We start from the raw sequence: 52,399 nt of genomic DNA, 5'->3' as shown, positions 1-52,399 counted from the left end.
GTTATTGGACCAAAACGAGTTGTCTCAGAGCATGTCCCGAGTTGGTCGTTGCATCGATAACGGACCAATGGAATCTTTCTGGGGAACTCTAAAATGTGAGAAGTATTATTTACACACGTACGAAACCTTTGCGGACCTTAAGAGAGACATCGAAGCCTACATCTATTTTTACAATAACGAACGATTACAAGCAAAATTAAACGGCCTCAGTCCTATGGAATTCAGGAGCAAGGCCGCTTAACTGTTTTTATTATTTGTACTGTCTACTTGACGGGGTGCTGTTCAGCGGCAGCCTGCTCTTATTAATTAAAGGGCTGTTGCACGTGGCTAAAGGGCTATTTGTACAAATTACCATAGATGAGGCATTCGGTATTCCGAAGGTGGCAGGTCTTAATGGCTGACATGATGCTAGAGGAACAGTGGTAATCAAGAGTGGGAACTATTGCGTTAAGGGGGAATTGTGGCTCTTTCAAAGAAGGGTAAGGCGCCCTCTTATTTCTTTTACGAACAACCTGTTACAGGCAACGCGGAGAACCGTATTACAAGAAATACAGCAAAGGACACCTAATTGGTGTCCTTTGCTAATTGTTACGGTCCGGGATTCAATTGAAAAGTAAAGGAGAGGGTTACGCTTGTTTGTAATTTGGCGTCTATTGCATCATAAGAGATTACTACCCTTGGCGTTTCTCCAAGATCATTAAATATGCGTACCCGATTTGGAGATTTAAAACCAGCTGCTCTCAACAGCGCCCTCATTTGCAGCACTCTTTTGTTTGTGCCTGTTTGTGTGTCGCCAATAATACCTTCGAATTTCTTTCTGAATTGTACGTTTTTTGCTAATTTCGCAGATAATCTAGCGATTTGAAGTAATACGCAATTAACTGTGGCAGCCATAAGATCACTCCTTGAAATAATATAGGATATCTTATGAACCATTGAATGTATGTGCTTGTACTAATAACATACTGCTTTATGATTAGTTAAGCTCCGGTGAATCGTGCCATAAGCTATGATTGGTCAATGCGGTATCGGGTAACGTTAGCTCAATAGACGAGGCGGCGAAACTCGGTAAAGGGTTCCGTTGGAAAGCATCCTCGGCACCAGTGTAATTTGTTGGTCAGAAAAATCAGTTCGGTGTGAATTAAAATAAAAGAGGGGTTGATCCCCAGATCAACCCCATCAAAATGGAAGTGTATTTTCGGCTAGAGCAAAATTCACAATGAATTACTTGACAATTCTTTTTGCATAAACGAGAGATTGACTGAACCATGTGCCTTCCATGGGTTCGAACGTTACTTTACCACGTCCACCGCCGCATTGGAGGATATAATGCTTGCCGTTGATTGCGCCGGCATAAATGCCGACATGACCGCCGCCGCCGCTTGTAGAACGGTTTAATGAACCGTCACCACGGTCTTTCGAGTTCTTGAAGAATAACAGGTCTCCAACTTGCAAATTTTTGAATTTGTCTTTCGAGTCAATGATCACCTGAGTACCAATATTGTTGTAACGTTGTTGGCGCGATGAGCTGGAGAACTGTATGCCTAGTGCGTTTTTATACACCCAGGAAGAGAAATTCGAACAGTCAAAGCCATATCCCGGTCGCTGCATGCCATGACGCCAAGTAACGCCAAGCTGTGTTTTGCCCGTTTTAATTAATTTATCAAGATTTGCTTGTTGAGCGCTATAGGCAGTCGACGTAGTTGATACCTTGGATTCACTGTTGGAGGCTGCAAAAGCATAAGCTTGTCCTGCTCCAGTTAATGCAATGACGGTAGTTAAAGTAATTACTCCCTTGCGAAAGATCGTTTTTTTTAACATGTGCTCCTCCTAGAAAATGTATTGCCTCCGAGGTTAGTTGTCGGGTTCGGGTTGAGGAAACCCTATTTCTACATCATTCCGACTGGTAACGAAATGAGTATTCAAAATTCACCCCTAGCTGATTGTCTGAATAAGGCCATCAGCGAAAATGCGTCCCCCGTACAAATCATTGAAATACGGTAAAGTACCGTTTCAATTATCTGATTAGGCCCCTCCATATTACTTATATTTTCACAGGAAAGTCACCACGCAAATATTGGAACAGCTATTTTTTGTTGGGCATAACTAATATGGAAGGACGCTCTAGACAGCGGTAGATATAGATTTGTAGATCTATGAAATGAAGTGGAAAATAGGCACTCTGTTAAAGAGTGCCCTGAACATTTCGCCCTTGGAATGCTAGCTTTTCACCTAACATTACCCCCTGAAATCGACAAAATTTGACGAATATTTATAAAAGCTATGCATAAGGAGTGAGTCACGATGATGAATAATTACAAACGCTTCATTGAAAAAGCGAAATCTACCGCTTCCGAATTCATTTCCTCAAGAAGTGAAGAACAAGAAGAAGAAACTATAGAGCTCAATCCGCAATATTACGTTGAACTGAAAGCAATCGCCGATAAGCAGCATACAACCGTGCAAGCGGTCGTCAATGGTATTATTGTCCAATACCTGACAAGCGTCCCGTACGAATCAACCCCCATCTCAGTGGATCAAAAGGAAGATAACCCACTTCTGTATTTGGATGGTATTTGCAAACTAGAGGATTAAGGAGTGCTGACCTATGGAAGATTACTTGAACATTCAGGATACCATTTTTCTGGACGAAACGGCTTTAGCCGCTTTGATGAACCCTGATGACCCCCGCTATGCGAAAGCTCGTTCCCTGTTCCTGGATTTGCATGATCTTGAACGTAATTACGTGACTACCAACTCCATTATATTTGATCTTCACGAATGGCTTCGCAATGAATACAGCTATCAGCAGGCGGAATATTTTCTGAATGCCATTGATAAGGCAGTGAGTAGAGGCAAGCTGGAGATCATCTCCAGCGGCCCTGAGTTTGAGAGGGAATCGCGCAGATTGCTTATAGACAGGCCTGAGCTCCGGTTCTCGCTCAGCGAAGCATTCACGGCTGTGACCATGTCCTATTATCAGGTAAAACGCATCTTTACATTCAATCGCAATTACATGATGCTTGCCAATTTGGATAAGGATATTCGAATCATTCCATCCAATCAAAGCCATTAAACAAATGCAGCCTGCCCTCTTGAGAGGGCGGCTGTTGTAGCTTTATAATAAAGTTTGATAATTTTAAAGCTACATACCCTTGGTTTTTCGTTAAGGAGACCAAGTATTTTTAAAATAAAGTTTGATAAAAACTGAACTTAACGACGAAGGGCTGCCACCAGACAGCCCTTTTGTTATTCAACTATCGTTCTCCGTTAGTTCAATAAATCTTAACCTCAATCCGCGTGGCTCAACTTACCCGTTAGTTCAATAGAATCAACAGTTTCAGTCAGATGGTATCCTCTTGTCTATGATTCAAGCCGCCACCTTCAATCCTATGATAAAATACTTATAAATCCAACTATAGCCAAACGGCCAAGTGGATATAATCTTACTCTAAATTACTGGAGGTAGCGCTCCGTACTCGGCCCACTGCTCTTTTGTCGGGCCGTAAAGATCCGGCACACGAAGGCCTGCCTGACGCATCAGGACTGTCATCTGACCACGATGATGAATCTCATGCTTTACGAGAATATCCAGCATTAAGCCGTTTGGCCATTGATCACCATACATATCGCTCATGATAAGCAGATTCTCATCTTTCCAACTGGACTGTATAGCATCAAGGAGCGCTTGTGAGGTCCTCTTATAGACTGACGCGATGTCTGCTGCCGAAGCTGGCACCGGCATATCTTCGCCCGGTCCTTCGAAAGACAGTCCCGTCCGAGATGGCATTTCGTGCAACGTCTGTACAAGGTGCCATGCAACACATCCAAGCGTTCTATGATCGCTAGTTATCTGTTGGCCAAGAGACTCGTCGGTCAGCAGCTCCAGTGTCCGCATTGTTGCTTCCGTTTCATTCTGCCAAGTTGCGGCAAAATCTTTAATGTGTTTATACATATCCAACATCTCCTTTTTGTCATGGAATCAAGTTTCGCATTCACGGGAGTAGACCCCAGTGTGTATTTCTCTGGTAAGTTTACAGCATCAGTGAACCGAATTACCAAAAGAGGATCTAGTAGCTTGGCAAATGTTACCGGGGAACTGGAATATCAGTTCATAAACTCTGTCGAAATCTCGCATCCGTTGAATAATGCAAAATTTTGAAAGCAATTGTTCAAGGCTGTTCGCAATTGCTTTGTTGGCTTTATGTCGTTCTCGTACCAGATGTTTTTAACAACGAGCGTCCCGGCTTTTCGCTCCGCGATTACCTCGGCTCGTCCGATGAGGCTTTCTCCGTATATTAGAGGCAACACATAATAGCCGAATTTCCGTTTGATTGCAGGCGTGTAAATCTCCCAGGTGTAATCGAATCCAAACAATACGTTGATCAGTTTTCTGTCCCATATGAAATTATCTAATGGGGCAATCAGTTCGCAGCGCCATTTCGGCGCCGGATTTTTCAGAACGGCTTCAATAAGCGGCAAGTCCTCCGCGCGGCAGTACAGTATATCCTTCAATTGTTCCACGGCAACAGCAACAATGCGAGCTTCGTACAACAGTTGGCGGAAAACCTCGTTGCGCTGCTCCGCTTTCAATCCCCATATGTTCAGCCAGGCATCGGATGCGCGATTCCATAAAAGGCCAACAGCGCCGATTCGACGCAGTACCCGCCACTTGTGATGCTCATGCTCGCCCTCCAGCGGCTCCGGTGCATTCAGCAGATTTGGTTGTATGTACTTCCCGGCGATATCGTAATATTTACGCGTTCCTTTTTTGTGATGTATAATCAACTCGCCTGTCGAGTACATCTGCTCCAGCACCGACCGGGATGAATTGTTTCCGCTGCTCCAGTGGATGATCGATTGCCAAGTGAAATTTCCATCCAATTTTAGATCATCCGAACTTAGCGCACCGTGATTTTGGATGTGAGCCCGTACTTGCTCTATCAACGCTTCCATTTCGGGATAGCGCTTGGCATGTTGTCGGGCGGCCTGCCTGTACCGCTCAAAATACGGCCAGTCCTCGACAGGAATAATGGCCAAATTCTTGTCGGGATAATCGACAAGGCTTCTATCTTGATACAGCAACTCGGCGAGCATGTTCTTCGTAAATCCTTTGATTCGCGACTGCAACACCAGTTCGGCGTTTTTTCCGCAAACATCGATGGGATCGTATTGAATACAGCCGACCTGCCGCACAAAATCCAATACTCCCTGCTTTCCGGTAAATTGATATTCGCCCAACAGCCCGTGCTTCAATAGCAGAAATTGCCGTGCCTGGCGCTTCGTCAATTGGATCATGTACACATCGGCTCCTTAACGAAACAAACGGGAGTAGCTTGCACATGATGATGGATGGCGAGGTTGCTTATCTCAATAAAGTTACTATTTGCTTCATTCCATAATGATGGTATCCATTGGGGAGCTTCATTAGCAAACCCCTTTCCTAATTTTCCAATAACCGAAAATTGCTCTTTTTCAATGATTTCAACCACGCCTATTCCCCCTATCCGTTGGAATATACAAAAAACAAACACATGTTCCCGTTAAATGTTACCATTGTCTCGAGCATAAAAACAAGAGCTATTGAAAAATAACTGCCCGTTAGCTTAACGCCTATCAGTACATATGTACAAAAATCTTTATTTTGTGTGAAGATGTAAAAAGGAGCTGCCGCGGCAGCTCCTTCTTCGTTTGTATAGTGTCCGTCCTTGTTTKAACTAACGTTTCCCGTTAGTTCAACAACTTTAAGGTTTGTGGCTTTTTATAATTAATGTTGAAGGTATTATCCTTGCCTTTACGCCTGAATACCACTTATTTGGATTAGAGGTATCATTTTCATCGACGTTTGATTCCTCGATTACTTTATCAATAACAAATCCTGCGTCAATCAATTCATTAACAAAGGTGCTAACTTTTCTATTATGCATCACGATTGGTGTATCTCTCCATGATTCGTGCTTTTCGAATCCTTCCTTCACATATGAGCGTCTAAATTTCAATTCATCATCTGTGTATTCGACAACGCTGTGAATTGGATGCTCCCAACTAAAAACAAATACTCCACCAGGCTTCAGACTCCGATATATATTTGATAATGTCTTCTGCAAATTCACTGTCCATCCAAGGGCATAAATTGATAGGGCCTTATCGAAATGATCTAATGGTAATCCTGGTATTTCCTCCATAGGTGCCTCAATAAAAGTAATCGGTGTATTCAAGTTAGAAACAACTTTTCTTGCTGTTTCAATTTGTGTAGCAGATAAATCCACACCCCACAATTCGCGGGCGCCATGTTTCGCTAGATACTCTAAAGTGTGACCACTCCCACACCCTATTTCTAATATTGTGCTATCTTGAATATCCCCAAATAAATTCAATTCCTTTTCCGTAGGTGCATATGAACCGTAATGCAAAACGTCAAAGGAGCCTACAAAGAATTGATCAGATACCTTATCCCAACCGCTTTTATTAATTCGGATGATTGCTTCTTGATCTAGCATAAAACACCTCTATAGAGTTTTTAACAAAATAATTCGCCATCTTTCCAATACATTCCTGCTACATACTTTGTCACGCATAACTGCCCGTTAGCTTAATAAAGAAAGTGAGCAGTTGCCTTAGCGGTTGGACTCCAGTAACCAAACCCCTTTCTTCGTCATCTCAAGTTCTAGGTAGTCTGTTTCAGATCATCTTTTTCGGTTTATTCAATAAAGCCTTCTGTTTCGGCAATCATCATTAACTATCGTGTAACTACACACTTATCGTATGAGTTAACACATTTTGGGGCAAATTTTGAGAAGCCACTTTTATATAAAGGACTTGATTGAATGTTTGTACGGATGCTAGCTCTCTTTATTTTCATTGTGACCGCTATTTCCTTGCTGATTTATGCGCCAACGCTCATAGGGCTTGCAGATAATTCAGACTTTGACAGGACAACGAGAGCGTTTGGGCTGACCTCTGTCCATGACATAAGGTATTTAAGTACTGAAGATTGGTATCATATATCCAATCCTTCTCGAATTATTCAGTATTTTAATCATATATTTCTACCCGTCAAAGACAACCCTGCTGGATATTATTCCACGCAATTTTACTTTATTAAAATAGCCCTATTTTTTAACGCCATAGCCAACAAGCTTTTACATCGCGATACCAGCTTGTTTAACCTTTTCTTTCAAACCGTTCAATATATTATTATTTACGCATTTGCCCTCGTTTTATTTCTGAAGAATAAGTGGAAAGACAATAAATACGCCAATATTGCCGTGAAGATTGCTTTTGTATTTGTTTTTTTAGACTGTGGCTATTTGGTTTATTTCAATTCTTTTTATGGAGAAGCCACGACACTTATTTTTTTAATTCTATCTTTTGTCCAGCTTTTGTATCTTGAAAAGAATAAAAACAGCTATATTGTGTACATAGGATTAATGCTGTCACTCTTTGTCTTTTCCGGTTCAAAACCGGCCAACTTCCCGTCAACTTTGTTGTTGTCCGTCCCCCTCGCTTATTATGCGATCAAAAATGAAACGCTCAAGAAGAAAATCATCATTTGCACTTCAATAGTTATTATGCTTCTCGCATCATACAGTTACGCGAACCAAGCGCCCAAATGGATGAAAAAGGCTACCACGTTTCAAGCCGTTTTTTTTGGCGTTTTATACAATAATCCAGCGACAGAGCAGTCCACTAAAGATCTGGGTTTACCACCGGAACTGTCCAAATTGGAATCCTTAAATGCTTACGTGAGAGCCCCCTTGAATCCCTATAATATATATGATTCAAACTTTCAGTCTTTGTTTTTTGACCGAGCAAGCAAATTCAGTGTTTTAAAATATTATTTGACCCATCCTGCCTTTTTTGCCGAAAAGCTGGATGTAAGTGCCGAAGCGGCTTTGCCTCTAAGGCCTACCTATTTAACCAACATGAAATTGTCAAACGAGCAAGCAGACTTATTGTTTGAATTCAGATTTAATCTTTGGGAGAGTATTAGAAAGCATTTTTCTGGTTTTGCTTCTGTTTTCCTATGCATGGTATTTGCTCTCTCTATAGCTAATTTAGTTGTTTTATTTAGGAAAAGGGCTAGCTTGTACAGTATCTTGCTGAGGTTGGCACTCTTAGGTGCAGCTGCAGGGCAATTCATTGTCCCCATCGTAAGCAACGGAAACGCCGATTTGCAAAAGCATATGTTCTTATTTAATGTACATTTGGATATCCTGATCATCCTTTTGTTATTGGATAATCTCAATTTTAATAGCCGGGCTTTTAGACGTGTTGGCATTGTCTCCGTGGCTTTGTTGGTGGTCATTTCTTTTTATCCCGGCAAACCGGAAATGATTACGCTGGGGAGCATAGAAGGCAAACCCATCGAATGGTTTGTTTTGGAGAAAAGCAACAGTATGGTAAAGGTTATCGCTAAAGACGCGCTATACAGTAGTGTGTATGATGAACGCTCTAACGATTATATACAAGCCAGCATACAGAAAGACTTGAATGCCAAAATCGATAGTTGGTTCTCGCAAGACGAGCAGGCTCGCATTCAATATGCCGAATATCCTGCGTTTTCTAATGAAAAAAACTGGATGAGAGCCGATAGTGGAGACCGGCCTCATTATTGGTTTTCGCCTATTAAATATGCTTCACAGGACAGCAATCGGGCATTTCGGAAGATGTACTCTGCTTATTTAACATTGCCGACCGTAGATGATGTGAAGCGGCTTTTTGACCTATCTAAAACCGCTTCTGTTTTGCCAAGTGATTATTGGCTCTCACTCCCTTATTATAGCAGTACCGACAAAGCGCGCATCGTTTCTTCTGATTATCAGATCTATCATCGAAGGGTGGATACTAAACTGGGCATACGTCCGGTTATGTGGGTAAGGGAAAAATAACCTCCAAATGACAATTGTTCAAAGAAAATAAAGTGTTAGTGTGTGCACCAACACAAACTGCTTTAATTCACGACACTACATGAATAAAAAACGCGACCCAAACTGCTTAAATAACAGTTTTGTGTCGCGTTTTTTCATGGCAGTCTATTCATGGGTTATTGAGCTATAGTGTCCCGTTAGTTTAATCGTTCATTTTATTTTTTCTTCTTATTTCTCGATTTCTATTTATTATTTCTTTTGCTGAATCTGATTTAGAAAGCCTGTTTTTAATATCCATCAACAAGAAAATAATAATTAGTAACAAACCAATTATAATAAAATTCATTTTTTACGTACCTACCTTCAAAAAGTGATTTCATCTGGGGCTTATTCATTATTAAAAGTATTCGTTAAGTTTATTAAACTATCCTGCCCGTTCGTATTATGAGGTCACCAGATCTTTCTGGTAGACCTCATTTTTGTGAGGTCATAAGATAGCGGTAGCCGGGGATCGAACGTTTCTGCCCGTGGGAGTTGGATCCCGAGAGCTATACAGTTCATCCCCCCTACTTGTTAAACCATGATTAGGCTRGTTGGGACAATGATCCCGAATCACATGCGATAATGTGGACGACGAGAAGGTTAGGGGTTGCCGGCGAATATAATATCGGGAGTGATTGAATGAACCCTGTCATTGGATTAGATGTATCTAAAGGAGAAAGTCATGCACAAGCTTTTTCAGATCGAGGATCGCCCTACGGAAAGACCTTTCGATTTGAGCACAATCTTGAGGGATTAGCGTCCTTCCTCCGTTTTACTCAAAACCTGGAGTCTTTTACTGGGCAGCGTCCGGCCATTGTGTTAGAAGCAACGGGGCATTATCATAGTCCAGTTATACAGTTTCTAGATGATCATCAATATCTGTATATCGTTATCAATCCGTTAATTTCACACCAAGCGAAAAAGATGAATTTACGTAAGGTGAAAACGGATGTTGCTGACGCATACCAGTTGGGTGAAATGTTCTTCAAAGAAGAGCTGGAGCCTTACAAAAAACGGGGTCAGTATCTCATGAATCTGCGTTACCTGACACGGCAACATGAGTCACTTACTGAAATGTATGTCCAGGTAAAGTTGCAGTTTCAAGCAGTGCTTGATCAAGTCTTTCCAGAGTATCATGGCGTGTTTGGTGACCTTTATTCTAAGGTATCACTTCGTTTCCTGGCGCAGTATCCAACGTCTCAATCCGTGCTAGCGATGTCCGAGGAAAACGTTACAGCAAGCATACAACGCCTAGTTGGACATGTCAGTTCAAACAGATGGTCGCTGGAACGGGCACAGAAACTAATGGCTGCAGCAGAACGAAATCCCTTCAGGGAGACCGCTTTTCCGAGTCATTTAATCTCATTGGAGCTGTTCGTTAATTTACTTCTTCAGTACCAGGAGCATTTAGCAAAACTTGATAAATCGATAGAGATCCTTGCTGAAGAATTACTGGAATATGATTTAATCCAATCGATACCCGGCATTGGCACTAAAATTGCTGCAACAATTTTAGCTGAGATCGGTGAAATCGATCGGTTCGATCACCCAAAGAAACTAGTTGCGTTTGCCGGTATTGATCCAAGTGTCTTCTCTTCCGGCAAGTTTACAGCAACCCGAAATAAAATCACCAAACGTGGTTCTAGAAGGCTTCGGACAGCCTTATATCAAGCTGTAAGGTGTGGACTGAAAGGCTCACGTAACAAGAAAATAAGAGCTTATTACGACAAAAAGCGTTCAGAAGGCAAACTATTTAAAGTAGCTGTGATCGCTTGTGTAAATAGACTGATCCATTGGATTTATGCGATTTTGACCAAGAAAGAACCTTTCCGCTTGACTGAATAAGCAACGTTTAGATATTGAGGAAAACCTTCCCAAATTCTATGGGACGGTTATTTGACATGCATTTTTACCAGTATAGCATCCTTCGTTTACTTCATTAATTATTAAATATTGACAGGCTATTAGCTGGTATAGCGTAATGAAGCCGCCGATCATTGTGGTCGGCGGCTTCCGTGTTTGTTTCTATTGAACTATCGTTACCCGTTAGTTCAATGATCTGATTAGAACAACTTGACAAGTTTAATATCTTCAAAAGGTGCGTTTGTTTTGATATCAAATACCCGCACGAATGTAACATCGAAGCTTGAAAAAGGAGATAATTCTTCACTCGCAGCCAATTTCATTTCTATAATTTCTGCTTCATTCATGCCCCATTTTGTTTGACCCAAAGTCAAATGTGGAATGAAGTGATCCAACTCTATATGGCTTTCAATAAGTTCGGGCGGTGGAGAAACCGCATCTACCAAGTTCTTATGCAGATTATATATCTCTTTCGATTCAACGCTAAGGAATGTAACCGCTGTTCCGAATGTTGCTGGCTCAGACAAAGTTAACTGGAAGATTGGAAATGAAGAACAAGTTTCTCTTACTTTTTCAAGCCAATTCATATCCTCCGTAAGTCCACTTTTGGCTTTAACAGTAATATGGGGCTCCACAGGATCTCTAAAGCCGTTATTATCCCATCGATTTCGAAATGTCTTAGCCCATTTATTACGAAATACCGAAATTTGTTCTTTGTAATCTTCAGGTGGAACGATTCCTATGAAAAACTGCATTTTTACACTCCTTTCCCAATAATATGTATTTTTCTCGGAGCATTCCTGTTCATTTCGATCATCAGCCTTCCGAACTATTCCTCAAGTATTTTCCAAATCCTGCTTTAGTGTTAAACACTGCCCGTTAGTTTAATGAAGCACCGTCAGCCTAATACTTTATTTTTTTAGTCTACAACAAGATTTGATTTATTGCGTAAGTGCAATGGAAATATTATCAATCTTTATTCTAAATTATCAAACTTTGTTTTAAGTCTACAGCTGAATTTGTTTTGTAGCAGCCGATAGTAAAGGCGTCAATTCTGGGCCAAATGCGACTGGTTGACCACGCGCCGGAATTTGATAAACGAAAAAACTCTCCATGGAATGATATATCCAAAAGCCGCTAGTAGGAACAATGCCGTTTGGCCTTGAGGATCCATGTCGGATAGTTCTTGACGCAGAGCAAACCGTATAAGCACTATACCTATGAAAGCTGCGACAAATCCCCAGTTTTTCTTGGAATAAATCAAATTGTCTTCTCTCATCTCGTAATTCGTCGTCCAAATCAATGGGATGGAAAATAGAAGGCCAATTCCGAAGGCTGCCCCAAATTCCCAAGCTGGTTCATTCACGTTAGCGCTAAAAATCAGCGACAGGCCAGGAAGCATGAATAACAGAGGAATCAGCAGCCGAATCCCGTTACCCCGTATAGGTCTATACATACTTCTTGTTCTTCTCCACAAAACCAAAGCTGCTATAAAAGCGATCATCACATAAAAAGTGCTCCCGTTCATTTTCTCGCTCACCTCATCTATTTGATACTCTTATCTTAAATGCTTTGGCATGGCCGAGTTAGTGACAAAGGTAATTTTATTGACATGACGAGAGTCACTTGATGGGTGATAAGCAGAAAAATCATTCGAGATAGAAATGGAATGGCTGTTAATTAAGGCAAACTAACGGATAAATTTTAAAGCTAAAAAAATATAAAAATATTTACTTCCTCTGTCGATCCCACCATTGTTCATTCGTCGTACTTATAGAAGGGCAAATTCAAATGGAAAGGTTGTTGAGCTTTTATGGGAGCGCAAATTCATTCTTATTTAATGTCGGAGGATGCAAGAGGCCAGGCGAATTTTTATGTCGAGTCGCTTGGCGGCGAAATTCAGTTTTTCACCACATTCGGTGAGACGCCGGGAACGCCCGAGGCGATGAAGGATAAAGTCATGCATTTGGCTTTGACGGTGGCGGGCGAGAATACGTTGATGATCTCCGATTCATTCGAGTCGGTTTCGTATAACCGCAGCATTAGTCTTGCTTTGAACTATGACGATGAGTCAGAAGCCGCAACGGCATATGCCAAGCTAAGCGAGGGCGGCGAAAGCAAGTATCCTTTCGCTCTTCAGCCATGGGGTGCTTATTATGGAGAAGTCGTAGATAAATTCGGCGTCACGTGGATGATTACCAAACAGTAAGCCATCGGAAGGTATGTTCGAGGGTCCTAGAGAAAGCGCGGATAACTTTGTCAGTTCAAAGTTATCCGCTTTTTTGTGCTTCCAATTGGTTGTTCCCAAATGGCTGGACAACCCGCAGATCAAGTGTCGGCTGCAATCTCTTGAGGGAGACTCTGGCTAATCATTTGTATAAAGCTGGAACATTTTCCGTGTAATAACGTCTAATACGTAACCACACTCAGGAGCTATTGGTTCAATTTGATTTTTTGTAAGAAAGGTTGGTGGTGATTTAGATGAGAAGGATTACGATGGTCATTGGCATTGCTTTGCTTGCATTCCTAACCACCTGTAATTCAGCTTCAAAAGTCGTTGGCGACTATGATACAAGCCGGTTGAGTGTCGATTTCGGTGATAACAAAGCTTATGAAATAGGAGCTAATGCTAAAGGAATGCCTATTTTTAAAGATTATAAGAAGGCCTTACAACAAGCTCAAATCGATTATAAAATAGGCTTTGATGCAACTGGGGCCGAGTTTGACTTAATGCCTATCAGTGATAAGAATTATAAAGACTATATGACATATGGCTGGCAGCTTGAAACTAAAGATGAAGCGGTTGTACAACAAGGTGTAATGGTAACAAAGTTCCTTGATATTTATGAAAATAGTCTAAGTGATTAACGTTTATAATTAATAGGATAATGGCATATAAAATCTATTCTTGCCTGAAAACGCCTATTGCAAAAAAAAAGGGACGATGTATGATTAGAATACATCAACCCTTTCTTTGCAATATGCAATCTATTCGACGCTGACGGCGACGACCCCGCCGATTTGTTTCATCTCAGCTACCATTTCCTTCGGCTCCATGGATCTCGGAACGACGATGTCCAGCTGAACTTCCAAACAAAGCGGCGCTTCAAGCGACGGGCGTATCCGCTGCAGCGTTATTTTTTGCGTAACGATCGATCGGCTGGCAAGCTTATTCGTGACGATGTCCAGCAGCTCCTCTTCACTCTCCGCTTGAATCGTAAGCTTCCTGACTTTTTTGCTTTTTAGAAAACGGTGCTCCATTTTGTTGAAAACCCATAAAGTAATGAACACAAGAAACGTTCCGGCAACCGCGCCAAAATAAAATCCCGCGCCGATCTGCAGCCCGATAGCCGCGACTACCCATAAGGAGGCTGCCGTCGTAAGTCCCGTGATCGACTTGCCTGTGAACAGAATCGTGCCCGCGCCGAGAAAGCCGATGCCGGTAATGACGGCCGTCGCGAGCCGTGCCGGATCAATCCGCACGTTGGGCTCGCGGGCGAAATCGGCGAAGCCGTAAATAGACAGCAGCATGATCATCGTAGAGCCGAGGCAAACTAAAATATGCGTGCGAAGCCCTGCCGGATGATTATGCTGCTCCCGTTCGAAGCCGATGAGGCCGCCAAGAAATACGGCCAGAGCCAAACGGAGCAAGATGATGGCATGGTCAATAGCCCACGGGTTTTCTATGGCGCTCACCGACCGATCGGAACCATCAACCGTTCGCGCTTGCGGAATACGGCCCATTCCCGATAGCCGATATCGTATAAGTGGCTGCCGATGGCGGCGAAGTGCTCGCCTACGCGCTCGGGCTCATGCGCATCGGAGCCGAAGGTCACCTTAACCCCATAATGGAGCGCGCGTTCCAGAAAACTGCCATCCGGCACCCAATTGTTGTCGGAGGAATTGATCTCGATCGCTACATCGCTAGCGGCAATCGCTTTCAGCGTGACGTCGGCAGCCTCCGTGCGAAGCTCCGGATAACCGTAGAAGTAGCGGTTCAAAGAATCCACATGGCCCAAAATATCATATAAACCGCATTTCGCGGACTGCGCGATATAATCATAGAATAAATTTTTGACTTCCAATTTGCGTGCCGCGGTCAAGCCTTCCCAATACTCTGAATCATATATGCCGATGTCGGCGAATTCATGAACGGAGCCGATGACGTAATCAAAAGGATGGGCTGCAATAACCGAGCGGTACAAATCCAGATGTTCAGGCAAAAAATCGGCTTCGATGCCTAGCAGCACCTCTATTTTTCCTTGATATTCTTTTTTTAGATCTATAACTTCATTGATATAAGTCGGGAAATCGCTTTTTGCCATGCTCCCGGTCAAGGAAGGGCGATCTTCAGCCGATGCGAAAAATGGCGTATGATCCGAGATGCCGATCATATCGAGTCCCTGTCCGATTGCTGCCTCGATATATTCCCTGATTGATCCAGTTGCGTGCCCGCAGCGATCATGATGCGTATGAAAGTCGAACTTCATGTGATACCTCCGATAAATTCATGATGAATAATGGATAAAATTAACCTTTGGAGCCGGATACAACGATTCCTTGAATAAAATACTTTTGAGCGAAGAAGAAAACGAGCAGCAGCGGCAAAATCGCGATCAGCGATGCCGCCATCAACAGGTTCCATGGCGTTGCTCCAAACGCTGCCGTAAAATTGGCAAGCCCGAGCGAAATCGGGTACTTTGTCATGTCGTTCAAGTAAATGAGCGGTCCGAACAAATCATTCCATCTCGATATCAGCTCCAAAATAGCCGCGGTCGCAAAGGCCGGCATGGATAGCGGAATCAGGATGCGGAAATACATCGTGAAATGGCTCCCCCCGTCGATCTTGACGGCTTCGTCCAATTCTTTCGTAATGCCCAAATAGAACTGGCGCATCAGGAAGATCGTAAATGAGCTTGCCGTAAAAGCCGGGATGACGAGCGGCAAATACGTTCCGGTCCAGTGCAGTTTTGTAAACAGCAAATATTGCGGGATCAGCGTTACTTGGGACGGAATCATCATCGTGCTGAGGACAAGCCCGAATAATAGCATGCTCCCGCGTGCACGCAATCGCGCAAATGCGAATGCGGCCATCGAGGAGGAAAATACGACCGCAGCTACCGTCACGGTCGAGTACCACACCGAGTTCCAAAGGAAGCGGGCAAGAGGGGCATCGATGAAAATTTGCTTATAGTTGCCCCACTGCAAATGGGCTGGAATCCAAGTCATCGGGACGCGATGAATTTCGCCGATCGTCTTAAGCGAAGTGGAGAGCATCCAAAATAGCGGAAACGCGAACAATAAAACGCCGCCGTATAGAAGAACGTAGATGATTGTTTTGTCTACTAGACGCAGATCCCCGTGATTGTAAGATTTTTTTCGCTTCATAATAAGGCACCTCCTTTACTTTGGGTCATATTCATAGTGGACGAATTTTTTGGAGCCCCATAGCGAAACGAAAGTAAGCGCGAATATAAGCAAGAATAAGATCCATGCCTGGGCGGAGGCATATCCCATCCGGAATTGCTTGAACGCGGTGTCGAATAAATAATACACGTAGAAATAAGAGTTCCAGTCCGGGCCGCCCTTTGTGATAACGTAAGCTTCCGTAAAGATTTGCAGCGATCCGATCATGCTGATAATGGTATTGAATAAAATGACGGGGGAGATGAGCGGAACCGTAATTTTCCGGAACTTCGCGAAGCCGCTTGCTCCTTCCAATGATGCAGCTTCGAACAGATCTGCCGGGAGTGACTGCAGCGCGGCAAGGAAGATGACCATCGTGCTTCCCGAAGCCGTCAATTGCATAAGTACCATGGACGGCACTACCGTACCCGGGCTCGTAAACCACCCCGGCCCTTGAATGCCAAACCAATCGTAAAGGACGGAATTCACGACGCCGAACTGCGGATTAAGCAGCCATGACCAAAGGAAGGAAACGGCTACGCCGGATATGATGCTTGGCGCGTAATAAAGCGTACGGAGGAGCGATTGTCCTTTGATTTTATGGTTAAGCAGAACTGCGATAATCAAAGATGTCAGTATCGTAAACGGTACGGCCATTACGCTGTAATAAAGCGTCACGGACAGCGACTTGTAAAACAGCCGGTCTCCGAACAGCAGGCTGTAATTGCTTGTGCCCGCGAATGTTGGCGGCGAGATGACATTGTATTCAGTGAAGCTGAGCAGCAGCGAGAAGAGAATCGGTCCCCCGGTGAAGCAAATAAAACCGATAAACCAAGGGGCTATGAAAAACCAAAACGACCGTTCTTCGCGCTTCGTGGCCAGCGAAAGCTTTCTCATGGGCTACCTCCGTGGGCCAGGCGAACGCCGTCTTTTGCTGGACGTCCGCTTGGCTGTAATTTGCTTATAGCTCTGGCTGTTAATGATCCAAATTTAGTGAAAGGAGGTTGTCATTCAACACGTTTAAGCCGTCTTCTACGCTCTTCTTGCCTCCCCATACCTGATAGAGCGATTGGTTCATCGTTTCGAGAACCGTATTGAATTTGACGATCAAATGGTTTTCCGCTTCGCGTCCGTATTTGATCGAACCTTCGTGCACCTGCTTGAACGCTTCGGGATCCATGCCGATCTCCGCGCCCATTTTGTCATACCAAAGCTTGAAAAGGCTCGCGTCCGCAGGCGTTCTCCCTACATCGTTCATGTAACGGTAGGCGCCGCCGCCCTCCGCCGGATTAGCCAAATGCCGTACGAATTCCCATGACTCGTCGGGATGCTTGCTTGTCGCCGAGATGCTCCAAGGATCGACGTATAGCGTGACCTTGCGTCCCTCGTGATACGGTACAGCCGCAACGCCCCATTTGAATTCCGCTTGCTTATAGGAGCCGAGTCCCCAACCGCCGGAAATGTACATGCCGACTTTGCCGGTAAGGAAAGGATCGCCGAGCTGTGCGGAAGCGGCTACCGTTTCTGCGTCTGGCGAGGCTTTGTATTTATTGATTAAATCCGCGTTGAACTGCAGCGCTTCGATGTTAACCGGCTTCATGAGATCAGGCTCTCCCATTACGCCGGACGTATATGCCTCGGGTTTAAACAGATCCCCTCCGTATAGCCATGTCATTGCGTTTGCGCTTAATGCGCTGGAGAAGCCGAAAACCTGCTTGCGTGCATCTCCTACGTCATGGGACAGCTTCTGCGCGGTTTCGAGCATCGCATCGAAATTCCAGGACTGGTCATCCCAGTCTGTCGTCGGGTAAGGAAGGCCTGCCGCATCGAATAAGTCCTTGTTGTAGTATAGATAAGTAGCGTTGCTCACGAGCGGGACGCCGTAATTTTTACCGTTGATTTTATAAATATCGAGCAGGTTTGGATCCATCGTATCAAGCTCGGGAGCCCCTTTCTCGATATAAGGAGTAAGGTCCTTCAAGGCGCCCATCTTCATATAGGTGGCGAATCCGCTGTCCGCTTGATTCGGATTCCACACATCCGGCGCATTGCCGCTTGCGATCAAGGTAGTCAGTTTTTGATCGAATTGATCGTACGGGATGTTCTCAAGCCGGACTTTAACGTTCGGATGGCTCTCTTCGAAGGTCGAAATCGTCGCGTCCTGCCATGCCTTTTTATCCGGATCCGCCGCCATCACCCAAACGATCTCTACTTTCTCCTTGCCGTTATTTTTTCCCCCTGCGTTGTCGCTTTTGGGAGTGCCGGCTGTATCGCCGCAAGCAGACAGCACGGTAGAAAAGGAAAACAAAAGAAGTGCACTCATCAGAAAACGATTTTTCGTAATTGGATTTTTCATGACAACCCCCGCATCAATTTTTGAACCCGTCTTTACAAAATGTTAACAAAACTAACTTGATTAATCGCATATCCAGCCTATCAGCATCTTTTACTACGCATCACCCACTGTTGTTATGCCTTATTGCTTACCAATATAGCATATGATAATATGAATTATCAGCACGTATCTTATCTATTTCATTATTTTTCTACATATCTTACTTTAAATATATTTCATTACCTTACACGAAGGTGGTAGAATTATGGAATCTAACTTCTATGAAGCTTCTAATTTTGACATTAGTCGCGAGAGAAAATTTAACACAAGTATGCCATCGCGTCATTATCACAACGGCTATGAGATTTTTTATCTCGTGTCCGGTGATATTAGCTATTTCATCGAAGATAAAAGCTACCAGGTAGTCGGGGGCGCTTTATTGATCATCAACATGAACGAGATCCATAAGCTAGTCAATTCCAGCAAGGAATCTTTCGAGCGGATTACGCTGTTGTTTCAAGAGGAGTTCCTCGAGGATTTGTTTCCTTATAATGACAGCTTTCATGTGCTGTCCAGCTTTTCAAGCGGCAAAAACTTCATGCCCTTGAACGGCCAAGAACAAAGCATGATCGAGAAGCTTTTCGACAAAATGATTGCCGAATTTATCAAGCAGCCTCCCGGCTATGAATATTATTTAAAGACGCTGCTCTTCGAGCTGCTTATATTCATTTACCGCAAGACGTCGACTCTGCCCGCAGCCGAACATAATGGGAGCAATCCGATTAACAAAAAGATTTTTGAAATCGTCGATTACTTGAACCAGCATTACCATGAAACCCAGACGATTCAAGGCGTATCCGGCAAGTTTTTCATCAGCCCCTCTTACTTCTGTAAAATGTTTCGGGAGAATACCGGCTTTACCTTCACGGAATATTTGAACAATGTCCGAATCAAGGAAGCGCGCCAGCTCTTAACGGGAAGCACCTTGAAAATAGCCGATGTCGCCGAGAAGGTCGGCTTTGAGAGCATGACGCATTTTGGACGCATCTTCAAAGATATAACCGGCCTATCGCCGCTGAAATACCGCCAAACCAATAAGCCCGAAATGAATGAATAACGCGTCGCTCATGCCATGAAAGCATGGACTTTTTATTTTGCAAACGAGAGATGAAAAAAGAGACTGCCCCTAAGGCCATGGACCTGTAGGGGCAATCTCATTATCGCACCGGATTATGATGTATACGTGTTGCCATTTTCATCCATATACACTGACTTCACGAGGGTGCGGCGGTATTTGAAGCCTTCATCTGTTTCGCCTTCAATCTCTGCGGTAACCGTATAGACACCGCTGCCTTCGGAGGCAGGAATAACGACCTCATCCGTTGCGGGCAGAGACTCCTGCTGCTTTACACGCTTGGACTGATTTTGCTTGCGTTGGTATTTGCTGGAATGATCGTTTTTTCCGTTAACAAAGTCAACTTTGTATCGGACGGTTGTTTTCTCGTCTTTCAGTCCGTCAACGTCAAGCTTCAGCTTCTTGTTATCCCAGGACTTATTGAGTTTTGCAGTTCTCTTGCCATTTGTATCATAGGAAATCGTTAGCAGGTACGCGCTGGATCCATTGCTCGATGCGGTAGCTGTCCATTCGCCCGCTGTCGGTCTTGATAGCGTTGCCGTATGATGCCAAGCTCCGTTTAGCACGCCATCATCAGCGGTGGAAGATACGGCTACGTTTTGGCTGGAGCCGTCAGGGCTAGTAATGTTCAGGCTATCGAGCTTTTGATTGCCGATCCAGTCAATCGTGACGGAGGCTACATTGTTTTCAACGGTGAAAATTTCTGATCCTTTTCCGTCAAATTGCCCGCCGCGTATGAAGGTTTGGTTCTGCTGTCCTCGTCTTGCAGCCAGCGACTGCACAGCCTGCTCTCTTCCGGCAGCCGCTTCATTAAGCCTATTAGAGGAGCTTGTTAATGGCATTACCAGATAAGGCTTAATCAAAGAAAACATATTGGCGCCTGTCTTCACGCTGGTGTGATTCCACTTTCCGATCTTGACCATTGTTCCGTTCGGCAGATGAGCGCTGCTGACAGTCACGACCCCGTCATTCGCGTCATAGTTGGACAAGAACAATCCGCCAAACAGCTCCGAGGTACTGCCGGATTCATAATCATTGCCGGCGAAGGTGTAAAACTTATTTTTGCTAACGTTCGTATGATTGTTTGTAACGGATCGAAAATATTGCATGTAGGAGGTTTGCATGGAGTAGGTACCCGGGTTTTGATAACCGATTAAGGAGGAGAGCCAGCTCGCCCAGCTGCTGTAAGCCAGATCTGCGAGCTGCGAGCCGTTATGCGGAGTGCCTAGTGTAATAACATTGGAGACGTACGAAAAAGCATTGTAGTGAACGAGTGCGGCTTGAGTGTCGACGCCGCCTTTGCTATGAGCGACAATGACGAGCTTTTTGCCAAAATGATTGCTGATTTCCTTGATTTTCGCTGCCAGAAGCTCGCCATTTGTCCACATGTTTTGGGAGGTGCCAGTAATGTCATACAAGTTAATGAATGCGGTTTGATAGCCATTATTGTAAGCGTACTGGTACATATCGTTGCTCTGATACCAAGTGGATGCGCTGCCGTTCAGACCGTGAACGAACAGGATGACCGGCTTATTCGGATTGATCGCGGCAGGCTCTGTTCCTTTGCTCCATGCTCCGGGAAAGCCGCTGACGACCGGGTTCGTTATTCCGGCAGCTTGTACGGGAGCAGTCAGAACACTTAATGCGAGAATGAGCGTGAACAGCATGGACGACATTTTTTTCAAATTCATTATTCTCCTCCTTATAGTTGAACTTCTTAGCTATCATACATTGGAATAATTTTCTTGTAATTAACTTTTATTAAATAAAATGTAAATTTAATATTGTCGTAAGCTGAGGTGAAGCTGTGTGAAAAAGAGGTTGACAATTAACATGTAAATGGTAATATATACCTTCGGTTGAAGGCGAATGAACCTGGGAGGTATGCGAGTGCAAGAAGAACTGGCAAAGGCGAACAAGGCTGCGTGGGAGACGAAAGCGTATCAGGCTTGGACACAATATTTTGGCGCACCAGAGGAGCTTGCGGCAGAACTAAAGCGAGAACACAAGCATCATCTGCGATATTGGTTGAAATATATTGGCGATCCAGCAAGCAAGCGTATGGTTAACCTCCTTGGCTCGCACGGTCGAAAGGCCATTTCGTTAGCGTTGCTCGGTGCTGATGTTACCGTGGTGGACATATCTGAAGAAAACCGGCTGTACGCGATGCAGACTGCCGCCGCAGCGGGCGTGAAGCTCGATTATATCTGTTCCGACGTCTTGAATATCCCGGACGAAGAGTCGCTGGGCGAATTCGATATCGTGCTGATGGAGTTTGGGATTTTGCATTATTTTACGGATCTCAATTCTATTTTCTCTGTTGTTCGTCGCAGACTAGGGAGAAACGGCCGATTTATATTGACTGACTTTCATCCTTTCGCGCGTGCATGGATGAACACAAACAATCTAAAGCATCCAACTGGCCATTATTTTGACGATCGTATTAAGGAAGGGGAAGTTGCTTTTGCCAAGCTGCTGCCTGAGGAAGACCGCTCTGAACTAGGCAAGGTATTAGTACGAGGATGGACTGTGGGCGAGATTATAACGGCAATTGGCGCCGCGGGGTTATTTATACGGGCATTTGAAGAAATACCAAGCCCTACAGATGCTAGGTTTCCAGAGTTTTATACGCTAATTGCCGATAGAATGGATATCGCATTACCGCCGCTGCATCCCTGAATCCGGAATGCCGGTTTCGAGTCCCATCCCCGTAGGGTTGCCCGAATGGGGCTGCCCTTTTGGTTTATTTTGGGAACGGTTCATGAAATGAAGGCCATACAACAAGGGAGATTGCTGGAATGAATCGAAGCGGGGAGGGGATGGCAATGGAGGAGTGGCGAGTTCTAAAGGTGATATTAAAGCTCCAAAGCTTCATTTGTAATTTTTTTGATATCGATAGGACAATTGGAGCTTTCCTTTACGATATCGGGTAAAATATTTTCCAAAAAGTATTCCACGCAATGCAGCTTTATTTTTTTGATTTTGATAAGCGCTTCGCGATACATAACGACAAATTCCTTTTCCCTGTTGCCTCTTTGCAGCTCAGCAAGGGCTTCGTATACTTGATCTAGCTTATCCGCCACTTCTAGAATAAGGCCTTCGACGGAATCGTCCTTGCCCTCGCGCAGTTGTTTGAAAAAAATAGGCTTGAGCTCCTCCGGAATGTTTTCCTCAATAAAAAGAGTGATCATGCCTTCCTCTACCTGCTGCAGCATGCCGCGCAGCTCTAGCGAATAATGCTTGACGGGCGTTTTAATATCCCCTATAAATATTTCGCCATAATCATGGCTGCTCGTAATCTCGTAAAGCTTCTTCCAATCTATCGCAACGCCATTGCGTTCCTCGATATCGGCTAATGTTTTGGCGTATTGCACAACCTTCCATGAATGCGCGGCTACGCTGTGCTCCTCAAACTTAAACTTGCCTGGACAACGAATAATACGCTCGAGATCGTTAAGTGATTGAAAATACGTATGAATTCCCATGGCATGCAATTCCTTTCCTTATTTCATTTATAATGCGATGCATTACAGCTAGTATAAAACTCGTTTGTTAATGGACGATTAATTTAATTAGGTAATATATGAAAGTACATCATGTGCTTTAGCCGCATGCCGCATGCATAAATCGTGTTTTATTAACTATTTTCGTCTATTTGCCATTCACCTGAATCAAGCATTCGTTTGGATGGAATCGTTTTTACATGGTTGCCAATCCCATAAGGACGGGGCGCGGGAGGGTTCGGATGCGAAAAATGACAAGCCCAGCATAAATGACATATTTACACGGGCCTACTCTATAAGTTAATCATATAAGAAGTGACAAACCCAAAACATCTAATTGCGCTATTTAGACGATATTGAGGAGGTACTACCATGACCATGCCGCTTAAAGAAGATCAACCGCCAAGCCGTCCTAACATTCTATTCATCCAAACGGATCAGCAGCGAGTCGATACATTGCGCAGTTACGGCGGGCAAGTATGCCAGACACCTAATTTAAATGAACTAGCAGATGAAAGCGTTATTTTTGAAAATGCTTATACAAGCTGCCCGGTATGCACGCCAGCCAGAGCTTCAATGCAAACGGGCATGTACCCGTTCAAGCACGGCATGCAGACAAACGGCTACGGTATGGGCAGCATGGTACAGGAGCTTCCGGATACGCCGCGGCTGCTCAGCAGGCAGCTGGAAGAGCAATCATACAGCATCGGTTATACGGGCAAGTGGCATCTGGGCTTTGGGCCGGAGATGGGCAACTATTTGCGGGACAATCTCGCTTATGTGCGATTCCCCGATATTGCCGCCGGAATCAAGTCCATGCCTACCGATGTCGGCTATGAGGGTGATGATTTTGCAGGGCACGGAGGCGGGGGGATGAACTACCCGCAATTTAAGCAATATTTGCGGGATAACGGACTTACGTGGCAGGAAGAGAATAAAGTGAGCGGCCACTTCGAGTATCATTACGCCTCGGAATTGACCTCGCCGGTCGAATCCACTGTCGAATACTATTTGACGGAGCGGGCAATCCACTATATCGATCAGTTTCGCCAGCGGGAGGAGCCTTTCTTCTTCTCATTAAACTTTTGGGGCCCGCATGAGCCTTACGTTGCGCCGACGCGCTTTCTGGACTTGTACCGCGACGTGGAGCTGGAGCCGTGGCCGAACTTTAACGACGACAACAAGGATAAACCGTCCATTCATCGCATCAAAAAAGGGAATACGACGGAATGGTCCGATTTTGTACCCTATATTAAACATTATTATGGGGCTATGAGCAGCATTGATTCGCAGATCGGGCGTCTGCTGGAATACTTGAAGCAGCATAATCTGTATGAGAATACCGTTATTATATTTACCGCTGATCATGGGGAGTCGCTCGGCATTCACGGCGGCTTGTGCGATAAGTCATTCTTCATGTACGAAGAAACCTGCCGCATCCCGCTCATCGTCAAGCCAGCCTGCAATCGGATGGAGCCGCGGACGGAAACCAGCTTCGTCGGCACTTGCGATATCCATGCGACGATTCTTGATCTCGCAGGCGCTGGATCGCCGCCGCCCGGAGCGGACGGCAGGTCGTTCGCCCCGACGCTGGCCGGAGAGGAATTATCCGAATGGCCGGATTGTATCGTGACTGAAGGTGCGGGCCTCGAGGCTGCCATGTTCACTCAGCGCATGCTCCGCAAAGGTACATTCAAATACGTATTTAACTGTGGTGATATGGATGAGCTTTACGATTTGGCAGGCGACCCTCATGAGCTGACCAACCTGATCAACCGCTCGGACTACGCGCAGACGCTTGCCGAATTGCGGCAGTCGCTCGCGGACTGGATGATTCGCCATGAGGACAGCCTTCTCAAACAGTTCAAGCGGATGCGGATTGAGTAGAAAAACCATCTCTCCTATTGTGAGCACAAAGCAGCCCTGCATATACGCAGGGCTGTTTTGTTATTTTCTTTTTCCCTCCAAAAGCTGCTTCACAATCAACGCCCTGCCTAAGAGTCATGCCATACTAATCCTTACCGAAGAAATCAATCACGAACTGGCGGAAATGAATAGCGGCCTGGGATAGGTAATGTTTCTTATTCCAGGCAATCCCGAAGGTGCGTTGACATAGCGGCTCTGTAATTTTTAGCTGGACGGTTTCCGGGCTTGAGGCTCTTTTTCCTAACGCGAGTGGCAGGGTGAAGGTGATGCCCAGCCCCATTTCGACCAACGTTTGTATAGCGCTGACTTCTTCAAGCTCGAATGCAATATTGGGCTCAAAGCCGGCTTGGCGGCAAAATCCATCGGTAATTTCGCGAAAATTGGATCGAGAGGATAAGGAGATGAAGGGCTCGTTTGCCGCTTCAATTAAAGAAATGCTTTCCCTATCGGCAAAACGATGCCCTTTCGGCACCGTTAAACATAACTCCTCTTTCACGAGCGGCAGCCATTCGATGGTTTGCCCGGTAATTGGAGTCGTAGAAATGCAGAAATCGATATCGGCGTTCTCCAGCTCAGTTCTCATCTCATGGACAGATCCCAGCTGACGCTGAATAATCCGAATATGCGGGTAGAGGGTAAGAAATTCTTTGAGGAGCGTTGGCAGCACATACGGAAGCGTCACGGAAATCGATAACACGCCATGGTCAAGGCCAGCCATATCGGCAATCTCCCGCTCGCCTTCCTCCAGCTCCAAAAATGCTTGCTCGACCCGTTTGAGATAGGTTTTACCGAATGCATTCAATTGAATCTGCCTGCCTTGCCGCTCGAATAAGGGAACGCCTAGCTTCCTCTCTAAACGCTGGATCGAGTTGCTAAGTGATGGCTGGGACACGTTCAATTGCTTGGCTGCTTTCGTTATGTGCTCCAGCCGTGCTACCGCTTGAAAATATTTGAGTTGAAGAAATTCCATTCGTAAGCCTCGTTTCATTCATAGCTTTCATATGATGGTTTCATTATAAAATATGTATTATTCATTATAAGCTTTTGATTTTATAATAGTTCAACATACAGGCAAGTTTTTACGGAGAATGGAGAGAGTATGTTGATTAGAGAGAGAATTTGGACGAAAAATTTTGTGGTTTTATGCATGAGCAGCTTTTTTATGTTTCTCACCTTCTATATTCTTGCGACAGCATTTCCGTTATATGTGAAGGATAGTTTGAACGGAAGTCAGCAGCAGATGGGGTTATCCATTACGATTTATGTCATTGGCAGCGTCTTGATCCGGCCCTTCTCGGGAGGATGGGTGGACCGCTTCGGCAAAAAGAAAATGGCGGTTATAGGAATGGTCCTATTTCTAATCGCTTGCGTATGTTATTTCGGCACGAAGGGGATTTTTCTGTTCTTAGTTATTCGGCTTGTTCACGGCATGAGTTATGCGGTAGCCTCGACGGCGATGAGCACGGTTGCTTCCGCGCTCGTTCCTAATTCGCGCCAAGGGGAAGGAATGGGCTATTATAGTATGTTTATGAGCATTTCCATGGTTGTTGGGCCCGCTCTCGGGCTGTTTCTATGGAAGGACAAAAACATTAATATACTGCTGCTCGCCGTTTGCGTGATTGCAGCGCTCTCGCTGTTGTTCACGATTGGCATGCGTGTGCCGCAGCTGCAAAGGACGAGTGCTTCAGAGACGGCTGCGTTCGAACAGCCCTTGGAAAAAAGGAAGGGCATGCATTGGAGCGATTTTCTCGAACCGAAGGCGCTGCCGATTTCATTAGCGGGATTTATTCTTGCATTCGCTTATAGCTCGTTATCCGGATTTTTTTCATCGTTTGCCTCTGAGATTCATCAGTCAGCGGTTACGGGTACATTTTTTGTCGTTTTTGCCATTATGATTGTAGTGTTCCGTCCGTTTATTGGAAAAGTATTTGATAAATATAAAGAGCATTATTTATATTATCCGGGCATTTTATTATTTGCGGTCGGCATGCTCTTGTTAAGCCAAGCCCATTCCGGAGGGATGGTGCTGGCGGCTGCTGTCATTATGGGAATAGGTTACGGAGCGCTCATCCCTTGTTTTCAGGCACTTGCCATGAAGCTTGTCCCCGAGCATCGGAGGGGGAGCGCAACGGGAACCTTCTTCTTGCTGTTTGACTTGGGTTATGGGCTTGGCTCCTATTTCATGGGAATGATTGCATCCTACACGGATTACCGGATGATGTATGTGGTCGCAGCGCTCATTACGCTGCTGTCGGTTGCCGTGTATTATTGGCTTCATCATCGTCCCCGGGCTCGTCTGTCTAATCCACATCAAAATGCAAAGACAGCGTAAGATTTCAGTTCAATGCAAGCCATGTCAAAAGCTGTCTGCCGCTTATTAGGGGAGGATGCAAGAAAGCAGCCTTCCCTAGCCGGAAACGCTGCAGCGCAACTAATTGCGAGGAATAAGATAAGGGGTTAATCCCGTTGCAATTACGCGATGTCCCGAATCATTGGGATGAATAGGCAGAAACCCGCTTAATGCATCTTCCATTTTTCCTTTTCGGTAACCGTAAATAAGATCGGCTTGTTTCCCTTCAAACCACGCATGAGCAGGCGCCACCTTTGCACGATAGCTTTGGGCAACCTCGTACGTCGTTTGGTTTAACCGGTCTATCGATTCAATCGCAAGAGGACTGTTCGGAAACGGATTATACTGCGTGCAGCAAACGATCTGGGCATGGCTTCTATTTCTGATATGGGCTAGCATAGCGCTTAAATTTCGGCTGTAATTGGCTATACTTTGCTTTACCGCTATGGGCTGCTGGGTCTTAAGCGAATACAGTGCGGCATTCGCTAAATCTACTCCTCCAATCCATATGGAAACCGCATCAGATTGACTGATAATGGGGGAGCCCTGCCCGATTACCGCATTTAATAGATTATTGCTGCTCCAGCCGGGACGAGCGATTACATACCCTGTAAACTTACGGGAGCGTGATCGCGAGTTTAAAGCTGATACGGCTAGCTGAGGATAGGCTTTTGCCCAAGAAGAGGCATTTTCCCCGAACGTAATGGAATCTCCTAGAGCTGTATAAATCATAAAAGTACCACCCACCCTAATCCTAAAATGCTTCTTAGAGGTATATTATTGCGATCAGCCGCTGGGGGTGTGGACATATTAGGCTAATACAGGATAGGAGTTTGTGATTCAATTGATGCCTATGTGAAGCGGGTATAACCGTTTTTGCTTCCGCTGCTCTTCGAGCATGCGCATCATCTGCTGTTGGATGCCTCTAGTATAAGAGGTTGCAAATGCGGGATAGGCAAGGTTGCGTGCTTCCAATGGGTCATCCGTTAAATTGTACAGCTCATACTCTTCTTGTACCGGCTCCGTTTTCTTATCTGATGCCCATTGCTCGGTGGCGCCAGCATCTACTGGTTGGCAGGTTACAGCCTCTATCCCCGGTGAGCTCCAAAATTGCTTGTTATCAAAATAACGGGAGAACTTCCACAATTGCTTCGTGTTGCGGTTTGGAATGGCTGCAATGACGGTCTCGATGTGGTTAGGCTGAATGACGGAGTGGTAGCTCTTTCCTAGCGGGTTCACCTGATGCTGGCCCCGGGTAACATCATCGTCGGACATAAAATAAACGGGTTCATCCGGCCATCCGGCATCGCTCTTCCCCAGAATAAGGGGAGCAAGATTACGTCCTACCAAGGGACGGGCATCGCTAAATCTGTCCTGCATGCGGCTATTAAGCTCAGCCATATTGGCATTCGCGAGTCCAAGCATCGTAGGCAGGAGATCGACATGGCTAGTTAACGAATGCGACTGCTTAGGCTGAGGAAATAGATGCTTATTATGGATAACAAATGGAACATGCAAAGATTCTTCGTAGGCGCAGTACCATTTTCGATGGAGATTTCCGTGCGCGCCGAGCAGGTCCCCATGATCGGATGTAAAGATGACAATGGTATTGTCATAGAGCGGGGAGCGGGTTAGCGCCTCAAATACCTTTAACATTTGGCGGTCGGCGTTTTTCTGCAGCTGGTAATAGAGTTGACGGTAAAATGGCTCGTCGGTGATAGGCTGTAAGGCTTTCGGATAGATATCGCGATAGCTGGCTTGACAGCGCGGCTTCGTGAGCAGCGATTCGTCTCGGGTTGGAGGAGGGGAAACGGCAGGCATAGGCTCAACCTCAAACCTGAAATAAGGAAGCTGCGCGGTAAGATCGCCATACAAAGCAATGTCATGCGGGTTTACGAAAGAAGATACGACTAGCCAAGGCGGAGCATTGTGATCGTGATTCTTTTGGCGGCTTAGCGACTCAATTAAATGAATAGCCTCATCCGCGTAAACCTCATCTCTTCCGCTTAACCCAATAGCAGCGGAGGATGCTGAATTGCGCGGGTTCCTTCCGATCGGATCTGGACCGATCCAGCCAGAGAAGCCAAACTTGTCTAAGCGATTAGCGCGAGCATATAATGCCTCCAATTGCCTATCGGGCACGCCCGTTAACGGATGATAGCTGGGGACGCTATGATGGGTGCCGGGAACGACGATATCTTCATGGGAGATATGCCATTTTCCTGTATAGTAAGTCTGATATCCAGCCTCGCGAAAATAATCGCCCATCGTAGGCACGGTGTTTCTATCCAGCCAATACATATCGGAGTCAAAGGCGTCTTTCGCAATTCCTATGGTCTGACTGACCCCGTGGAGCGAGGGATAATGACCGGTGAACAGCGTAGCGCGGCTAGGACAGCAGGCGATGCTTCCCGTATAATGTCTGTGAAACGACATGCCATGGGATTTTAGTTGCTCCTGCGCAAGAAGGCTTTGTTTCCGCCATTCTTTTATTTCAGGCGTTTCATAAACCGGAGGATAACGTTCTTCATCCACAAGGAAGACAAGAAAATTAGGTCTCTTCAAATAACGTGCCGATGTTGAATGATCGAACATGGTTTTCACATCCTTGTTTATTCAGGTCGTTGTTCTAAATTATGTGACGAATCCCCGAAACAGTAGCGGCCCCTAAAACTTCCATTCATATAAGTATTAATTCCATTCCCATTCTATTAAAATATAAAGACGCCTCGTTGAGCGCATGGTAATATATGACTTATGAACTATAAAGGGGTTGTTATGTGAAACAAAGCCGCCTTTGTCAGCTATGAAATGGTTATTTGTTAAAGGGGGAGCCATATGTCTTCACTACGCATCATTAAAGAGATAAAAAAGAATAAAATTAGCTTGGCTACGCTCCTGACTGGACTAGTCTCGATTTCGGTTCTGCTTACGTTAACAATATTACTAATCGCGTCGTATCATTCAAAAAAAAAGTCGTTATATGAAACGACTCTTACTCTAAATCTGTCAAACGCGTCGAAAATGAGCCAAACGATGGACTCCTTGTTTAAATCCATGCGCAGCAGCCTTAAAAACGCAGCCGATTTCTATGCCGCCAACCCCTCGCTTCATGCAGAGGATACGCAGAGCCACCTTAATTTGATTCGCACGAGCAGCACATACTTTAATTCGATTGCGCTGGTTGATTCCTCCGGACTCATTCTCGCGGTTTCGCCTTCCTCGATAGGGACAGCGGGCGAGCGGATTTTGACGGATGCGGCCAAGGAAGTTCTTTTATTGTTGCTGGTAACGATCGCGCTGGCAAGACGTTTAGCAAGTCCTTTTGAAACGCTGGCTAACATCGTCGGCAATATCGGGCAGAAGGAAGAAAGGCGGCCAGATCTCAAGCAGCACTGGAACAGAGAAGCCGATTTGCTAAACAAAGCGGTTGTTCTTGCGTTTGACGGCATTAAGCTGCAGACCGACCAATTAACACAGGCTGCTATGACTGACGCGTTAACGGGTCTGAGCAATCGAAGAACGATGGAGAGCAGGATGAAGCAGTGGACGGAGGAGCTAAAGCCATATGCCATCATCCTCCTCGATATCGATCGTTTCAAGCTCATTAACGATACCTTTGGGCACCAGGAGGGTGACAAAGTACTGCAGCACTTAGCCAATATCGTGAAGTCAACCGCAAGGCCGGGCGACTTATGCAGCCGTTATGGGGGCGAAGAATTTGTTGTTCTTTTGCCTTCTGCGACTGTGAGCGATGCGTATGACATTTCCGAACGAATCCGTACAACGATGGAAAGCAGCGAGAGCCATTTGAAGCAGAAAGTAACCATTTCGCTCGGCGTTGCACAATTTCCATTGCAGTCTGGCAACGCGGACGAGCTGTTTGTGTTAGCCGATCAGGCGTTATACAAGGCGAAGCATGCCGGTAGAAACCGTACGATGATTGCGGAAGGCACGCGTAATGAGAAGGAACACAGTGGGTAGAATGAGAACCGCTCAGTTATCGAGACTGAGCGGCTTTTTTTGAACGCTTTACGAAAAAAATATTTTCCGCATAACGATTAAGCCTTAGCTGCAGCATTCGCTGGAAAACGAGCCATTGTGTGCCAATGCGACTTCTTTCACAAGGGCAGCAACAACAACAAAACGTATCGTTCAACAAAAGCAAACGTTCTGCAAGTACGGCGTACAGAACCCCCTCGATTGCTGCGGAATTATCTGTTTAGGATGAAAAGGGCATCTGTTGACTTCCTTTAATCAACAGAGTATTATAATTTTTACAACAATGTATACGCTTACATTGCCATATGCGCGGGCCGGATAAGCAATGAAAAAAGAGGTGAAATTTTAATTATCAGAAAATTCTATCTATTATCAACGGCAAAATTTTTAACAGTGGGGAGAGTGCCGAATGCAGAAAAAAGAGTGTGTAGCTATGCTGCTTGCAGGCGGTGAAGGTAAAAGATTAGGCCATTTGACATCTAAATTGGCAAAGCCTGCTGTACCTTTTGGCGGGAAGTACCGGATCATCGATTTTCCGTTAAGCAATTGCAGTAATTCAGGCATTCACACGGTTGGGGTACTGACGCAGTACCAGCCGATGGTTTTGAATGCCTACATAGGGATCGGCAGCTCATGGGATTTGGACCGTAAAAACGGCGGTGTCACCGTCCTCCCCCCTTTTATGGAACAAAGAGGTGGCAGCTGGTATAAAGGAACGGCACATGCAATCTACCAAAATATCCACTATCTTGAGCAGTATGATCCCGAATACGTGCTGGTCATTTCCGGCGATCATGTATACAAGATGAATTACGCGCTCATGCTTCAACAGCATAAAGAAACACAAGCCGATGCCACTATCGCGGTTATTGAGGTGCCTCTGCAAGAAGCCAGCCGGTTCGGCATTATGGATGTAGATAAGGAAGACCGGATTATTGAGTTTGAAGAGAAGCCCAAGCTGCCCAAAAATAATCTGGCCTCCATGGGCGTTTATATTTTCACATGGGATGTGCTCAAAAAGAAATTAATTGCCGATGCCGAGGATCCAACCTCAAGCAACGACTTTGGCAAAGACATTATTCCGTCGATGCTGGATAGCGACCAGTCGCTTTTTGTTTACCGCTTTAACGATTACTGGAAAGATGTCGGAACCGTCGAAAGCTTATGGGAAGCACATATGGATCTGCTCTTGGAAAATCCGCCGTTTACGCTCCACGACCCGAAGTGGCGGATTTACGCGAAGAACCCCAACAAGCCCCCGCATCATATCGCATCTACCGGCAAGGTTACAGGCTCTTTAGTAAATGAAGGATGTATGGTATTTGGGGAAGTTGACCATTCTGTACTCTTTTACGGTGTTCATGTCGGTGAAGGCAGCCGGATCAAGGATTCGGTCATTATGCCGTACGCCCAAATCGGAAAAAACGTCACTATCCATAAAGCGATCATCGGCTCGGGTACCGTCATCCAAGACGGCGCATCTGTCGGTAGCCCGGACGAATCGGCGGAAATCACTTTAATTGGCGAGAACATGGTCATCTCTTCTCAATTGATATAGGAGTGAATGCGATGAATAATGTGTTAGGTGTCATCAATCTCAGCATCAACCAGCCGCTGCTGCATGAATTGACTTACTCGCGGGCTACGGCCACGGTTCCCTTCGGCGGCAGATATCGGTTAATAGACTTCGTATTATCCAACATGGTGAATTCGGGAATTAACAATGTGGCGGTGCTCGCCCATAACAATTACCGTTCCATCATCGACCATTTGGGTTCGGGGAAAGAATGGGACTTGGATCGAAAGTACAGAGGGCTGTTCATTTTGCCGCCCAACAATAGCAACGTCCCGGGCTTTAACGGCGATTTGCAAAATTTTTACGGCTCTCTGGAATATTTTAACCGCAGCACGGAGGAATTTGTTGTTGTATCGAGCAGCCATATGATCTGCAATATCAACTATACCGAGGCGGTGGAGAACCACCAAAGGACCAATGCGGATATCACCGTTATCTATAAGGAAATGGACGAAGGAAGCGAGGATTTTTCTAACCTGATCACGCTGGATTTAGCCGAGGACGGACGGGTTGTCCGCATGACGGAGAACCGCCAGACAAAAAAGAGCAACAAAGCCTATATGCGGATGATCATCATTAAGAAAGAGCTGCTCATGGAGCTAGTCAAAAAAAGCGTGAATCAAAACTACTATGATCTGGTGCGGCATGTCATTATTCGGAACTTAAGTGTATTAAAAGTGTATGGGTATGAGTACAAAGGGTATCTGGCCGTCATCAATTCCGTTCAAAACTATTACAAATACAGCAAGGAGCTGCTGAATCCGGAAGTATGGAAGTCCCTCTTCTACCAGCCTGGCGTGATCTACACCAAGATTAAGGATGAACCGCCAGCCAGATATGCGAATAGCGCTGTCGTAACGAATTCACAGGTGGCTAACGGCTGTATTATTGAAGGAACAGTGGAAAACAGCATTTTGTTCCGGGGCGTTCGAATTGGGAAAGGGGCGGTCGTGCGAAACAGCATTTTAATGCAAAAATGCGTGATCGAAGAGGACTCCTCGCTGGATAACGTCATTCTCGATAAAGAGGTATACGTCACACGCGGCAATAAGCTGGTCGGGGAGGAAACGTCGCCAACGGTCTTTTCCAAGAAGAGCAGAATATAGTTTGGATGGAAGAGAGCGCCTCTCGTGAGGTGCTCTCTTTCTTCATGCGCCAAAATGGAAATGAGTACATAAATATGAAAAAAAGGCTATAATAAATTTGTCGAATTTGTTACAATGTGTAGGAAAGATTACCCAAGGAGGCGTATTATTTTTACAGGATCTAGAATTTTGAAATGGATAACGGGAATATTGGAACTTATTTTGGCTATTCCAATTATCGGTGGTTCAATCGTTATCTCAAGCTGGTATTCAGCTTTGGGCGTTATGTTAATCTTACATATTGTTGCCTTTGTACTTTCCAGCAAAAACAATGAGCCTAAGTACGGTTCGGCGGTGGGCATCGTAACTTCACTGCTAGCGTGGATCCCTTTCCTGGGATGGGTTCTGCATCTGGTTTCGGCAATTTTAATCATGGTGACGGCTGCTCAAAGAGGCAAAGGCAACGCTCAAAATTTTAATTCTTAATCAATTGAATAAAACAAGCTTTGCGGCCGCTTCATAGGGATGAAGCGGCTTTTCTATGCGCAGTTGATCGCTTCTGGCTGAGCTTAGAATACGGCGACCGGTTCTTAACGATAAAAAATCCGGTTCTTTTGCCTTAGTGCAGAAGAACCGGATTTTTTTAGCCATAAAAAGGATTTTATCGAAATTTGTAGAAATATTTTTGGAACAAATGCCGAAATACAATAAAGAGTCCATCACGAGTAGAAGGAAGTGTTATATGAACTTATTTTGGTTGTCTGAGCAATTAATACGAAGGCTGAGGTATGTGTATAAGTTTATCGTTATCGGTTTGTTGATTTTTATTCCAATGGTAGTGATGTCATATATGTATCAGGGCCAATCTAGTGATCTAATTTCATTTAATGCGAAAGAGAGAATTGGCGTAGCATACATATCTCCCCTGCAAGTAGTAATAACGAAAATGCAGCAAAGCCGAGGATTATATCATATCTATTCATTCCATAATGACGCTTCTGTAAAAGAACAAATAGACGAAAATAATGGTGAGATAGAACAAGCCTTTCAACAGGCTTTTGCAGTAGAGGATAAGCTGGGAAAAAAATTAAAGGTTGAAGGTGCTTTGCGTGACATGCACGGCGATTGGCAAAATATAAGCACAACCGATTCGGAAAGCTACACCCGCTTAATTGACCGGGGCATCAAGCTTATTGCAAAGGTTGGAGACTCCTCGAATTTAATTCTTGATCCCGATCTGGACAGCTACTATTTGATGGATGGGGTCATTAACAAAATCCCTTTTGCAACGGAAAAGCTTGCGCAAATCCGTGATTTAGGGGCAGAATATTTGACGGTTAAGTCGATGACCCAGGAGCAGCGTGATCAGCTATTGTCTTTGACTTCGCTGCTGAGCTATTCCACGAATGATATTAGCAACGGGATCAAATCGGTCATCGAACAAAATCCTTCATTAAGTACGGAGCTTGAAGCATCTAGAATAAAGCTCGAAGAGGAAAGGGACAAATTTACTGGGCTCGTTAATAAAGAGCTGCTGAATGCAGCAGCACTGGAGCTTCCGGCGAGTGAATATTTTCAAATAGCTACGGCATTTATTCAAAATAATTCAGAGCTATATCATTTGGAGTTAACGTTATTGGATGGGTTAATCAAGAATAGAGTAGACGCCTATGAGAATAAAGCAATGATATTTAATATCGCCGTTATGATTGGATTTATCATTTTATTATATATTTTTATTGGCTTTTATATTTCCGTCAAGAAGTCGATTGCCTATATAAATACGTCTCTCATTCAAGTTAGCCAAGGTGACTTAACCAATCGGCTTGTTCCCTATACGAAAGATGAAGTTGGGGACATCGTTAAGCCTATCAATACAGTTATCAATGAGTTTAGAAATATGATCAGCGCAAGCAAAGCTACGAGCAGTAAAGTATCTCTATCCTCATCCGAATTAACGAAGGCGATCACGCAATCCGTAGCGGAAATGGATAATATCAATAGTAAGATGGTCGAGTTAAGCAGTGGAACGCAAACGCAATTCATCAATTCGGAAGAAAGCTCGACGGCCATGAATGAAATTGCGATTAATATTCAGCGCATAGTTGAATCCGCTCAAGATGTTCTTAATGAATCGTCTCATTCACATCAACAGGCTGTTCAGGGCCAGCTTGCGATTGAAGATGCTTTCAACCAGATGAACAAAATTAATGATTCCGTTATGAGCTCTGGTGAGTTAGTAGAATTCCTAACGAGCCAATCCGAACAGGTACAAGGCATGGTTGCCATAATAGCAAAAATCTCGGCTCAAACAAACATACTCGCGCTGAACGCTTCCATAGAGGCTGCGCGTGCTGGGGAGCATGGGAGAGGCTTTGCAGTAGTCGCTTCAGAAATTCAGAAGCTAGCCAGCCAGTCTAAGCTCTCTACAGATGATATATCAGACAAATTAACAGCGATTACGGAAAAGATTAATCGTTTAGGCGCATCCATGACAAGCGAGAAAATCGAGGTTGACAAAGGAATCGAAACGATCAATAGCGCAAATGACATCTTTACAGGAATACTGGCGTCATCTCAGAAATTAGTAGATCAAGTGCAGCAGGTAACGAATTTAACGGAGCAAATCTCAGCAAGCTCAGAGCAGGTCACCGCATCCGTCCATGAAGTAGCGGATATTGCCAAACAATCTGCTGAAAATACCAATTACGCATCTGCATCGGTGACTGCTCAGGCAGGGTTGATGAAAACGTTATTAGAGTCTGCGGATGAATTGCTTCATATGACGAATATTTCGAAAGAGCAGCTTAGTCATTTTAAAATGTAAGGAGTTCATGCTTTCGAGCGTCAGCATCTTTCATAAGCGATAGTTAAAATTAGTCGGCACAGGAAGCCGCACCCGGACGACGGTGCCGCTTCCAAGCCAGCTATTAATGGTGATCCCGGCTCCCTCTCCGTAATGGAGGCGAATTCGATCATTTACATTTTTCATCCCGATATGCTGATTGGCCGCGGGGTCCTTGGAGATAAGGGCATTTCTCACTTGCTTCAGCCGTTGCGGCTCCATGCCGACGCCATTGTCCGTCACCATGATCTCTATGTGACGAGCATCATAGATCTCTGTCTGGATGATAACTTTGCCCCCGCTTTCAGACGGCTCCAGCCCGTGAGTCAGCGCATTTTCGACAATCGGTTGAATAATCATTTTCGGAATGAGAATCTCGCTCAGCTCCTCCGAAATGTATTGCTCGTACTGAATTCTTCCTGGAAACCTCCCCTGATGGATCGTAATGTAAGAGTCGACAATTCTAATCTCCTCCTGCAGCGTCACTTCATTGGCGCCTTTGATGCTATAACGCAGCATCCGGCTTAAGGCCGAGGCCATTTCGTAAATTTCATTATTTCCCTTAACAATTGCGATTCCCTTAATAGCATCCAGCGTATTGCTGAGAAAATGCGGCTTGATCTGGCTCTGCAGAAACGACATTTCGGCGCGCTGCCGCTCGATATCGGCTTGATACAGCTCACCCGTCGTCTCCAGAAGCTGCTCGGTCAGGTCGTTGATGCGGTTCAACATGGTGTTGAATTGAGTGGAAATAACCTCCATTTCAGCGTAGCCCTCCAGCTCTACCTTCGTATGCAGCAAGTCCAGATTACCGCTCTTCAGCCGCTTCATGAACGCGATTAGCTTTCCAAGAGGCCGCAATAAATTCATTATAAGCACGTAATACGGTATCGTAATGAGAAGAAGCGTAATGATTAGCATCAAGTAGCTGGTTCGCTTCAGTCCCTCTAGCTCTTTAATCAGGTTTTTGATGGGCACCGCCGAAATAATGTTGCCTTTGATCTCTGGTAAGGGAAACGATTGAATAGCATAGGACTTACCGTCAATCTTCTCCATGACAGCGCTCTCGCCAAAGCCGGAATAGAGAGTCAGCCTTGTCTCGTCTAGATTAAGCTCCTGCCCGCTCGCATTTGCGTACACCAGCTCATTATTCGTTCTAAGGTAGAAGCTTGTGCCGGACAGCCTTGGAAACTTCTCGATTTCAAGCTGAATGGACTTGGCATCCAGAACAACCGCAATGAAGCCTATTTTTTCTCCGTATTGGTACGTGTTGCGAGAAGCGTATAGATTCATGCCGAAGAGAAATGAGTCCCGCAAGATGAAAGGGCCTGCTTGCTTAAAGCCGCCATAATAGACCTCGCCTTGCTTCTCCGCCAGCTCACCCACCATGTCATTCACGATGCTGATTCTGCCCTGCAGAGACGTATGCTTGCCGGAATTGTTCATAATGACGACGTCGACAATGTCGGGGTTGGTGCTTTTGATTACCCCCATCAAGCTCTGTACCTTCTTCGACAGCTCGTAGATCCTTAGGCTATCGCTCTCCACCAGAAAGTCTTGGACGGTTGTATCGTAGCCCAGATTAATCAAGATGCCGGAAATTCTAGCGTAGCTGTCGGAGACCCGTTGCTGAAGACTGGATACCATTTCCATGTTGTACTGCGTGTTTTGGTTGACGATGATTGCACTGGATTGACGATACGTCAAAATAATGACAAGCGGGATAATGGCTAGAATAATCGCTCCAATGGTCAGCACCTGCGTCCGAATGGACCATTTTTTAAAGGATTTCATTGCGAGCCCCGGTATTGTGTAGGCGTCATGCTATTTAGCCGTTTAAAGATTCGCGTAAAGTAAAAATAGTCATTGAAGCCGCATTTCTCGCCAATCTGGCTAACCGTCATATCTGTCTCGGCGAGCAGCTTGCAAGCATATTGGATGCGCTGGCGGGACAAATATTCCACGAAGTTTTCTCCGACTTCTTTCTTGAACAGCTGGGACAAATAAGTAGGGCTTAAGAAAAATTTCTCTGAAAGGCTTTGAATGGACATTTCCTGATTAAAATGATTATGGATAAAAAACAATATTTCCTTGATGCGACTATGCGTTACGCCTGCGAGTCGTAAGGAAAGCTCATCCGAAAAATGCTTTAACGTTTGCTTGATAAGATAATCAATCATCGCATGGGCTTGGCCATAGTCATAATAGAGCTGGTCATAACCCTCCAGAAACCGGGTTTGCGCCGCTGCCCCTTCTCTCGAGAAAAGGTACATGACCGTATTGAAAATGAGATATGCATCCTTAATGGTCAGCTTAAAATGTTGGAACATCGGCCTGCAGGATTCCATGACGGATACGAATCGTACGCGGTCCTTCTGGGCTAGAGCCTCAGTCAGCTCCGTTAGAATGGAGTCGATAGGTGATTCCTCAGCGGAAGCGGGATGGTAGATGCCGCTCTTGCCTGTTGAGAAGTAGCCGTAAGACGCTATGGACGCCGCTTCCAGCGATGCCTCAAGCTCGGAAGGACGGGAAGTGGAAGGACCGGTGCCGATGCTGTAATCGATGCTGTTCCCGGACAAGTTAAGCGAACCCAAGAAATGGTTCGTTAGATGGCTGTACACGAAGTAGCCTACCCTTCGCTTGTTCATGCGAAAGCGGACATGGTGAATATCTCCCGAGTATGGAAGTAGCGGATAGCCTTGTATGACAATGGGTGTGACGGGGAGCTCTGTGCTTATAGGCAAGCCGACAACAGTAAGTTTCTCTTTAAGGAGCTCTTCATTCCCAGAGCAGAGCACTTCATACAGCTCCTGGGAGTCGTATTGCGGTTCTGCCTGTGGCTGCTGCTTGAGCACCTGCGAGAGCCTGCAGAGCAAAGCTTCAATTTCCTCGATTTCAAAAGGTTTAAGGCAGTAGCCGAACGTTCCGTAATTCAGCGCCTTCTGGGCGTAAGCAAATTCCGCATGCCCGCTCAGCACCGCAAAATGAGTGCGTGGCGACAAGTCCTTTCCCCGCTTGATCAGCTCAAGCCCGTTGACAAGGGGCATCTTAATATCGGTCAGCACAAATTCTGGCTGCAGCGCCTCGATTAGTTTCAGACCTTCTTGCCCGTTCTCGGCTTCGCCAGCAACCTGAAAGCCGTACTTTTCCCAGCGTACTCCTGCCTTTATGCCCTCGACAATCCATCGTTCGTCATCCACAATGACCGCTTTGTACATCGTAATGCCCCCTTTACAGCAATCGTAGCGATAGTATTCATGTATTCGTATAGAAAAAAATATGATTAATATGTACAAAACCAAGATTTAATCTAAATGAATGCACTTTCATAATAAACAACAATGAATTTAACGCTTTTTTCTATACTTAGCCAAACTATTTACAAATTATAATATGGATGATAGGTAAAGGGAAAGGGAAGCAGTTCAGCATGCAAGTGACGCCTAGCTGCGATAGTTTGATCATTACAAAGGTGCGGAATGATGAATTAATGGAAAGAGAGGCTGTCCGCGATGAGAATTGTTTATCTCGATCTAGACTCTCTCCGTCCCGATCATTTGGGCTGCTACGGGTATCACCGTAACACATCTCCCAATATTGATCGTATAGCGGAAGAGGGAGTGGTTTTTACTAACTATTATTGCTCGGACGCGCCATGTCTTCCTTCGAGATCAGCTTTGATGTCAGGCAGATTCGGCATCCATACCGGCATTGCGGGTCATGGCGGCACAGCGGCGGATATGAGGCGGGAGGGACCGAGCCGGGGCTTCGAGGATCGGCTTAAGTGGGAGAGTCTCCCCGGCGTATTGCGGAAAGCGGGCTACAAGGCGGCAACGATCAGCACATTTGCTGACAGGCATTCCGCATGGACATTTAATGCCGGATTTCATGAGGTTCATAATATTGGAGAAAACGGGATCGAATCGGCACATCAAGTGCTTCCTACCGCATTAAAGTGGCTGGATGATAATGGAAGCTTGGATCAGTGGTTTCTGCATTTGAACTTCTGGGACCCGCATACGCCGTACCGGGTGCCTGAGACATATGGGTATCCCTTCCGGGAGGACCCTCTTCCGGAGTGGCTGACGGAGGACGTATTCCAATCCCATCTGCTGAAGGAAGGGCAGCACAGCATTTCGGATATGAACCGGCTTGCAAAGTCGCATTACAGCAAGTGGCCCAGACACGGGCAGCCAGTAGAGAACTATGGCGATCTAAGGCATATCATCGACAATTACGACAGCGCGATTCGGTATATGGATGATCATATTGGGCAGGTGCTGTCAAAGCTTGAGCAGCTGGGCATTTTGGAGGATACGGCTATTCTCATCAGTGCGGATCATGGCGAGAATCTTGGCGAGCTTGGCATTTATTCTGAACACGGCACGGCGGATCAGGGCACTTGCCGGATTCCGATGATATTCCGCTGGCCGGGGGGAGCAAAGGGAATCAAGAACGAAGGGCTGCATTACCATCTCGATCTCGCTCCGACGCTGGCGGATTTAGTCGGAGCAGCGCGTCCTGACCGATGGGATGGACGAAGCTATATGGAGAGCATTACGGAGGGAATGGATGAGGGTAGAGATTATTTGGTACTGTCGCAATGCGCCCATGTGTGCCAGCGAAGCGTCAGGTTCCAGGATTGGCTGTACATCCGCTCTTATCATGACGGTCACCATGGATTTCCGAAGGAGATGCTGTTCCATCTAAAGGACGATCCCTATGAGCAGCGCAATCTGGCAGAGGAGTTGCGGGATGTATGCAAGGAAGCCGTCTATCTGCTAAGCGATTGGCATGACGAGATGATGTCCTCGATGGAGAGCGACACCGACCCGTTATGGACGGTAATGAAGGAAGGCGGGCCATTGCACGCACAGGAGTATCCCACATTCTCAGGAAGCAAGCAGCCATAGACCAGAATAGAAAATAGCGGTACAGGAATAGACCCTGTACCGCTATTTTTTCATGTCTTCGAACGACAGCCCTCCTCGTTTTATATATCGGAATATGTACAAAACCATTGCCGCTATGTCTTATTTTATGATTGAAAATAAATGAGAGCACTTGCATGAAGGAGTCCACATACAAGGCTAGTAATGTCTATACTCCGCCTTCGCCGACCTTACTATACTTAAAAGAGCGAATGGATTCCCGAGTTTGCGCAAATTTAATAGAGCAAGGAGTGACTTCTTATGCAGAGCGCTGCAAATGCTTACAAACCAAAGAAGAAGCTGTGGAAGACGATGCTTCAGTACAAATATTTTTATCTTATGGTGCTTCCTGTGATGGTCTGGTATGCGATATTCAGCTACGCACCGATGTACGGCGTTACGCTGGCATTCAAGACATTTGATTACAGCGGAGGCATACTCGGCAGTCCATGGATTGGAATCGAACATTTTCGAACGCTCTTGACGGACGCAGACTTCCATACGGCATTCAAAAATACGATGATTATCAGCCTAATGAAGCTCCTCATTCATTTTCCCGCGCCGATCATACTCGCGATTTTGCTAAATGAATTTTCGAGGAAAAAGGCGAGGCGCTTCTTCCAAACGGTACTTACTTTCCCACATTTTATTTCATGGGTCGTGCTGGCGGGCATTATATCCATTATTTTAAGCCGCGACGGTGCCGTGAACCAAATCATTATGCTGTTTGGCTATGAGTCCATTTCACCGCTTACGAGCGCTTCGTCATTCCGTCCCATGCTCTATATTACGCATGTATGGCGGGAAGTCGGTTGGGACTCCATCATCTACTTAGCCGCGTTGGCGGGCATTAACCCCGAGCTGTACGAAGCCGCCGAGATGGATGGAGCGGGTCGTTTCCAACGGCTGCTTCATATCGCATGGCCGGGCATGAAGAGCACCGTAGCCATTTTGCTTATTTTGCATGTGGGCCAATTGCTGACGCAAGGCGCAAGCTTTGACCAAATTTTCAACCTGTACAGTTCACCCGTCTATTCCGTGTCTGACGTGATCGATACTTACATTTACCGAACATCGTTCCAGGTAGGCGGAGACTTTGGCTATATGACAGCGGCGGGATTAATCAAGTCCGTCATTAGCTTAGTGCTTCTGGCGGTTGCCAATACCGTTGTGAAGCGAATGGGCGAAGAAGGACTATATTAATCGTGCATGGGAGGTAATCAGATGAAGCTTTCGCATACGAGAAAAAGAAAAAAAATAAGCACCTTCGACTTAGTCGTTTATATTCTGCTTTCGCTATTGTCCATTGTCACTTTTTTCCCATTCTATAACGTGCTCATTATTTCCTTCGCCAAATTCGATGTCATAAGCCAGTACAATCTTTATTTGCTGCCCTTGTCCTTTGACTTGTCGGCTTACAAAGTCATTTTGTCTGATGCGAAGTTTTGGAGCTCTATGACAAATTCCATATTTATAACCGTTGTGGGCGTGCTGTTCAGCATGAGCATATCGGTGGCGGGAGCCTACGCGCTCTCCAAGAAAGGAATGCCCGGCCGGAACGGGATGCTTACGCTTATTTTGTTCACGATGTTTTTTAACGGGGGACTTATTCCATTCTATCTCATTATTAAGGCGCTTGGCCTTGTCAACAGCATCTTCGTTATGATCATACCGGCAGGCCTCAACACTTTCTATCTTATTATTATGAAAAACTACTTTGGCACGCTCCCAGAGAGCTTGGAGGAATCGGCGAAGCTGGACGGAGCGAATGACCTGTACATTTTGCTTAAAATCATTTTGCCGATCTCAGCGCCGTTTATCGCTACCTTCGGCTTGTTCTTTGCGGTAGAGCGGTGGAACGAGTGGTGGTACGCGCTCATCTTCATCAGCGATTCAGCCAAGACGCCTTTGCAAATTTATTTGCGGGAGACGCTCATTACATCCAATCAATTGCTTAATACGCTGGCGGAGCAAATGGCAACCGACAGCTCCAGCAAAGTTTATACGCCTGCCCTGCAGATGGCTACTATCGTTATTACTTGCGTTCCGATACTTATGGTCTATCCTTTCCTGCAGAAGCACTTTAATAAAGGCATTATGGTGGGCTCCATCAAAGGATAAGGAAATATCAAATAGATGCTTGTCCTAATTTAAAGAAAGCTTCACAATGACAAAAAAGGGAGGATTCAACAATGAAAAGATTGAAGAAGGCTGGCGTTATCCTTGCATGCTTATCTCTCTTTGCAGGCTTGCTCGCGGCATGCAGCAGCGGTAACGAGAAGGCAGCAGAGAGCCCGGCGGCGAATGCAGCCAATAACACGGATACTGCCGCAGATGACAACCCCTACAAGGATCCAATGGAAATCTCCATCGCTTTCTGGGACGTGGAAGCGGAAGTAGCGAAGATGGATAAAGACCCCATCATGCAACAAATTTTGAAGAAATTCAACATTAAGATTAAACCGGTAAATACAACATGGGATGACTATGCTCAAAAAATCCAGATGTGGGCTGCTTCGGGACAGCTCCCGGACGTATTCGCAATAGATGCAGTCGGCACGCAATATCAACGGAAGTGGGTTAGTCAAGGCGTTGTCGCTTCGCTGCCGGATTTGACCAAATATCCGAACCTGGCAGCATACTTTGAGGCGCCGGACATTAAGGGCTTGGCGGTTGACGGCAAGCACTATACGATCCCTAGAAGGATGTTCCCAAGCGTGGACTGGAGCGCGCTTGACCGCTTAGTCTATTATCGGTGGGATTTGGCGCAGAAGGCTGGCATTACGAAAGAGCCGGAGACATGGGACGAGTTCAAGGCGATGCTTGATGCCATCGTTAAGGCCGATCCAGAGGGCAAGAAGATTACGGGCCTAACGGCTTCTCAGGTGAAAATGATCGGCGGCCTGTTTTGGCTGTACGGCAACCCTGTAGCGACTAGCGATGGCAGCGGCGCGGATTTTAAGTGGATCAAGGAGGATGGCAAGTTTATTCCGGCGGTCTTCTCCAAAAATGCACTGCCAGCCATTCAGAACATGAAGGATATGTATGACCATAATCTGATTGATCCTGACATCGCCTTAACCAGCCCGGATACCGCTTACGACAAATTCGCTTCAGGCAAAGCAGCAGCGATGATTGCAGGCGGCGGATTTATGAACCTGGATCAGCATATTTACACCAAGCGCTGGGCTAACAGCAATCCAAACGTCAATATTCTTGATAGCGTAAAGGTGCTGAAGCCGCTAGTTGGACCGGACGGGGAGCGCAGCCATGCAATCTTCAAAACCTATTGGTCCGAAAGCTACTTCAGCGGAAAGATTGATCCGAAGAAGCTTGACCGTATTTTGGCGCTGTACGATTATGTGCTCTCTCCAGAAGGCAAAGCTTTGCTCACTTACGGCATTGAAGGCGTAGATTACAAGGTAGAGGGAGACAAAAAGGTTATTTTGGATAATAGGCCGCGCATCGAGAAATACCCTGCTATCGGTTTCTTGAAGGACCTAGTTGCCTATGAAACGGCCAGCAACTACGATATGAACAGTCCCATTATTTCAAATGAAGATATTAGGCAGGAAGCGGTCAATTATATCGACTGGATTATGAATAACACCAAAATTCCTGACTATGATATTCGCCTGACTTACATGTCGACGCCTGCCAAGGATAAATTTACAGTGTTTGATCACGATGATTTGTTGAACATCATGCTGTCGAAGGATTCGGCGGAGCAGTCCTGGAAAAAGGTTGTAGACGGCTACAAGGCCAAGGGTCTCGACAAGATGATTGAGGAAGTAAACGCGAAGGCAAAAGAGGAAGGCATCGAATAGATGACATGGGCAGACCATTCACGGCAGTATATCTGCGCGGAATGGTCTGCTTCTTAAGCTTGCTTAAGTGATGACAGACACCGCACCGAACATGAGAAAGATCGCATTCCTCCCCTAGCCGTGCGGGGCTAGGAGAATGCGATCTTTTTTGCTAATAAGAGGGCCGCTATTTAAACTGTTCGCGGAATTGCCCCGGAGTTAGGTCTTCAAGCCGCTTGAACATCCGGTTGAAATAGGGAGGCTGATAGCCTACGCATTTCGCAATTTCATGTATTTTCATATCGGTAGTGATGAGGAGCTGTTTGCAATGATTTATTTTAACAGAGGTTAAGTAATCAATATAGTTCGTGCCGGTCATCTGCCTGAATGCCTTACTTAGCTGGGATATGCTCACTTTAGCCTCAGAAGCGAATGTTTCGAGCGAGAGATCACTCATATAGTTTTCATTAATGGTTGTAATGATGTGGTCAACGACATGTTTAATGGAATGATGATAGCTTTTATTCAATATTTCGATATAGGGCTTAATGATATTCGTGCGAAACCAATGAATACAAGCGTTTGAATCATGAAGTGCCTTCAATTCCTTTTGCAATTTGACCCCGTCGTACAGCGCGTAGGGATTATGGCCGGATTGAAGCATGACACGGTACAGGTTATTTTTTAGACGCATCAGCACTTGATGGACGACCCATTCAGGAGCATCGCCATTTTGCAGTGCCATAACTAATCTCGTTAAGATCTCGACAGACTCTTCTTCGAGTCCAAGGTTGAGCGTATGGGTAAATTCCTGCTCCAGCTCTAAAGGGAATTCGCTTTGCATATTCACTTGCTCCAATACGAGCTCAGCGTCTAATAGCTGACTGTCAGAAATAAAGCTGCGGTAATTAAGCGCTATTTTAGCCTGTTCTAGTAAAAAAGGAACGTTAGACCATGAGCGGGTGGGGCCGTTTATAATGATGGTTGCCTTCATGCTCAATACATCACGCAAAGTATGAATCATATCTGTGCTTAATTGCATCAGCTGCTTCTTCAGCTCGTCAGAGGACGAGGACGCCGGATAGAACAAGATCATAGCGAAGGAGCTGTCCATGAAATTAATCGTATGCATATATGAGGTCACAGGTTCAGAGAGTTGTTGCAAAACATTGATGGAAGCATACGTAAGCAGCTGATCGTCCTTTGCTGTAAGTTGCCCGCTATCTCGGCTAAGCGTATAAGGCTGGCATATAATGACTGAAAAATGTTGATCGGTGATGTCGAGCTGCAGAGCGAGCAGCTTTTCCTTTATTTCCGATTCGGTCAAATGCGTAGCTTGCCCCGAGACAAATTGATTGATAAACGCTTCCCTAACCTTCGGAATGGAAGTGTTCAATTGGTTTTGTAAAGATTCAGCAGCGAATCTGTGCTGCTTCCATTTCTCTTCGATATATTCGATCTCATTGTATTGGGAGGGGTCTTTTGTTTTTTCTTCTTTGAACAAATCTACTATTTTGCGGATAGGCTTGTACATGCGGTGTGAGGCAAACCAGCTTACTCCAAGTGCGATAAGCAGTGAAATAGCCCAGTAGATCAGTACAACCTGCTTATAGGGTTGATTAGGCGCCGTGATAGCGGATGCGGGTGTTCCAGAGACGTAAGTCCAAATACTGCCCAATTTCCAAAAAGATAGTGTATTCATCAGCATGACATCGTTGTCGACAGGGAGCCTAAAATGGAACTCGCTATCATACGATCGAACGTTTTCGCTTAAAAACTTTTGTATTCCAGGCAGCGCATTTGGGTATTCCTTGCTCGCATCGGATTGCCCGATTAGAGTATCCTCCCCATCAAGGACATAGGAAATTTGTTCGGAATTCGAATTGAGATGGAATTTGGACGGATTCACATATAGAACAAGGGCACCAAATGGCTTTTGGCTATTGAAAGGTAATTTCATCACAATCGCGTTTTTCGTGTCGTCTCTATTAAAGGGCCGGACAAGTTTATTCGTCCAGAATATGCCTTTATCTTCGCTCATTATGCTTTTCCAAGCTGAAGAAGCAGCAGAGCTGTCAAGCGACCGTAATCCTAGTGTCGATTGCATCACCTTATTCTGGCTTTCAATATATAAATAGGCTTGATCGATAAGCGGGTAGCCATTTTCAATGAAATCCAGCGTATCGCTAAGTTCGTGTGTCGTTTCAAATTCATTAACAAAATTCATGCTGGCAATAGAGGATTTGAATATCGGGTTCGCAATCATATGTAGGGAGTATTGGATAAGCTGAGTGATTTGATCATCAATCTGCCTCGAAGTGTCCTTGAGCAGCTGTTCGTTATTATGCTGATATTGCTTAATCAGGTACTGATTTCCGACATTCCAGTTGATGGCACTGACAATGGTGATAGGAAGGCAGGTGAGGAGTATGGATAGCGCGCTAAGTTTCCAATACATGATTCCTTTTGAGGATCGTTTTCTTGCCCATGGTGCTTTCATTTACCTCACTCCTGATTCGAATATCATAAAGATAATCTATGGTGTTAAGAAATGATGTTGTTATCCATCATAGCGAAATAGCGTTCATATGAAAAGAAATACATTTTCAAAAAATTAACTTTGATAGATAGAGGATCGTCGTAAAAATAGTGCAATCTATGGAAATGAATAGGACAAACCCATATTCTATAGGGTGTTCGAGGTCCTCGATTCTAGTAAATACCATCTTTATAGCAGCGGAAAAAAAGTCGAATTGCATGAAATGTTAGCAACGGTTACTTTCTTCTTATCGATCAACGGTGTTCTAAGCTAGTGGCATGGACAAATTATGGATAGAAGAAAGCGAGGTAGACCGATGCGAACGCCTAATACGGAAGCAGCATTTCGGGGCAAAAGCTTGTCGTCTCGACCATCGAAAAACAAAATGATTAAAAAAAGAAAACGATCGCTATGGCCGGATTTAAAGCGGGATCGGTATTTGTATTTATTGGCTCTCCCGGGCATCTTATTTTTTATTATTTTTAAATATATTCCGATTACGAATCTAATTATTGCATTTCAGGATTATTCGCCTTACTTAGGGGTTTGGGGAAGCGAATGGGTCGGGTTTGAACATTTCACGCGATTTTTTTCCAATCCTGACTTCTGGATATTGATGCGGAACACGCTGGGCATAAGCGTCATGAACCTTGTCTTTTTCTTTCCGGCTCCGATTATATTGGCGCTTATGATGAATGAAGTACGGAATCAAGTGATGAAGCGGATGGTTCAATCACTCATATATATTCCTCATTTTTTATCTTGGGTTTTGATCTATGGGCTCACCTATTTAATGTTTTCCCAATCGGAAGGCCTATTTAATAAGCTGCTCGCAGCACTAGATAAGGACACCATTGATATTTTGTCCAATCCGAATTATTTCTGGGGGCTGCTGACGGCACAATCGATTTGGAAGGAAGTAGGGTGGGGGACGATTATATTCCTCGCAACGATTGCAGGTGTTGATCCACAGCAGTATGAAGCGGCTGTAATGGATGGAGCAGGCCGATTCCGCAGGATGTGGCATATTACTTTACCCGCAATGAGAAACGTCATTATCATTCTATTCATTTTGCGCTTGGGGACCATTATGGATACGGGCTTTGAGCAAGTATACCTGATGATGAACGCTGCCGTAACTCAAGTTGCTGAAGTGTTCGACACCTACGTATACCGCGTGGGGATACGGCAAGGCGAGTTCAGCTATAGTACAGCGATCGGTTTATTCAAATCCGTTATTGGCGTGGTTCTAGTCGTGGCGGCAAATAAGGTTGCTAAACGGTTCGGCGACGAAAGCTTATATTAATTGGGGCTGCGAAGGGAGAGACATCGGATTATGAAAACGAACATGATTTGGAAGGACCGTATATTTGGGATTACGAATGGCGGTATTCTCATCCTATTTAGCTTAGCCATGATCTTCCCGATCTATTATACAATCGTACTTTCATTCACGGCTCCAACGGAGTATTACACGAGAGATTTGATATTATGGCCGAAAGAATGGTCGCTCGATGCATATAAATACTTGCTTGATAACGGATTATTCATGAATTCCTTATTGATCAGCGTTTTTCTGGCTACGGTAGGCACAGCGCTAAGCCTGCTGGTTACAGGAGGATTGGCATATGCCATATCCTGCAGACGTCTTCGTTTCCGTAAAACGATGATGTTCATGATTCTGCTAACCTTTTTATTCACACCGGGTCTCGTACCGCTGTATATGGTCGTTCGCAATCTCGGGCTTATCGATAGTATTTGGTCGCTTATTTTATCGTCTTTGACAAGCGGATGGTATGTGCTCTTGATGAAAGGATTTTTCGACAGTATTCCGGATAGCTTGGAAGAGGCGGCTCGCATCGACGGAGCTACCGAGATCGGCGTATTCTGGCGCATTATTATTCCGCTGTCTATGCCCGCACTCGTCGCCTTTGGGTTGTTTTTTGCCGTAGCTTATTGGAATACGTATTTTAACGGAATTATGTTTATTAACGAGCAAACGAAGTGGCCGCTGCAGGTTCTTCTGCAAAATATGCTCGTTGATCCCACTACGATGGGAGGTGGTGGAGAAGCAAAGGTAGCTAGCCAGATGAACAGACAGATGCCAACCGAAACATTGAAAATGGCTGCAGTCGTGATCGCAACGATTCCAATTATGCTGGTGTACCCATTCTTGCAGAAGCATTTTGCGAAAGGCGCAATGGTCGGTTCTGTAAAGGAATGATGACATAGGTTTTACTAATCTGAGGAGGTATGATCATGAATCGACAAAGCACACAGCTGAAGAAGTCTTTGTTAACGAAATCCATCGTTGTAATTGTGGGATCAAGCATGCTCATAACGGCATGCAGCAGTACAAAGGAGGCTTCTGATTCTTCGGCTCCAACGAAAATTCAAATCCAGACGCTGAATTATGCGCCTGAATTTATTGACAACACAAACGTGATTTGGAAAGAATTTGAGAAGCGTACCAATACCAAGCTTGATATTACATGGCTGTCGCCTTCAACCTCCGAGGAAAAGATTAATGTCATGCTGGCATCCGGCGATTTGCCTGAGGTTACGTTTGTCGAGTCATTGGTGAATCCGCAGCTGCAGAAGATGGTTGATCAAGGCGTGTTCTGGGACTTGACGCCGTACATAAAGGATTATCCGAACCTAAGCGCCCCAAATCTAGAATTGGCGTGGTCTGATTCGAAGATTAAAGGGAAAAACTACTCCATTCCCAGGTTTTATCCTAGCTACGGAGGCGGGGCTTTTCCGATCCTGCGTAAAGATTGGATGGACAAGCTAGGACTCGCAACGCCTACGACGATGGATCAATTTTATGATGTACTAAAGGCATTTAAGGAAAAGGATCCTAACGGAAATGGCCAGGCGGATGAAATTCCTTATTCCGCTAATTACGATACATTAGGCTTTGTATACGGCGTGTTTAACGGTACGCAAGGGCAGTGGAAACTGAAAGAGGATAAGCTTGTTCCTGCCATAACAGAAGATGAGTCGCGCGATGCTCTGCTATGGATTAAAAAGGCATATGAAGCAGGGCTATTCCCAAAAGATTTTGCCATTATGAAATACTCGCAAACGGTAGACGTGATTCGTGGAGGCAAATCGGGCGGTACTTCTCAATCGATGAACCATGCGTGGGTTACGGGTTCCGTTATACGTGAGGTTGTTCCGACTGCCGACTATGTGCCAATCACTTATTTGGAGAATGCAAGCGGAGTGAAATATACGCCATCAGGTTCCTCTTATTATGGCGTGTATTTGATCCCGAAGAAGGTTTCGGAAAATAAATTGAAAGAGATTCTGAAATTTTTCGATTACGCTTATGGGAAGGAAGGCAATGAGCTTGCTACCTATGGGATTGAGGGCGTCCATTATACGGTAGAGAATGGCCGCAAAATAGCTACTCCTCAAAGCGCTATCGACCAAGTGGGTGACGGCAATATGAACAATTTGATTCATCTCATCAGCGATGACATGTCGATAGGCGCTGTGGGCATGCCGGATGACGTTTACAATCGGAATGTCGAAATCGTTAATGAACGTAAAAAGATCAAGACGCCAAACCCTAGCCTTGAATTGTATTCTGAGGTTTACAACAAATACTATCCCGAAATCTCCAAAAAAGTGAGCGATATGCGCACGAAGGTTATTATCGGAAAAGATACGATTGAAAACTATGATAAATTAATAGACCAGCTGCGCAATGATCCAACCTTGAAAGAAGTTGCAGAGGATATGACGGCTGCTTATCAGGAGAAAGTGAATCATTAATACGTGAATGCGGAAGGGGTGCTATGCAATAAAATGCTGCTGCCACCCCTTTTTGCAATAAATCAAAAAGGAGAGAGTTCGCATGAAGCCTATTAGAGCGATTCTGATTGGAGCGGGAGACCGGGGAATTCGCGCTTACGCTCCTTATGCGCTTGCCCATCAAGAGGACCTTAGTATTGTTGGGGTAGCAGATCCGAATAGCGGGCGGCGGGAAATGATTGCTAAAGCGCATCAATTAACAGATGAACAGCAATATCATTCCTGGGAGCATATTTTGGCAGAGAAGAAAGACGCCGATGCGGCTATTATATGCACTATGGATCATATGCATTTAGAGCCTACTATTAGAGCGCTGCAGCTTGGTTATCACGTATTGTTGGAAAAGCCGATGTCGCCTATTCC

At 45.2% G+C, this 52,399-nt stretch carries 45 protein-coding genes, 1 pseudogene and 1 riboswitch (1 of these 47 only partly in view); of the genes and pseudogenes, 25 read left to right on the top strand and 21 right to left on the bottom strand.

Annotated elements, in window-relative coordinates; genetic code table 11:
* Positions 1–241, top strand: a 241-nt coding sequence (locus ADU23_RS07655) for a transposase (protein ID WP_442950603.1), incomplete at its 5' end; no start/stop codon positions are given.
* Between the two features lie 347 nt (positions 242–588).
* Here ADU23_RS07655 and ADU23_RS07650 read toward each other — a convergent pair.
* A complete protein-coding gene (locus ADU23_RS07650; protein ID WP_053373202.1) occupies positions 589–894 on the bottom strand; it encodes a hypothetical protein in 306 nt (101 codons plus the stop codon).
* Positions 895–1,224: 330 nt separating this feature from the next.
* On the bottom strand, positions 1,225–1,821 hold the full coding sequence (locus ADU23_RS07645) for a C40 family peptidase (protein WP_053373201.1): 597 nt from the start codon (positions 1,819–1,821) through the stop codon (positions 1,225–1,227).
* 7 nt (positions 1,822–1,828) lie between these two features.
* A riboswitch (cyclic di-AMP (ydaO/yuaA leader) is annotated at positions 1,829–2,013 on the bottom strand.
* A 291-nt stretch (positions 2,014–2,304) separates the two neighbouring features.
* On the opposite strand from ADU23_RS07645, the gene ADU23_RS07640 reads away from it, so the two are divergent.
* Complete coding sequence (locus ADU23_RS07640; RefSeq protein WP_053373200.1) at positions 2,305–2,595, top strand: hypothetical protein; 291 nt, start codon at positions 2,305–2,307, stop codon at positions 2,593–2,595.
* A gap of 13 nt (positions 2,596–2,608) precedes the next feature.
* Complete coding sequence (locus ADU23_RS07635) at positions 2,609–3,076, top strand: type II toxin-antitoxin system VapC family toxin (RefSeq protein WP_053373199.1); 468 nt, start codon at positions 2,609–2,611, stop codon at positions 3,074–3,076.
* Positions 3,077–3,451: 375 nt separating this feature from the next.
* Here the strand turns inward: ADU23_RS07635 and ADU23_RS07630 are convergent, their stop codons facing one another.
* A complete protein-coding gene (locus tag ADU23_RS07630; RefSeq protein WP_053373198.1) occupies positions 3,452–3,955 on the bottom strand; it encodes a DinB family protein in 504 nt (167 codons plus the stop codon).
* 36 nt (positions 3,956–3,991) lie between these two features.
* On the opposite strand from ADU23_RS07630, the pseudogene ADU23_RS34195 reads away from it, so the two are divergent.
* Positions 3,992–4,081, top strand: a pseudogene (locus tag ADU23_RS34195) (transposase); the annotation flags it as partial.
* Positions 4,082–4,107: 26 nt separating this feature from the next.
* Here ADU23_RS34195 and ADU23_RS07625 read toward each other — a convergent pair.
* The 3 genes from ADU23_RS07625 to ADU23_RS07615 all read right to left on the bottom strand — a co-directional run bounded on the left by ADU23_RS07625 (position 4,108) and on the right by ADU23_RS07615 (position 6,500).
* Entirely contained in the window at positions 4,108–5,298 is a 1,191-nt protein-coding gene (locus ADU23_RS07625) for a winged helix-turn-helix domain-containing protein (RefSeq protein ID WP_053373197.1), read from the bottom strand.
* Positions 5,295–5,492: a hypothetical protein gene (locus ADU23_RS07620; RefSeq protein WP_053373196.1), complete on the bottom strand. Its 198-nt coding sequence runs from the start codon at positions 5,490–5,492 to the stop codon at positions 5,295–5,297. The genes ADU23_RS07625 and ADU23_RS07620 overlap by 4 nt, the downstream gene beginning before the upstream one ends.
* Before the next feature lie 252 nt (positions 5,493–5,744).
* Positions 5,745–6,500 carry a class I SAM-dependent methyltransferase gene (locus ADU23_RS07615; protein ID WP_053373195.1) on the bottom strand — a complete coding sequence of 252 codons (756 nt, stop codon included), beginning with the start codon at positions 6,498–6,500 and terminating at the stop codon, positions 5,745–5,747.
* A 327-nt stretch (positions 6,501–6,827) separates the two neighbouring features.
* Here ADU23_RS07615 and wsfD point away from each other — a divergent pair, with 327 nt between their 5' ends.
* Together wsfD and ADU23_RS07605 are read left to right on the top strand one after the other, a co-directional pair.
* Positions 6,828–8,891, top strand: a complete 2,064-nt coding sequence (gene wsfD, locus ADU23_RS07610; RefSeq protein WP_053373194.1) for a glycan biosynthesis hexose transferase WsfD — start codon at positions 6,828–6,830, stop codon at positions 8,889–8,891.
* A 660-nt stretch (positions 8,892–9,551) separates the two neighbouring features.
* Positions 9,552–10,757: an IS110 family transposase gene (locus ADU23_RS07605; RefSeq protein ID WP_053373193.1), complete on the top strand. Its 1,206-nt coding sequence runs from the start codon at positions 9,552–9,554 to the stop codon at positions 10,755–10,757.
* Between the two features lie 218 nt (positions 10,758–10,975).
* On the opposite strand, the gene ADU23_RS07600 is transcribed toward ADU23_RS07605, so the two are convergent.
* Positions 10,976–11,530, bottom strand: coding sequence for a 2'-5' RNA ligase family protein (locus tag ADU23_RS07600; RefSeq protein ID WP_053373192.1), 555 nt, complete (start codon positions 11,528–11,530; stop codon positions 10,976–10,978).
* Between the two features lie 293 nt (positions 11,531–11,823).
* Entirely contained in the window at positions 11,824–12,279 is a 456-nt protein-coding gene (locus ADU23_RS07595) for a CcdC family protein (protein ID WP_231637583.1), read from the bottom strand.
* Between the two features lie 309 nt (positions 12,280–12,588).
* Here ADU23_RS07595 and ADU23_RS07590 point away from each other — a divergent pair, with 309 nt between their 5' ends.
* Positions 12,589–12,984: a VOC family protein gene (locus tag ADU23_RS07590; protein WP_053373190.1), complete on the top strand. Its 396-nt coding sequence runs from the start codon at positions 12,589–12,591 to the stop codon at positions 12,982–12,984.
* 287 nt (positions 12,985–13,271) lie between these two features.
* Positions 13,272–13,643 carry a hypothetical protein gene (locus tag ADU23_RS07585; protein ID WP_231637335.1) on the top strand — a complete coding sequence of 124 codons (372 nt, stop codon included), beginning with the start codon at positions 13,272–13,274 and terminating at the stop codon, positions 13,641–13,643.
* A 120-nt stretch (positions 13,644–13,763) separates the two neighbouring features.
* Here ADU23_RS07585 and ADU23_RS07580 read toward each other — a convergent pair whose 3' ends face one another.
* The 5 genes from ADU23_RS07580 to ADU23_RS07560 form a co-directional block, all read right to left on the bottom strand.
* Positions 13,764–14,462 carry an MgtC/SapB family protein gene (locus ADU23_RS07580; protein WP_053377524.1) on the bottom strand — a complete coding sequence of 233 codons (699 nt, stop codon included), beginning with the start codon at positions 14,460–14,462 and terminating at the stop codon, positions 13,764–13,766.
* 5 nt (positions 14,463–14,467) lie between these two features.
* Complete coding sequence (locus tag ADU23_RS07575) at positions 14,468–15,265, bottom strand: histidinol-phosphatase (protein ID WP_053373188.1); 798 nt, start codon at positions 15,263–15,265, stop codon at positions 14,468–14,470.
* Between the two features lie 40 nt (positions 15,266–15,305).
* Positions 15,306–16,163, bottom strand: a complete 858-nt coding sequence (locus ADU23_RS07570; protein WP_053373187.1) for a carbohydrate ABC transporter permease — start codon at positions 16,161–16,163, stop codon at positions 15,306–15,308.
* A gap of 15 nt (positions 16,164–16,178) precedes the next feature.
* Entirely contained in the window at positions 16,179–17,078 is a 900-nt protein-coding gene (locus ADU23_RS07565) for a carbohydrate ABC transporter permease (protein ID WP_053373186.1), read from the bottom strand.
* A gap of 79 nt (positions 17,079–17,157) precedes the next feature.
* Positions 17,158–18,537 carry an ABC transporter substrate-binding protein gene (locus ADU23_RS07560; protein WP_053373185.1) on the bottom strand — a complete coding sequence of 460 codons (1,380 nt, stop codon included), beginning with the start codon at positions 18,535–18,537 and terminating at the stop codon, positions 17,158–17,160.
* 244 nt (positions 18,538–18,781) lie between these two features.
* On the opposite strand from ADU23_RS07560, the gene ADU23_RS07555 reads away from it, so the two are divergent.
* Entirely contained in the window at positions 18,782–19,633 is an 852-nt protein-coding gene (locus tag ADU23_RS07555) for an AraC family transcriptional regulator (RefSeq protein ID WP_053373184.1), read from the top strand.
* Positions 19,634–19,746: 113 nt separating this feature from the next.
* Here ADU23_RS07555 and ADU23_RS07550 read toward each other — a convergent pair whose 3' ends face one another.
* A complete protein-coding gene (locus ADU23_RS07550; RefSeq protein ID WP_053373183.1) occupies positions 19,747–21,342 on the bottom strand; it encodes an alpha/beta fold hydrolase in 1,596 nt (531 codons plus the stop codon).
* A 199-nt stretch (positions 21,343–21,541) separates the two neighbouring features.
* On the opposite strand from ADU23_RS07550, the gene ADU23_RS07545 reads away from it, so the two are divergent.
* A complete protein-coding gene (locus ADU23_RS07545; protein WP_053373182.1) occupies positions 21,542–22,330 on the top strand; it encodes a class I SAM-dependent methyltransferase in 789 nt (262 codons plus the stop codon).
* 176 nt (positions 22,331–22,506) lie between these two features.
* On the opposite strand, the gene ADU23_RS07540 is transcribed toward ADU23_RS07545, so the two are convergent.
* Positions 22,507–23,136, bottom strand: coding sequence for a YfbR-like 5'-deoxynucleotidase (locus ADU23_RS07540; protein WP_053373181.1), 630 nt, complete (start codon positions 23,134–23,136; stop codon positions 22,507–22,509).
* Between the two features lie 390 nt (positions 23,137–23,526).
* Here ADU23_RS07540 and ADU23_RS07535 point away from each other — a divergent pair, with 390 nt between their 5' ends.
* On the top strand, positions 23,527–25,041 hold the full coding sequence (locus tag ADU23_RS07535) for a sulfatase-like hydrolase/transferase (RefSeq protein ID WP_231637334.1): 1,515 nt from the start codon (positions 23,527–23,529) through the stop codon (positions 25,039–25,041).
* 124 nt (positions 25,042–25,165) lie between these two features.
* On the opposite strand, the gene ADU23_RS07530 is transcribed toward ADU23_RS07535, so the two are convergent.
* Positions 25,166–26,050 carry a LysR family transcriptional regulator gene (locus ADU23_RS07530; RefSeq protein WP_053373180.1) on the bottom strand — a complete coding sequence of 295 codons (885 nt, stop codon included), beginning with the start codon at positions 26,048–26,050 and terminating at the stop codon, positions 25,166–25,168.
* Positions 26,051–26,179: 129 nt separating this feature from the next.
* On the opposite strand from ADU23_RS07530, the gene ADU23_RS07525 reads away from it, so the two are divergent.
* Positions 26,180–27,412: an MFS transporter gene (locus ADU23_RS07525; RefSeq protein ID WP_053373179.1), complete on the top strand. Its 1,233-nt coding sequence runs from the start codon at positions 26,180–26,182 to the stop codon at positions 27,410–27,412.
* Positions 27,413–27,511: 99 nt separating this feature from the next.
* Here ADU23_RS07525 and ADU23_RS07520 read toward each other — a convergent pair whose 3' ends face one another.
* Together ADU23_RS07520 and ADU23_RS07515 are read right to left on the bottom strand one after the other, a co-directional pair.
* Positions 27,512–28,162 carry an SGNH/GDSL hydrolase family protein gene (locus ADU23_RS07520; protein ID WP_053373178.1) on the bottom strand — a complete coding sequence of 217 codons (651 nt, stop codon included), beginning with the start codon at positions 28,160–28,162 and terminating at the stop codon, positions 27,512–27,514.
* Positions 28,163–28,270: 108 nt separating this feature from the next.
* Positions 28,271–30,025: a sulfatase-like hydrolase/transferase gene (locus tag ADU23_RS07515; protein ID WP_053373177.1), complete on the bottom strand. Its 1,755-nt coding sequence runs from the start codon at positions 30,023–30,025 to the stop codon at positions 28,271–28,273.
* Between the two features lie 243 nt (positions 30,026–30,268).
* Between ADU23_RS07515 and ADU23_RS07510 the strand changes: the two genes are divergently transcribed.
* The 5 genes from ADU23_RS07510 to ADU23_RS07485 all read left to right on the top strand — a co-directional run bounded on the left by ADU23_RS07510 (position 30,269) and on the right by ADU23_RS07485 (position 36,920).
* Complete coding sequence (locus ADU23_RS07510; protein ID WP_053373176.1) at positions 30,269–31,414, top strand: GGDEF domain-containing protein; 1,146 nt, start codon at positions 30,269–30,271, stop codon at positions 31,412–31,414.
* A 427-nt stretch (positions 31,415–31,841) separates the two neighbouring features.
* Positions 31,842–32,990 carry a glucose-1-phosphate adenylyltransferase gene (locus tag ADU23_RS07505; protein WP_053373175.1) on the top strand — a complete coding sequence of 383 codons (1,149 nt, stop codon included), beginning with the start codon at positions 31,842–31,844 and terminating at the stop codon, positions 32,988–32,990.
* An 11-nt stretch (positions 32,991–33,001) separates the two neighbouring features.
* On the top strand, positions 33,002–34,114 hold the full coding sequence (gene glgD / locus ADU23_RS07500) for a glucose-1-phosphate adenylyltransferase subunit GlgD (protein WP_053373174.1): 1,113 nt from the start codon (positions 33,002–33,004) through the stop codon (positions 34,112–34,114).
* A 114-nt stretch (positions 34,115–34,228) separates the two neighbouring features.
* The gene (locus tag ADU23_RS07495; protein ID WP_053373173.1) at positions 34,229–34,579 is read left to right on the top strand and encodes a hypothetical protein; all 351 of its coding nucleotides are present in this window, start codon (positions 34,229–34,231) and stop codon (positions 34,577–34,579) included.
* A gap of 256 nt (positions 34,580–34,835) precedes the next feature.
* Positions 34,836–36,920 (top strand): methyl-accepting chemotaxis protein, encoded by a 2,085-nt coding sequence (locus ADU23_RS07485; RefSeq protein WP_053373171.1) that lies wholly within the window; start codon positions 34,836–34,838, stop codon positions 36,918–36,920.
* Between the two features lie 30 nt (positions 36,921–36,950).
* Here the strand turns inward: ADU23_RS07485 and ADU23_RS07480 are convergent, their stop codons facing one another.
* Positions 36,951–38,732, bottom strand: a complete 1,782-nt coding sequence (locus ADU23_RS07480) for a sensor histidine kinase (RefSeq protein WP_053373170.1) — start codon at positions 38,730–38,732, stop codon at positions 36,951–36,953.
* The gene (locus ADU23_RS07475) at positions 38,729–40,156 is read right to left on the bottom strand and encodes a response regulator transcription factor (RefSeq protein ID WP_053373169.1); all 1,428 of its coding nucleotides are present in this window, start codon (positions 40,154–40,156) and stop codon (positions 38,729–38,731) included. The genes ADU23_RS07480 and ADU23_RS07475 overlap by 4 nt, the downstream gene beginning before the upstream one ends.
* A gap of 294 nt (positions 40,157–40,450) precedes the next feature.
* On the opposite strand from ADU23_RS07475, the gene ADU23_RS07470 reads away from it, so the two are divergent.
* From ADU23_RS07470 to ADU23_RS07455, 4 genes are all read left to right on the top strand, one after another.
* A complete protein-coding gene (locus ADU23_RS07470) occupies positions 40,451–41,851 on the top strand; it encodes a sulfatase family protein (protein WP_053373168.1) in 1,401 nt (466 codons plus the stop codon).
* 279 nt (positions 41,852–42,130) lie between these two features.
* Positions 42,131–43,072 carry an ABC transporter permease gene (locus ADU23_RS07465; protein ID WP_053373167.1) on the top strand — a complete coding sequence of 314 codons (942 nt, stop codon included), beginning with the start codon at positions 42,131–42,133 and terminating at the stop codon, positions 43,070–43,072.
* 21 nt (positions 43,073–43,093) lie between these two features.
* Complete coding sequence (locus tag ADU23_RS07460; protein WP_053373166.1) at positions 43,094–43,990, top strand: carbohydrate ABC transporter permease; 897 nt, start codon at positions 43,094–43,096, stop codon at positions 43,988–43,990.
* 71 nt (positions 43,991–44,061) lie between these two features.
* The gene (locus ADU23_RS07455; RefSeq protein WP_053373165.1) at positions 44,062–45,696 is read left to right on the top strand and encodes an extracellular solute-binding protein; all 1,635 of its coding nucleotides are present in this window, start codon (positions 44,062–44,064) and stop codon (positions 45,694–45,696) included.
* Between the two features lie 166 nt (positions 45,697–45,862).
* Here the strand turns inward: ADU23_RS07455 and ADU23_RS07450 are convergent, their stop codons facing one another.
* On the bottom strand, positions 45,863–48,175 hold the full coding sequence (locus ADU23_RS07450; protein WP_053373164.1) for a helix-turn-helix transcriptional regulator: 2,313 nt from the start codon (positions 48,173–48,175) through the stop codon (positions 45,863–45,865).
* 355 nt (positions 48,176–48,530) lie between these two features.
* On the opposite strand from ADU23_RS07450, the gene ADU23_RS07445 reads away from it, so the two are divergent.
* The 4 genes from ADU23_RS07445 to ADU23_RS07430 all read left to right on the top strand — a co-directional run.
* A complete protein-coding gene (locus ADU23_RS07445; protein WP_157265681.1) occupies positions 48,531–49,520 on the top strand; it encodes an ABC transporter permease in 990 nt (329 codons plus the stop codon).
* A gap of 30 nt (positions 49,521–49,550) precedes the next feature.
* Positions 49,551–50,438 (top strand): carbohydrate ABC transporter permease, encoded by an 888-nt coding sequence (locus ADU23_RS07440; RefSeq protein WP_141680397.1) that lies wholly within the window; start codon positions 49,551–49,553, stop codon positions 50,436–50,438.
* A gap of 35 nt (positions 50,439–50,473) precedes the next feature.
* On the top strand, positions 50,474–51,997 hold the full coding sequence (locus ADU23_RS07435; protein ID WP_053373163.1) for an extracellular solute-binding protein: 1,524 nt from the start codon (positions 50,474–50,476) through the stop codon (positions 51,995–51,997).
* An 82-nt stretch (positions 51,998–52,079) separates the two neighbouring features.
* A protein-coding gene (locus ADU23_RS07430; protein WP_053373162.1) for a Gfo/Idh/MocA family protein crosses the window boundary here: on the top strand, positions 52,080–52,399 show its start. 961 nt of this gene lie beyond the right edge of the window; 320 of the gene's 1,281 nt are visible here — the first part of the coding sequence; its start codon is at positions 52,080–52,082; the stop codon falls past the right edge of the window.

This window comes from Paenibacillus sp. FJAT-27812, from assembly GCF_001273905.1.
Lineage (GTDB): Bacteria > Bacillota > Bacilli > Paenibacillales > Paenibacillaceae > Pristimantibacillus.
This window is presented reverse-complemented; position numbering and strand designations above follow the sequence as displayed.

Excerpts from the sequence above, each read along its gene's own strand:
- ADU23_RS07650 (WP_053373202.1), bottom strand. The coding sequence starts at position 894 with ATGGCTGCCACAGTTAATTGCGTATTACTTCAAATCGCTAGATTATCT.
- ADU23_RS07645 (WP_053373201.1), bottom strand. The coding sequence starts at position 1,821 with ATGTTAAAAAAAACGATCTTTCGCAAGGGAGTAATTACTTTAACTACC.
- ADU23_RS07640 (WP_053373200.1), top strand. The coding sequence starts at position 2,305 with ATGATGAATAATTACAAACGCTTCATTGAAAAAGCGAAATCTACCGCT.
- ADU23_RS07635 (WP_053373199.1), top strand. The coding sequence starts at position 2,609 with ATGGAAGATTACTTGAACATTCAGGATACCATTTTTCTGGACGAAACG.
- ADU23_RS07630 (WP_053373198.1), bottom strand. The coding sequence starts at position 3,955 with ATGTATAAACACATTAAAGATTTTGCCGCAACTTGGCAGAATGAAACG.
- ADU23_RS07625 (WP_053373197.1), bottom strand. The coding sequence starts at position 5,298 with ATGATCCAATTGACGAAGCGCCAGGCACGGCAATTTCTGCTATTGAAG.
- ADU23_RS07615 (WP_053373195.1), bottom strand. The coding sequence starts at position 6,500 with ATGCTAGATCAAGAAGCAATCATCCGAATTAATAAAAGCGGTTGGGAT.
- wsfD (WP_053373194.1), top strand. The coding sequence starts at position 6,828 with ATGTTTGTACGGATGCTAGCTCTCTTTATTTTCATTGTGACCGCTATT.
- ADU23_RS07605 (WP_053373193.1), top strand. The coding sequence starts at position 9,552 with ATGAACCCTGTCATTGGATTAGATGTATCTAAAGGAGAAAGTCATGCA.
- ADU23_RS07600 (WP_053373192.1), bottom strand. The coding sequence starts at position 11,530 with ATGCAGTTTTTCATAGGAATCGTTCCACCTGAAGATTACAAAGAACAA.
- ADU23_RS07595 (WP_231637583.1), bottom strand. The coding sequence starts at position 12,279 with ATGATCGCTTTTATAGCAGCTTTGGTTTTGTGGAGAAGAACAAGAAGT.
- ADU23_RS07590 (WP_053373190.1), top strand. The coding sequence starts at position 12,589 with ATGGGAGCGCAAATTCATTCTTATTTAATGTCGGAGGATGCAAGAGGC.
- ADU23_RS07585 (WP_231637335.1), top strand. The coding sequence starts at position 13,272 with ATGGTCATTGGCATTGCTTTGCTTGCATTCCTAACCACCTGTAATTCA.
- ADU23_RS07575 (WP_053373188.1), bottom strand. The coding sequence starts at position 15,265 with ATGAAGTTCGACTTTCATACGCATCATGATCGCTGCGGGCACGCAACT.
- ADU23_RS07570 (WP_053373187.1), bottom strand. The coding sequence starts at position 16,163 with ATGAAGCGAAAAAAATCTTACAATCACGGGGATCTGCGTCTAGTAGAC.
- ADU23_RS07565 (WP_053373186.1), bottom strand. The coding sequence starts at position 17,078 with ATGAGAAAGCTTTCGCTGGCCACGAAGCGCGAAGAACGGTCGTTTTGG.
- ADU23_RS07560 (WP_053373185.1), bottom strand. The coding sequence starts at position 18,537 with ATGAAAAATCCAATTACGAAAAATCGTTTTCTGATGAGTGCACTTCTT.
- ADU23_RS07555 (WP_053373184.1), top strand. The coding sequence starts at position 18,782 with ATGGAATCTAACTTCTATGAAGCTTCTAATTTTGACATTAGTCGCGAG.
- ADU23_RS07550 (WP_053373183.1), bottom strand. The coding sequence starts at position 21,342 with ATGAATTTGAAAAAAATGTCGTCCATGCTGTTCACGCTCATTCTCGCA.
- ADU23_RS07540 (WP_053373181.1), bottom strand. The coding sequence starts at position 23,136 with ATGGGAATTCATACGTATTTTCAATCACTTAACGATCTCGAGCGTATT.
- ADU23_RS07535 (WP_231637334.1), top strand. The coding sequence starts at position 23,527 with ATGACCATGCCGCTTAAAGAAGATCAACCGCCAAGCCGTCCTAACATT.
- ADU23_RS07530 (WP_053373180.1), bottom strand. The coding sequence starts at position 26,050 with ATGGAATTTCTTCAACTCAAATATTTTCAAGCGGTAGCACGGCTGGAG.
- ADU23_RS07525 (WP_053373179.1), top strand. The coding sequence starts at position 26,180 with ATGTTGATTAGAGAGAGAATTTGGACGAAAAATTTTGTGGTTTTATGC.
- ADU23_RS07520 (WP_053373178.1), bottom strand. The coding sequence starts at position 28,162 with ATGATTTATACAGCTCTAGGAGATTCCATTACGTTCGGGGAAAATGCC.
- ADU23_RS07515 (WP_053373177.1), bottom strand. The coding sequence starts at position 30,025 with ATGTTCGATCATTCAACATCGGCACGTTATTTGAAGAGACCTAATTTT.
- ADU23_RS07510 (WP_053373176.1), top strand. The coding sequence starts at position 30,269 with ATGTCTTCACTACGCATCATTAAAGAGATAAAAAAGAATAAAATTAGC.
- ADU23_RS07505 (WP_053373175.1), top strand. The coding sequence starts at position 31,842 with ATGCAGAAAAAAGAGTGTGTAGCTATGCTGCTTGCAGGCGGTGAAGGT.
- glgD (WP_053373174.1), top strand. The coding sequence starts at position 33,002 with ATGAATAATGTGTTAGGTGTCATCAATCTCAGCATCAACCAGCCGCTG.
- ADU23_RS07495 (WP_053373173.1), top strand. The coding sequence starts at position 34,229 with ATGTGTAGGAAAGATTACCCAAGGAGGCGTATTATTTTTACAGGATCT.
- ADU23_RS07485 (WP_053373171.1), top strand. The coding sequence starts at position 34,836 with ATGAACTTATTTTGGTTGTCTGAGCAATTAATACGAAGGCTGAGGTAT.
- ADU23_RS07480 (WP_053373170.1), bottom strand. The coding sequence starts at position 38,732 with ATGAAATCCTTTAAAAAATGGTCCATTCGGACGCAGGTGCTGACCATT.
- ADU23_RS07475 (WP_053373169.1), bottom strand. The coding sequence starts at position 40,156 with ATGTACAAAGCGGTCATTGTGGATGACGAACGATGGATTGTCGAGGGC.
- ADU23_RS07470 (WP_053373168.1), top strand. The coding sequence starts at position 40,451 with ATGAGAATTGTTTATCTCGATCTAGACTCTCTCCGTCCCGATCATTTG.
- ADU23_RS07465 (WP_053373167.1), top strand. The coding sequence starts at position 42,131 with ATGCAGAGCGCTGCAAATGCTTACAAACCAAAGAAGAAGCTGTGGAAG.
- ADU23_RS07460 (WP_053373166.1), top strand. The coding sequence starts at position 43,094 with ATGAAGCTTTCGCATACGAGAAAAAGAAAAAAAATAAGCACCTTCGAC.
- ADU23_RS07455 (WP_053373165.1), top strand. The coding sequence starts at position 44,062 with ATGAAAAGATTGAAGAAGGCTGGCGTTATCCTTGCATGCTTATCTCTC.
- ADU23_RS07450 (WP_053373164.1), bottom strand. The coding sequence starts at position 48,175 with ATGAAAGCACCATGGGCAAGAAAACGATCCTCAAAAGGAATCATGTAT.
- ADU23_RS07445 (WP_157265681.1), top strand. The coding sequence starts at position 48,531 with ATGCGAACGCCTAATACGGAAGCAGCATTTCGGGGCAAAAGCTTGTCG.
- ADU23_RS07440 (WP_141680397.1), top strand. The coding sequence starts at position 49,551 with ATGAAAACGAACATGATTTGGAAGGACCGTATATTTGGGATTACGAAT.
- ADU23_RS07435 (WP_053373163.1), top strand. The coding sequence starts at position 50,474 with ATGAATCGACAAAGCACACAGCTGAAGAAGTCTTTGTTAACGAAATCC.